This window comes from Rhizomonospora bruguierae (assembly GCF_018397995.1).
Taxonomy (GTDB): Bacteria; Actinomycetota; Actinomycetes; order Mycobacteriales; family Micromonosporaceae; genus Rhizomonospora; species Rhizomonospora bruguierae.
In genome coordinates this window covers 1-55,836 of record NZ_BBQH01000019.1, presented here as the reverse complement: position 1 = coordinate 55,836, position 55,836 = coordinate 1, and the positions used below count along the sequence as shown (strand labels likewise).

Annotated in this window: 53 protein-coding genes; 33 read left to right on the top strand and 20 right to left on the bottom strand. The window is 73.8% G+C overall.

The genetic code is table 11. The annotated features are described in order from the left end of the window. Positions 1-10: 10 nt before the first annotated feature. Positions 11-1,324, bottom strand: a complete 1,314-nt coding sequence (gene aroA, locus KJS59_RS10545) for a 3-phosphoshikimate 1-carboxyvinyltransferase (protein ID WP_213452565.1) — start codon at positions 1,322-1,324, stop codon at positions 11-13. Between the two features lie 82 nt (positions 1,325-1,406). Here aroA and KJS59_RS10540 point away from each other — a divergent pair, with 82 nt between their 5' ends. The 5 genes from KJS59_RS10540 (at position 1,407) to rsrA (ending at position 4,854) form a co-directional block, all read left to right on the top strand. Beyond that, positions 1,407-2,147, top strand: a complete 741-nt coding sequence (locus KJS59_RS10540; protein ID WP_213452563.1) for an SOS response-associated peptidase — start codon at positions 1,407-1,409, stop codon at positions 2,145-2,147. 286 nt (positions 2,148-2,433) lie between these two features. Continuing rightward, positions 2,434-2,841, top strand: a complete 408-nt coding sequence (locus KJS59_RS10535) for a WhiB family transcriptional regulator (protein WP_213452561.1) — start codon at positions 2,434-2,436, stop codon at positions 2,839-2,841. Positions 2,842-2,890: 49 nt separating this feature from the next. Next, entirely contained in the window at positions 2,891-3,502 is a 612-nt protein-coding gene (locus KJS59_RS10530; RefSeq protein WP_213452559.1) for an alpha/beta hydrolase family protein, read from the top strand. A 177-nt stretch (positions 3,503-3,679) separates the two neighbouring features. Continuing rightward, entirely contained in the window at positions 3,680-4,564 is an 885-nt protein-coding gene (locus KJS59_RS31750) for a sigma-70 family RNA polymerase sigma factor (protein WP_283775764.1), read from the top strand. 5 nt (positions 4,565-4,569) lie between these two features. Continuing rightward, entirely contained in the window at positions 4,570-4,854 is a 285-nt protein-coding gene (rsrA, locus tag KJS59_RS10520; RefSeq protein ID WP_213452555.1) for a mycothiol system anti-sigma-R factor, read from the top strand. 51 nt (positions 4,855-4,905) lie between these two features. On the opposite strand, the gene KJS59_RS32170 is transcribed toward rsrA, so the two are convergent. Beyond that, positions 4,906-4,980 carry a 50S ribosomal protein bL37 gene (locus KJS59_RS32170; RefSeq protein WP_370461611.1) on the bottom strand — a complete coding sequence of 25 codons (75 nt, stop codon included), beginning with the start codon at positions 4,978-4,980 and terminating at the stop codon, positions 4,906-4,908. Positions 4,981-5,107: 127 nt separating this feature from the next. On the opposite strand from KJS59_RS32170, the gene KJS59_RS10515 reads away from it, so the two are divergent. Then, on the top strand, positions 5,108-5,323 hold the full coding sequence (locus tag KJS59_RS10515) for a biotin/lipoyl-binding carrier protein (protein WP_213452553.1): 216 nt from the start codon (positions 5,108-5,110) through the stop codon (positions 5,321-5,323). On the opposite strand, the gene KJS59_RS10510 is transcribed toward KJS59_RS10515, so the two are convergent. Further along, on the bottom strand, positions 5,313-5,900 hold the full coding sequence (locus KJS59_RS10510; RefSeq protein WP_213452551.1) for a TetR/AcrR family transcriptional regulator: 588 nt from the start codon (positions 5,898-5,900) through the stop codon (positions 5,313-5,315). The genes KJS59_RS10515 and KJS59_RS10510 overlap by 11 nt on opposite strands. Positions 5,901-6,034: 134 nt before the next feature. Here KJS59_RS10510 and KJS59_RS10505 point away from each other — a divergent pair, with 134 nt between their 5' ends. From KJS59_RS10505 to KJS59_RS10480, 6 genes are all read left to right on the top strand, one after another. Continuing rightward, on the top strand, positions 6,035-7,648 hold the full coding sequence (locus tag KJS59_RS10505) for an MDR family MFS transporter (RefSeq protein WP_213452549.1): 1,614 nt from the start codon (positions 6,035-6,037) through the stop codon (positions 7,646-7,648). A gap of 233 nt (positions 7,649-7,881) precedes the next feature. Beyond that, complete coding sequence (locus KJS59_RS10500) at positions 7,882-8,895, top strand: SIS domain-containing protein (protein ID WP_213452738.1); 1,014 nt, start codon at positions 7,882-7,884, stop codon at positions 8,893-8,895. 24 nt (positions 8,896-8,919) lie between these two features. Beyond that, the gene (locus KJS59_RS10495; protein WP_213452547.1) at positions 8,920-10,446 is read left to right on the top strand and encodes a sensor histidine kinase; all 1,527 of its coding nucleotides are present in this window, start codon (positions 8,920-8,922) and stop codon (positions 10,444-10,446) included. Positions 10,447-10,759: 313 nt separating this feature from the next. Beyond that, positions 10,760-12,481: a nitrite/sulfite reductase gene (locus KJS59_RS10490; protein WP_213452545.1), complete on the top strand. Its 1,722-nt coding sequence runs from the start codon at positions 10,760-10,762 to the stop codon at positions 12,479-12,481. Positions 12,482-12,724: 243 nt separating this feature from the next. Continuing rightward, positions 12,725-13,492: a phosphoadenylyl-sulfate reductase gene (locus KJS59_RS10485; RefSeq protein ID WP_213452543.1), complete on the top strand. Its 768-nt coding sequence runs from the start codon at positions 12,725-12,727 to the stop codon at positions 13,490-13,492. A gap of 51 nt (positions 13,493-13,543) precedes the next feature. Continuing rightward, the gene (locus KJS59_RS10480) at positions 13,544-14,296 is read left to right on the top strand and encodes a sirohydrochlorin chelatase (RefSeq protein ID WP_249714033.1); all 753 of its coding nucleotides are present in this window, start codon (positions 13,544-13,546) and stop codon (positions 14,294-14,296) included. Positions 14,297-14,427: 131 nt separating this feature from the next. On the opposite strand, the gene KJS59_RS10475 is transcribed toward KJS59_RS10480, so the two are convergent. Together KJS59_RS10475 and KJS59_RS10470 are read right to left on the bottom strand one after the other, a co-directional pair. After that, positions 14,428-14,682 (bottom strand): WhiB family transcriptional regulator, encoded by a 255-nt coding sequence (locus KJS59_RS10475; protein ID WP_213452541.1) that lies wholly within the window; start codon positions 14,680-14,682, stop codon positions 14,428-14,430. Positions 14,683-15,086: 404 nt separating this feature from the next. Further along, a complete protein-coding gene (locus KJS59_RS10470; RefSeq protein ID WP_213452539.1) occupies positions 15,087-16,013 on the bottom strand; it encodes a diacylglycerol/lipid kinase family protein in 927 nt (308 codons plus the stop codon). A gap of 44 nt (positions 16,014-16,057) precedes the next feature. On the opposite strand from KJS59_RS10470, the gene KJS59_RS10465 reads away from it, so the two are divergent. Both KJS59_RS10465 and KJS59_RS10460 read left to right on the top strand, forming a co-directional pair. Next, the gene (locus KJS59_RS10465) at positions 16,058-16,609 is read left to right on the top strand and encodes a hypothetical protein (RefSeq protein WP_249714032.1); all 552 of its coding nucleotides are present in this window, start codon (positions 16,058-16,060) and stop codon (positions 16,607-16,609) included. 41 nt (positions 16,610-16,650) lie between these two features. After that, positions 16,651-17,406: a FadR/GntR family transcriptional regulator gene (locus KJS59_RS10460; RefSeq protein ID WP_249714031.1), complete on the top strand. Its 756-nt coding sequence runs from the start codon at positions 16,651-16,653 to the stop codon at positions 17,404-17,406. A gap of 10 nt (positions 17,407-17,416) precedes the next feature. Here the strand turns inward: KJS59_RS10460 and KJS59_RS10455 are convergent, their stop codons facing one another. From KJS59_RS10455 to sodN, 3 genes are read right to left on the bottom strand one after another with little or no spacing between them, the layout of a single operon-like run. Then, positions 17,417-17,824, bottom strand: coding sequence for an ATP-binding protein (locus tag KJS59_RS10455; protein ID WP_213452734.1), 408 nt, complete (start codon positions 17,822-17,824; stop codon positions 17,417-17,419). Beyond that, positions 17,817-18,377, bottom strand: a complete 561-nt coding sequence (locus tag KJS59_RS10450; protein ID WP_376771150.1) for a GNAT family N-acetyltransferase — start codon at positions 18,375-18,377, stop codon at positions 17,817-17,819. Before KJS59_RS10450 ends, KJS59_RS10455 begins: the two co-directional genes overlap by 8 nt. Next, positions 18,374-18,781, bottom strand: a complete 408-nt coding sequence (gene sodN, locus KJS59_RS10445; RefSeq protein ID WP_213452537.1) for a superoxide dismutase, Ni — start codon at positions 18,779-18,781, stop codon at positions 18,374-18,376. The genes KJS59_RS10450 and sodN overlap by 4 nt, the downstream gene beginning before the upstream one ends. A 90-nt stretch (positions 18,782-18,871) precedes the next feature. Between sodN and KJS59_RS10440 the strand changes: the two genes are divergently transcribed. The 3 genes from KJS59_RS10440 (at position 18,872) to KJS59_RS10430 (ending at position 21,456) form a co-directional block, all read left to right on the top strand. Continuing rightward, entirely contained in the window at positions 18,872-19,165 is a 294-nt protein-coding gene (locus KJS59_RS10440) for a S26 family signal peptidase (protein ID WP_283775763.1), read from the top strand. Between the two features lie 136 nt (positions 19,166-19,301). Then, on the top strand, positions 19,302-20,477 hold the full coding sequence (locus KJS59_RS10435; protein ID WP_376771152.1) for an NAD(P)-dependent malic enzyme: 1,176 nt from the start codon (positions 19,302-19,304) through the stop codon (positions 20,475-20,477). 25 nt (positions 20,478-20,502) lie between these two features. Then, on the top strand, positions 20,503-21,456 hold the full coding sequence (locus tag KJS59_RS10430) for a zinc-binding dehydrogenase (RefSeq protein WP_213452534.1): 954 nt from the start codon (positions 20,503-20,505) through the stop codon (positions 21,454-21,456). On the opposite strand, the gene KJS59_RS10425 is transcribed toward KJS59_RS10430, so the two are convergent. Both KJS59_RS10425 and KJS59_RS10420 read right to left on the bottom strand, forming a co-directional pair. Next, the gene (locus KJS59_RS10425; protein WP_213452532.1) at positions 21,439-22,362 is read right to left on the bottom strand and encodes an alpha/beta hydrolase family protein; all 924 of its coding nucleotides are present in this window, start codon (positions 22,360-22,362) and stop codon (positions 21,439-21,441) included. The genes KJS59_RS10430 and KJS59_RS10425 overlap by 18 nt on opposite strands. Before the next feature lie 61 nt (positions 22,363-22,423). Next, on the bottom strand, positions 22,424-24,664 hold the full coding sequence (locus KJS59_RS10420; protein ID WP_213452530.1) for an MMPL family transporter: 2,241 nt from the start codon (positions 24,662-24,664) through the stop codon (positions 22,424-22,426). A 97-nt stretch (positions 24,665-24,761) separates the two neighbouring features. On the opposite strand from KJS59_RS10420, the gene KJS59_RS10415 reads away from it, so the two are divergent. Continuing rightward, complete coding sequence (locus KJS59_RS10415) at positions 24,762-24,935, top strand: hypothetical protein (protein WP_213452528.1); 174 nt, start codon at positions 24,762-24,764, stop codon at positions 24,933-24,935. A 25-nt stretch (positions 24,936-24,960) separates the two neighbouring features. On the opposite strand, the gene KJS59_RS10410 is transcribed toward KJS59_RS10415, so the two are convergent. From KJS59_RS10410 to KJS59_RS10395, 4 genes are all read right to left on the bottom strand, one after another. Then, entirely contained in the window at positions 24,961-25,143 is a 183-nt protein-coding gene (locus KJS59_RS10410; RefSeq protein ID WP_213452526.1) for a DUF6104 family protein, read from the bottom strand. Positions 25,144-25,154: 11 nt separating this feature from the next. Beyond that, entirely contained in the window at positions 25,155-28,979 is a 3,825-nt protein-coding gene (locus KJS59_RS10405; RefSeq protein ID WP_213452730.1) for a multifunctional oxoglutarate decarboxylase/oxoglutarate dehydrogenase thiamine pyrophosphate-binding subunit/dihydrolipoyllysine-residue succinyltransferase subunit, read from the bottom strand. Positions 28,980-29,128: 149 nt separating this feature from the next. Beyond that, positions 29,129-29,965, bottom strand: coding sequence for an ABC transporter permease subunit (locus KJS59_RS10400; protein WP_213452524.1), 837 nt, complete (start codon positions 29,963-29,965; stop codon positions 29,129-29,131). After that, the gene (locus KJS59_RS10395; protein ID WP_213452522.1) at positions 29,962-30,873 is read right to left on the bottom strand and encodes an ABC transporter ATP-binding protein; all 912 of its coding nucleotides are present in this window, start codon (positions 30,871-30,873) and stop codon (positions 29,962-29,964) included. The genes KJS59_RS10400 and KJS59_RS10395 overlap by 4 nt, the downstream gene beginning before the upstream one ends. Before the next feature lie 68 nt (positions 30,874-30,941). Between KJS59_RS10395 and KJS59_RS10390 the strand changes: the two genes are divergently transcribed. The 8 genes from KJS59_RS10390 to KJS59_RS10355 all read left to right on the top strand — a co-directional run bounded on the left by KJS59_RS10390 (position 30,942) and on the right by KJS59_RS10355 (position 39,473). Then, positions 30,942-31,718: an LLM class flavin-dependent oxidoreductase gene (locus tag KJS59_RS10390; RefSeq protein ID WP_213452520.1), complete on the top strand. Its 777-nt coding sequence runs from the start codon at positions 30,942-30,944 to the stop codon at positions 31,716-31,718. A gap of 162 nt (positions 31,719-31,880) precedes the next feature. Next, the gene (locus KJS59_RS10385) at positions 31,881-32,693 is read left to right on the top strand and encodes a GNAT family N-acetyltransferase (RefSeq protein WP_213452518.1); all 813 of its coding nucleotides are present in this window, start codon (positions 31,881-31,883) and stop codon (positions 32,691-32,693) included. After that, on the top strand, positions 32,690-33,583 hold the full coding sequence (locus KJS59_RS10380; RefSeq protein ID WP_213452516.1) for a lysophospholipid acyltransferase family protein: 894 nt from the start codon (positions 32,690-32,692) through the stop codon (positions 33,581-33,583). The genes KJS59_RS10385 and KJS59_RS10380 overlap by 4 nt, the downstream gene beginning before the upstream one ends. A gap of 353 nt (positions 33,584-33,936) precedes the next feature. Continuing rightward, entirely contained in the window at positions 33,937-34,902 is a 966-nt protein-coding gene (locus KJS59_RS10375; RefSeq protein WP_213452514.1) for a DUF4097 family beta strand repeat-containing protein, read from the top strand. Continuing rightward, entirely contained in the window at positions 34,899-35,537 is a 639-nt protein-coding gene (locus KJS59_RS10370; RefSeq protein WP_213452512.1) for a PadR family transcriptional regulator, read from the top strand. Before KJS59_RS10375 ends, KJS59_RS10370 begins: the two co-directional genes overlap by 4 nt. Before the next feature lie 169 nt (positions 35,538-35,706). Beyond that, positions 35,707-36,399: a response regulator transcription factor gene (locus tag KJS59_RS10365; RefSeq protein ID WP_213452510.1), complete on the top strand. Its 693-nt coding sequence runs from the start codon at positions 35,707-35,709 to the stop codon at positions 36,397-36,399. Next, positions 36,399-37,943, top strand: a complete 1,545-nt coding sequence (locus tag KJS59_RS10360; protein ID WP_213452508.1) for a sensor histidine kinase — start codon at positions 36,399-36,401, stop codon at positions 37,941-37,943. Before KJS59_RS10365 ends, KJS59_RS10360 begins: the two co-directional genes overlap by 1 nt. 63 nt (positions 37,944-38,006) lie before the next feature. After that, positions 38,007-39,473, top strand: coding sequence for a trypsin-like peptidase domain-containing protein (locus KJS59_RS10355; RefSeq protein ID WP_213452506.1), 1,467 nt, complete (start codon positions 38,007-38,009; stop codon positions 39,471-39,473). 126 nt (positions 39,474-39,599) lie between these two features. Here KJS59_RS10355 and glpK read toward each other — a convergent pair whose 3' ends face one another. After that, positions 39,600-41,084, bottom strand: a complete 1,485-nt coding sequence (gene glpK, locus KJS59_RS10350) for a glycerol kinase GlpK (protein ID WP_213452504.1) — start codon at positions 41,082-41,084, stop codon at positions 39,600-39,602. Between the two features lie 109 nt (positions 41,085-41,193). Here glpK and KJS59_RS31745 point away from each other — a divergent pair, with 109 nt between their 5' ends. Both KJS59_RS31745 and KJS59_RS10340 read left to right on the top strand, forming a co-directional pair. Further along, on the top strand, positions 41,194-41,985 hold the full coding sequence (locus tag KJS59_RS31745; RefSeq protein ID WP_213452501.1) for an Os1348 family NHLP clan protein: 792 nt from the start codon (positions 41,194-41,196) through the stop codon (positions 41,983-41,985). A 105-nt stretch (positions 41,986-42,090) separates the two neighbouring features. Continuing rightward, positions 42,091-43,422 carry an ABC transporter ATP-binding protein gene (locus KJS59_RS10340; protein ID WP_306345159.1) on the top strand — a complete coding sequence of 444 codons (1,332 nt, stop codon included), beginning with the start codon at positions 42,091-42,093 and terminating at the stop codon, positions 43,420-43,422. A gap of 3 nt (positions 43,423-43,425) precedes the next feature. Here the strand turns inward: KJS59_RS10340 and KJS59_RS10335 are convergent, their stop codons facing one another. After that, on the bottom strand, positions 43,426-44,886 hold the full coding sequence (locus KJS59_RS10335; RefSeq protein WP_213452499.1) for a serine/threonine-protein kinase: 1,461 nt from the start codon (positions 44,884-44,886) through the stop codon (positions 43,426-43,428). 176 nt (positions 44,887-45,062) lie between these two features. Between KJS59_RS10335 and KJS59_RS10330 the strand changes: the two genes are divergently transcribed. The 3 genes from KJS59_RS10330 (at position 45,063) to KJS59_RS10320 (ending at position 50,335) form a co-directional block, all read left to right on the top strand. Next, a complete protein-coding gene (locus tag KJS59_RS10330) occupies positions 45,063-45,905 on the top strand; it encodes a patatin-like phospholipase family protein (protein ID WP_213452497.1) in 843 nt (280 codons plus the stop codon). Beyond that, positions 45,905-46,927: a 1-acyl-sn-glycerol-3-phosphate acyltransferase gene (locus tag KJS59_RS10325; protein WP_213452495.1), complete on the top strand. Its 1,023-nt coding sequence runs from the start codon at positions 45,905-45,907 to the stop codon at positions 46,925-46,927. The genes KJS59_RS10330 and KJS59_RS10325 overlap by 1 nt, the downstream gene beginning before the upstream one ends. Positions 46,928-46,996: 69 nt before the next feature. Continuing rightward, entirely contained in the window at positions 46,997-50,335 is a 3,339-nt protein-coding gene (locus tag KJS59_RS10320; RefSeq protein WP_213452493.1) for an SCO7613 C-terminal domain-containing membrane protein, read from the top strand. 62 nt (positions 50,336-50,397) lie between these two features. On the opposite strand, the gene KJS59_RS10315 is transcribed toward KJS59_RS10320, so the two are convergent. Next, positions 50,398-51,204 carry a hypothetical protein gene (locus KJS59_RS10315; protein ID WP_213452491.1) on the bottom strand — a complete coding sequence of 269 codons (807 nt, stop codon included), beginning with the start codon at positions 51,202-51,204 and terminating at the stop codon, positions 50,398-50,400. Positions 51,205-51,332: 128 nt separating this feature from the next. On the opposite strand from KJS59_RS10315, the gene KJS59_RS10310 reads away from it, so the two are divergent. Both KJS59_RS10310 and KJS59_RS10305 read left to right on the top strand, forming a co-directional pair. Next, positions 51,333-51,653, top strand: coding sequence for a 4a-hydroxytetrahydrobiopterin dehydratase (locus KJS59_RS10310; protein WP_213452490.1), 321 nt, complete (start codon positions 51,333-51,335; stop codon positions 51,651-51,653). Then, a complete protein-coding gene (locus KJS59_RS10305) occupies positions 51,650-52,780 on the top strand; it encodes an FHA domain-containing protein (RefSeq protein ID WP_213452489.1) in 1,131 nt (376 codons plus the stop codon). The genes KJS59_RS10310 and KJS59_RS10305 overlap by 4 nt, the downstream gene beginning before the upstream one ends. A 14-nt stretch (positions 52,781-52,794) precedes the next feature. Here the strand turns inward: KJS59_RS10305 and rocD are convergent, their stop codons facing one another. From rocD to KJS59_RS10290, 3 genes are all read right to left on the bottom strand, one after another. Further along, positions 52,795-54,018 (bottom strand): ornithine--oxo-acid transaminase, encoded by a 1,224-nt coding sequence (gene rocD, locus KJS59_RS10300; RefSeq protein WP_213452488.1) that lies wholly within the window; start codon positions 54,016-54,018, stop codon positions 52,795-52,797. Next, a complete protein-coding gene (ddaH, locus tag KJS59_RS10295; protein WP_213452487.1) occupies positions 54,015-54,824 on the bottom strand; it encodes a dimethylargininase in 810 nt (269 codons plus the stop codon). The genes rocD and ddaH overlap by 4 nt, the downstream gene beginning before the upstream one ends. Positions 54,825-55,005: 181 nt before the next feature. Then, positions 55,006-55,569, bottom strand: a complete 564-nt coding sequence (locus KJS59_RS10290; RefSeq protein WP_213452486.1) for a hypothetical protein — start codon at positions 55,567-55,569, stop codon at positions 55,006-55,008. Positions 55,570-55,836: the final 267 nt, after the last annotated feature.

Genomic DNA, 55,836 nt, shown 5'->3' with positions numbered 1-55,836 from the left:
AACGAGCCCCCTACTCTCCCATCGCCGTGCCCGACCCCACCATGCTCGACCATAGTGCCGGGAACTCGGGCAGGGTCTTGGCGGTACACGCCACGTCGGTCACCTCGATGCCGGGGACCGCGAGGCCGAGGACCGCGGCGGCGTGTGCCATCCGGTGGTCGTCGTAGGTGGTGAAGGTGGCGCCGCGCAGTGGCCGGGGGGTGATCTCCAGCCCGTCGGGCAGTTCGGTGACCTCGGCGCCGAGCGCGGAAAGCTCCCGGGCGAGGGCGGCCAACCGGTCCGTCTCGTGCCCCCGGATGTGCGCCACCCCGGTCAGCCGGGACGGCGAGTCGGCCAGCGCGCACAGCGCGGCGATCACCGGGGTCGACTCGCTGACCTCGGACAGGTCCGCCGTCAGGCCGTGAATCTTGCCGGTGCCGCGCACGGTCAGCCCCCCGGTGCCCAGGCTCACCTCGCCGCCCATCCGGTGCAGCAGCTCCCGCAGCGCGTCCACCGGCTGGGCGCTGCCGCGCGGCCAGCCCAGCAGCGTGACCCGGCCGCCGGTGACCAGCGCGGCGGCGAAGAACGGCAGCGCACCGGAGAGGTCCGGCTCGATTTCCCAGGCGCGACCGGCGAGCCGGCCGGGCGCCACGGACCAGACGTTCGGGGTGGCGTCGTCGACGGCGGCGCCGGCGGCGCGCAGCATCTCCACGGTCATCCGCAGGTGCGGCGCGGACGGCACCGGCGGGCCCTGGTGCCGCACGACCACACCGTTGGTGAAGCTCGGCGCCGCCAGCAGCAGGCCGGAGACGAACTGGCTGGACGCCGAGGCGTCGATGGTTACCTCGCCGCCGGGCAGCGCGCCGGCGCCGTGCACGACCAGTGGCAGCCCGCCGCCGGGCGCGGACTCGATCCGGGCGCCGAGCGCGTTCAGCGCGCCGATCAGGGTGCCGAGTGGGCGCTTGCGGGCGTGCGGGTCGCCGTCGAAGGTCACGGCGCCGCCGGACTGCGCGGCCAGGGCCGGCAGGAAGCGCATCACCGTGCCGGCCAGGCCCACGTCCACGTGCGCCGGGCCGGTCAGCGGCTGCGGCCGGACCACCCAGCGCTCGTCGTCCAGCGTGGACACCTGCTGGCCCATCGCGCGCAGCCCGGCCGCCATCAGTTCCGTGTCCCGGGCGCGCAGCGGATGGCCGAGCGTGGACGGGCGGTCGGCGAGCGCGCTGATCACCAGCGCCCGCGCCGTCATCGACTTCGAGCCGGGCAGCCGTACCGTCGCCTCGACGGCCCGGCCGGCGGTGGGCGCGGGCCAGGGTTGGGGCGGCCGGGTCGCCATCAGGTTCGCCACGGTACCAGTCTGCCGCCCGGCGCCTGCACCGCGGACCGCGCGACCAGCCCCTCCCGCCCACCGGGACGGTACGGTGATGCCCGTGTGTGGCCGGTACGCGACGACCCGAAGCACGGTCGATCTGACCACCCTGTTCGAGGCGGGGGACGACACGCTGGACAGGGTGCCGCTGGCACCCGACTACAACGTCGCGCCGACCGACCCGGTACCCATCGTGCGCATGTCCCAGCGGTTGGATGGCCGGGTGGTCACCGCCGCGCGCTGGGGGTTGGTGCCCAGTTGGGCGCGGGACACCAGGGGTGCGGCCCGCATGATCAACGCGCGGGCGGAGACGGTCGCCACCACCCGGGCGTACGCGACCTCGTTCGGCCGGCGCCGCTGCCTCGTCCCGGCCGACGGCTGGTACGAGTGGGTGCGCGGGCCGGGTGGCCGCAAGCAGCCGTACTTCATGACCTCCCGCGACGGCGACGTGCTGGCCTTCGCCGGGCTGTGGAGCCCGTGGGGGCCGGAGCCGACCTTCACCTGCACGATCGTGACCATGCCGGCGTTGGGTGACCTGTCGCTGGTGCACCACCGGATGCCGCTGCTCCTGCCCCGCGACCGGTGGGCGCGGTGGCTGGCCGGGCCGGCCGACCCGACCGGGCTGCTCGCGCCGCCGCCGGCGGAGTACCTCGCCGGCATCGAACTGCGCCCGGTCGGGCCGGCGGTCGGTGACGTGCGCAACGACGGTCCGGATCTGACCGTGGCCGTGCCGGCGCCGCCGCTGGGCGCCGTCGATCCGGCCGCCGCCGATGACGTTTCGGTAAATCTCACGCTGTTCTGACCGTCGGATGGCGCCCGGGTGGCCGCTTCGGAGCGTGAACGGATGGATGTTACCGACGGTAGTGCGAGCAGCTCTCGCGTTTCCGGTGGACCACGCACCGTGATCACTCTCGCCCGCTTTGCCCCAGTGGTACGCATACGTCGCTGCGTCTTTTTGGCAATGTCGATGGAGTACTTGTCTTGCCACCATGCCGTGCGATAGAACACAGCGCCGGCAACGGGGTGTGTCACCGCATCGGGCGGTGAACCCCGCGAGCACATGCCGGTCCCACGGGGGAGGTGGGTTGATGACCCGGGCGCGCATGCCCCGCCCGCACGAGGTCGCCGCCGCGAGGCGTGACCCGAGGCTGCTTCGAGCCTTCAGCGAGCGAGATCTGGATCCTGCCTGGCGCACGAAGGGCGCCTGCCAGACGACCGATCCGGAGACGTTCTTCCCGGCACCGAGCGAGGCGGCCGACTCGGCCATCTCGCTCTGCCGCACCTGCGACGTGCAGGGCGCCTGCCTTGCCTGGGCGCTGGACGTCGGCGACTGCCACGGCGTGTGGGGCGCGACCACGCCCCGCGAGCGGCGGGCGATGCTGGTGGCCTGGCGGACCGCCTGGCAGGCCGACGCCGCGCGCGCGGAGGCCATCGAGGAGGACCTGCTCGGCGCCGCCGTGCGCGGCCGCCTGCCGGACCTGGTCGCCGTTCGCTGACGCGCCGCCCCATCCGGTCGATCACCCGCCGGTGGTCCAGGATGGCGGTATGGCGGAGTCCATAGAGATCGACACGCCGCGCGGGCCGGCCCGGGTCAGCCTCGACCAGCCGGCCCGCCCGGCCCGCTGCCTGCTGCTGCTCGGCCACGGGGCCGGCGGCGACGTCACCGCGCCCGACCTGGTCGCGGTGCGGGATGCCGCGGTCGCCGCCGGCGCCGCCGTCGCGCTGGTCACCCAGCCGTACCGGGTGGCCGGCCGGCGTACACCGCCGCCCGCCCCGCACCTGGACGAGGCGTGGGCCGTCGTCGCCGCCGCCGTCGCACCCCGCTACCCGGGCGTACCGATGGTGTTCGGCGGCCGGTCCAGCGGTGCCCGGGTGGCGTGCCGGGCCGCCGCGCCGCTCGGCGCCGCCGGTGTGATCGCGCTCGCGTTCCCGCTGCACCCGCCCGACAGGCCGGAGCGGAGCCGCGCCGCCGAGTTGCCCACCACCGTGCCCACGTTGGTCGTCAACGGCGACCGTGACCCGTTCGGCGTACCCGGGGCCGCGCCGCCGGTGGAGGTGGTCGTCCGCCCGGGCGAGCGGCACGACCTGCGCCGGGACCCGCCCGCCGTGGCCGCGGCCGTGCTCGCCTGGCTCACCCGGCAGGGATGGCTGCCGTGACCGTCCCCGGCCGGGGCTCGTTGGTGTGGGTGAACAACCTCCCAGGCCCTACCCGGCCCCGGTGGGGTGCAGGGATCACCGGGGCCGGGTCGGGCAGGAATGCGCGGCCGGGCCGGGCACGTTGCACAGCCAGGAAGGCGGCGTCTCTTCGCCGCGACTTCGGCAAGGGAGCGGTCTGTGCAGAGTGCAAGCGGTACCCAATGGCGCCCGGCGCCCGCGGGCGACCCGCAGCGGGTCCGGAGACTGCTCGACGCGCCGGCTTGGCCTGCCGCGGTGGAGCCTGCCGCGGTCGATCCGGTGGCGCCGGGCACCGGCGGCGCGACGGGCACTGTGACGGGCGTCAGAGGGCGTAGCGCGCCGGCGATCGGGGTACCAGGCGTATCCTCAGCAGGGCGGGCGAACGCCGTCGCGCCGCCGGAGGCTTCGCGACCAGGGGTGAACGTCCGGGTGACCCGTACCGAAAGGCCAGATCAGCAGCGCGCGCGTTTCGAACGGGACGCGATGCCGTTCGTGGACCAGCTCTACGCGGCCGCCCTGCGGATGACCCGTAACCCGGCCGACGCCGAGGATCTGGTGCAGGAGACGTACCTCAAGGCGTACGCGGCCTTCCACCAGTTCGAGGAGGGCACCAACCTCAAGGCGTGGCTGTACCGGATCCTCACCAACACGTACATCAACTCGTACCGGCGGCGGCAGCGCCAGCCCGTCCAGGCCCCCACCGAGGAGATCACGGACTGGCAGCTCGCCGAGGCCGAGTCGCACACGTCCAGCGGCCTGCGCTCGGCCGAGACCGAGGCGCTGGACCGGCTGCCGGACAGCGACATCAAGGACGCCCTGCAGCAGCTGCCCGAGGATTTCCGGATGGCGGTCTACCTGGCCGACGTCGAGGGCTTCTCGTACAAGGAGATCGCGGAGATCATGGGTACCCCGATCGGTACCGTGATGTCGCGGCTGCATCGCGGTCGGCGGAACCTGCGCCGGCTGCTGGAGCGTTACGCTGCCCAGCGGGGCTTCAACCGGACCCCCACGGGCGACCCGGCCACGGCCGGGCAGGAGGTGTGATCGTCGTGGGCTGTGGTGAACCCCACGAGACCGACTGCCACGACGTGCTGGCGGAGGTCTACCTCTACCTCGATCTGGAGTGCTCTGAGGAGCGCCGGCGGCTGATCCGCGACCACCTCGACGAGTGCTCGCCGTGCCTGCGCGAGTTCGGCATCGAGCAGGAGGTCAAGGCCCTGGTGGCGCGCTCCTGCGGCGCCGAGCGGGCGCCCGCCGAGCTGCGGGACCGGCTGCGCAGCAGGCTGGCCGGGCTGGTGCGGGACACCGGCTCGCGGGAGTTGCTGGCCGAATAGCACGCGGGCGGCGCACCGGCTTCGGTGCGCCGCCCACCCGTGCCGCCTCGCTCAGCTGTTGGGGCGCTTGCCGTGGTTGGCCGCGCTCTTCTTGCGAGCCTTCTTCTTGCGGGCCTTCTTCGCCATGAGGTAACCCCCGGTCGCGCTCTCGTCGGACGAATCATCCTAGGCGTTGCCCCGGGCCCGCCGGTGCGGTGGGCCGCCGCGTGGTTGGATACCGTCCAGGAACGCGACGACAAGGGGGTTGGCCGCGATGGCCGAGGAGATCCGCGCCGAGATGGTGGCGAACGTGTGGAAGGTCGTCGCGGCCGCGGGCGACAGCGTGGCGGAGGGCGACACGCTCGTGATCCTCGAGTCCATGAAGATGGAGATCCCGGTGCTGGCCGAGTCCGGCGGCACGGTCGCCCAGCTCGCGGTGAACGAGGGCGAGGTCGTTCAGGAGGGCGACCTGATCGCCGTCATCGAGTGACCCGGGCGGCGCCGGCCCGGTCCACCAGGTCGTAGGCCACCGTCAGCGCCGCCTCCCGGCGGTCCTCGTCGGTCAGCCCCGGCTCGCTGAGCACGAACGAGCTGGTGTGCAGGGCGAACACCGACACCGCGCAGCGCAGCCGGTCCGTCGCGGTGGCGTCCGCGCCGGCCAGCAACTCCAGCATCGCCATCATGTGGCCGCGCATCTTCAGCGCGGACGGCTGCTCGCGCAGCGACGCCTGGTTCTGCTCGAAGAACCGCATGGTGCGGAAGTGGTTACTCTCGTACAGTTCCGCCGCGTACCGGCGCAGGAACTCGCGCCAGGTCTCCGGCGCTCGCGGCTGCCCGCGCAGCCACTCCAGGATCGCCTCCACGCGCTTCATGCCGTCCTCGACGAAGCTGCTGACGATCTCTTCCTTGCTCTTGAAGTGGTAGTACAGCGCGGCCTTGGTCACCCCGAGGCGCTCGGCGATCTCCCGTAGCGAGGTGGCCTCGTACCCCTGCTCGGTGAACAGTTCCAGGGCCACGTCCTGGATCCGCGCGCGGGTGTCGGTTCGCTCCCCGGTTCGCTCAGCCACGGCTTCCTCGTCCTCGGTATGTATGTCACATGCAATTAACTTGACGACCGGTCCGCGGCGAGCTTACCTTACGGCTGGTAAGTTGCTAACCGGTCGACAAGTAAGCTGGCCATTACGTGGGGGGAACGTAACCGGTGACCCAGACCGACCAGGCCGTCGCCCGACCCAATATCCGGGTCGTGCTCGCCGGCCTCATGATCGCCATGATGCTGGCGATGCTCGACAACATGATCGTCAGTACGGCGCTGCCGCGGATCGTCCGCGAGTTCGGCGGGCTGGACCACTTCACCTGGGTGGTCACCGCGTACGTGCTGGGCACCAGCGTATCCACGCCGATCTGGGGGAAGCTCGGCGACCTGTACGGACGCAAGAGCGTCTTCCTCAGTTCGGTGGCGCTGTTCCTGGTCGGCTCCGCGCTCTGCGGCATGTCCGGCACGGGCCTGCTCGGCGGCGCGCACAACGGCATGGCCGAACTGATCGCCTTCCGGGCCCTGCAGGGCCTGGCCGCCGGCGGCCTCATGGTCGGCGTCATGGCGATCGTGGGCGACCTCGTCCCGCCCCGCGAGCGGGGCAAGTACCAGGGCCTGATGGCGGGCATCATGTCCATCGCCATGGTGGCCGGCCCGCTGGTCGGCGGCTTCATCACCGACCACCTCTCGTGGCGCTGGGCCTTCTACATCAACCTGCCGCTCGGCGCGGTCGCCCTGGCGATCCTCGTGACCCGGATGCACCTGCCCCGGTACCGCACCGAGCACCGCATCGACTGGGTCGGCGCCGGCCTGCTCTCGGTCGCCATCACCGCGCTGGTGCTGATCACCACCTGGGGTGGCAACCAGTACGCGTGGCGGTCCGCGCAGATCATCGGTCTGGCGGTGCTGGCCGCCGTGACGCTGGTCGCGTTCGCGCTCGTGGAGCGGCGCGTCCCCGAGCCGATCCTGCCGCTGAACCTGTTCGCCAACCGGAACTTCGCGCTCATCTCGGTGATCGGCTTCCTGCTCGGCTTCGCGATGTTCGGCGCGATGAACTTCCTGCCGCTGTTCCAGCAGACCGTGCAGGGCGCCAGCGCCACGAGCAGCGGCCTGCTCCTGATGCCGCTGATGTTCGGCTCCCTGATCACGTCCATCGTGGTCGGCCGCACCATCACCAGGACCGGCCGGTACCGCGCCTTCCCGATCATCGGCGGCGTCATGATGGCCGGGGGCATGGCGATCCTCACCCTGCTGGACGTGCACACCACCAGGACCCAGCTCGGCCTGTACGTGATCCTGCTCGGCGTCGGCATGGGCTTCCTCATGCAGACCTCGATGCTCATCGCGCAGAACAGCGTCGAGCAGCGGGACCTGGGCGCGGCCAGCGGCGCCGCCACGTTCCTGCGCTCCATCGGTGGCTCGTTCGGCGTCAGCCTCTTCGGCGCCGTGTTCGCCCACCGCCTCACCGACCAGCTCACCGCCCGGTTCGGCGCGGCGGGGGCGGAGAGCTTCACCAGCACCGGCGGCGGCCGGGGTGGCTTCGACCCCGACCAACTCGCCAAGCTGCCGCCCGCCCTGCGGCTGGAGGCCCTCACGGCGCTGGCGGACTCGATCTCCGGGGTGTTCTGGTGGGCCATCGGCTTCGCCGTGGCGGTCCCGATCCTCGCCTGGTTCATCAAGGAGATCCCGCTGCGCAGCAGCCACGAGCCCCCGCCACCCACCAAGGGCGGCGAGGCCGAGGCCGAGGCCGCCCTCGGCACCGCCGCCGCGGTCTCCTGAGCCCCGCGCCGGCTCACGACCGAACGCCGCCCCGGACCTGTCCGGGGCGGCGTTCGCGCCTGTCGGGACCAGCCGTACCGCCTCCCGCGAGCCGGCGCGGCGCACAATTCGTCGGTGCGGGAGTGCTGCTCGAAGCTTTGCGATACAGGCGTGTTGCGTGCAAGAATGCGCAACAGCGGGACGAAAGTGCGCAGCGAAGCGCGGAGGAGGCTCGGATGACGGCCGGGGCGGGCATGGCGGCGGACATCGCCGAGCAGCCGGAGGTGTTCGCGCGGCTGCTGGCGGGTCCGGCGCGGGAGCGGATCGCCGCCGTCGCCGAGCGGATCGCCCGCCGCCGACCCCGGCACGTGGTGTTCACCGCCCGGGGCACCTCCGATCACGCCGCCCTGTACGGGGCGTACCTCACCGAGATCCGCCTCGGCATCCCGGCGGGGCTCGCCTCGCCGAGCGTGGTCACGGTGTTCGGCGCCCGGCCGGACCTGTCCGAGTCGCTCGTCGTGGGCGTGAGCCAGAGCGGCGGGTCGCCGGACCTGTGCGCGGTGCTCGAGGCGGCGCGGGAGACCGGGGCGCTGACCCTGGCGGTCACCAACACCCCCGGGTCGCCGCTGGCCGCCGCCGCCGACCTGGCGGTGGACGTGGCGGCGGGGCACGAGCGGGCGGTCGCGGCGACCAAGACGTACACGGCGGAGTTGCTGGCGCTGCTGCTACTGGTCGAATCCGTCGACGGCGGGCCGGCGGCGGACATCGACGACCTGCCCGGCCTCGCGGAGCGGGCGCTGGCCGACGACACCCCGCTGCACCTGGCGGCGCGGTACCGGTTCGCCGCGCGGCTGGTGACCACCGGGCGGGGGTACGCCTACCCGACGGCGCGCGAGGCGGCGCTGAAGCTGATGGAGACCTCGTACCTGCCGTCGCTCGCGTTCTCCGGCGCCGACCTGCTGCACGGTCCGCTGGCGATGGCGGACCCGGACGTGCCGGTGCTCGCCGTCGTCGACGCGGGACCGGGCGGCCAGTCGATGCGGGACGTGCTGGCGCGCCTGGGCGAGCGGCGGGCCGACGTCGTCGTGGTCGGCCCGGAGGACGTGCCCGGCACGGCGGCGCGGATCCCCGTCCCGCGCGTCGACGAGCGGTACGCGCCGCTGCTGGACATCCTGCCGCTGCAGCGGCTCGCGCTCGCGGTCGCGCTGGCCCGGGGTCAGGACCCGGACGCGCCCCGCGGGCTCAACAAGGTGACCGCCACGTTGTGACGCGCGCGTGGCAGGCTGGACGCCGTGTCCACCCTGCGTGATCTCGTTGAGGAGCACACCCACCTCGGCAACCCCGACATCGACCACCTGCACCGGTTGGCGGCCGACTGGCAGTTGCTGAGCGACCTGTCCTTCGCCGACCTGCTGCTCTGGGTGCCGATCGACCACGGGTACCACGCGCCGGGGTTCCTCTGCGTGGCGCACGTGCGACCCACGACGGCGCCCACCGCGTACCCGGACGACCAGGTGGGGAAGCTGTTCGGCGGCACCGAGGTGGCGCACCTGGCGGTGGCCCGCAACCAGGGGCGGATCTGGCGGGAGGGCGACCCCGTCTGGTACGGCGACACACCGGCCCGGCACGAGGCGATCCCGGTGCGCCGACGGGCGGCCGACGGCGAGATCGGTGACGTCATCGCGATCGTCGGGCGGGACACGAACCTGTCGACCGCCCGCACGCCCAGCCAGTTGGAACTGAACTACCTGACCACCGCGGACGACCTGGCGCAGATGGTCGCGGACGGCACCTTCCCGCCGGTACCCCATCCGGGGGAGACGACCTCGGCGCCCCGGGTGGGCGACGGGCTGGTCCGGCTGGACGGGTCGGGAAAGGTGACCTACGCGAGCCCCAACGCCCAGTCCGCGTACCGGCGGCTGGGGTTCCAGGGGAATCTGGTCGGCGAGGACCTGGCGGCGCTCTCCGGCCGGCTCGCCGAGGACCCGCTGGAGGGGACCGATGCCACCAACCGGGTGCACGCGGCGCTGCGCGGGGAGGCGCCGGCCCGCAAGGAGGTGGAGGCGCGCGGCGCGACCGTGCTGATGCGGGCGCTGCCGCTGATGCCGGCGGGCGTGCCGATCGGCGCGCTGGTGCTGGTCCGGGACGTGACCGAGGTCCGCCGCCGGGACCGGGCGCTGATCACCAAGGACGCCACGATCCGGGAGATCCACCATCGGGTGAAGAACAACCTGCAGACCGTGGCGGCGCTGCTGCGGCTACAGGCCCGCCGGGTCTCCGCACCGGAGGCGCGCACCGCCCTGCACGAGTCGGTGCGCCGGGTCGCCTCGATCGCGCTGGTCCACGAGACCCTGTCGATGTCCAGCGACGAGGTGGTCGAGTTCGACGGCATCGTGGACCGGGTCGCCGCCGCGGCCGCCGAGGGCGCCGCCCCCGGCCGGCGGATCGACCTGCGGCGGGACGGCGCGTTCGGGGTGCTGCCGGCCGAGATCGCCACCCCGCTCGTGATGGTCCTCAACGAACTGCTGCTCAACGCCGTCGAGCACGGGTTCCCGGCGCCGTCCGGTGAGGACGCCGAGGACGTCGCCGGCGAGGTCGTGATCGCGGTGCACCGGTACCGCCGGCAGTTGCACGTCACGGTCGCGGACGACGGCCGGGGCCTGCCGGCGGGCTTCGACCCGGCCGACACCAAGCGGCTGGGCCTGCAGATCGTCCGCACCCTCGCCACCGGTGAGCTGCGCGGCTCCATCGAACTACGTAACCGTGCCGGCGGTGGTACCGAGGCGCTGCTCGCCATTCCGCTGAAGCGCGACAAGTGAGAACGGGTGTTGACCGGGCTGTTTCGGGATGTGGGAGGTGACGTCCGTAACCCTGGTCATGGGTGAGTGGGCGTGAGAGGCTGTCAGCGTGACATCGGCTGCGCGGCATCGATTCGTGGGAGACGGGCTCACCGCCCGGCGCCACATCGATTTCTGCCGCGTCCGCAGCGCGATGTGTCCGGCTCGTTGACGTCGCCCGATCCCGTATTGGGCGCGCATCCGCGCCGGCCTTTCTGACACCGCTGTCGCCTGGCCCCGGTCGACCGGGGCGGCCGGCGTGCGTGCGCGTCCCCGGCACCAGGAGGACGCCGCAATGGCGGTCACCAGCACCACGCCCGACACCGCGCCCGGCGAGGCCCCGGCCCGCCGCGCGGCAGCCCGGCCGCGCAAGGCGCGCGGCGAGGGGCAGTGGGCTCTCGGGCACCGCGAGCCGCTCAACCCCAACGAGCGCTCGAAGAAGGACGACAACCCGCTCAACGTGCGCGCCCGGATCGAGAACATCTACGCGCACGGGGGCTTCGCCTCCATCGACCCCGCCGACCTGCGCGGCCGGTTCCGCTGGTTCGGCCTGTACACCCAGCGCAAGCCGGGCATCGACGGTGGTCGCACCGCCGTGCTCCAGCCCGAGGAGCTCGAGGACGAGTACTTCATGCTCCGGGTCCGGGTGGACAGCGGCCAGCTGAGCCTGGAGCAGCTGCGCACGATCGGGGACCTCTCCCGGCGGTACGCGCGGGACACCGCCGACATCACCGACCGGCAGAACATCCAGCTGCACTGGGTGCGCATCGAGGACGTGCCGGCGATCTGGCGGCGGCTGGAGGCGGTCGGCCTGACCACCACCGAGGCGTGCGGCGACTGCCCCCGGGTGGTGCTCGGCAGCCCGGTGGCCGGCGTGGCCAAGGGCGAGCTGCTGGACGCCACCCCGGCGATCCAGGAGATCGTCAAGCGGTACATCGGCGACCCGCAGTACGCGAACCTGCCCCGCAAGTTCAAGACCTCCATCTCGTGGCTGGCCGACGTGCCGTACGAGGTCAACGACGTCACCTTCCTCGGCGTCGTGCACCCCGAGCACGGCCCCGGCTTCGACCTGTGGGTCGGCGGCGGGCTGTCCACCAACCCGATGCTGGCCCAGCGGCTCGGCGTCTGGGTCCCGGCGGACGAGGTCGTCAACGTGTGGGCCGGGGTGACCGGCGCGTTCCGCGACTACGGGTACCGCCGGCTGCGCGGGCGGGCCCGGCTGAAGTTCCTGATCGCCGACTGGGGCGTGGCGAAGTTCCGGCAGGTCCTCGAGGACGAGTACCTGCACTACAAGCTGATCGACGGCCCGGCGCCGGAGCTGCCGGCCAGCCCGATCGACCACCTGGGCGTGCACGAGCAGGTGGACGGCCGGTACTACGTCGGGGCGACGCCGATCGTGGGGCGCGTCTCCGGGTCGCAGTTGCTGTCGCTGGCGGACGTGGTCGAGGCGCACGGGTCGGCGCGGGTGCGGCTCACCCCGTACCAGAAGCTGCTGGTGCTGGACGTCGAGCGGGAGCGGACCGCGAGCCTGGTGGCGGCGCTGCGCGAGATCGACCTGGAGGCCGAGCCGTCGGCCTGGCGGCGCGGCACCCTGGCCTGCACCGGCATCGAGTACTGCAAGCTGGCCATCGTCGAGACCAAGAAGCGCGCCGAGGACCTGGTGGCGCGGCTGGAGGAGCGGCTGCGCTCGTTCGACGCCGACATCACCATCCACCTCAACGGCTGCCCGAACGCGTGCGCGCGCACCCAGACGGCGGACATCGGCCTCAAGGGCCAGCTCGTCCTGGGCCCGGACGGCCAGCAGGTGGAGGGCTTCCAGGTGCACCTCGGCGGGGGTCTCGGCGTGGCCGCGGACCGCAGCGCCGGGTTCGGCCGCAAGCTGCGCGGCCTCCGGACGACCGCCGAGGAGCTGCCCGACTACGTCGAGCGGCTGGCCCGGCGGTACCTCGACTCGCGCGCGTCGGGGGAGCGGTTCGGGGAGTGGGTTCTCCGCGTGGAGGAGGACGCGCTGCGATGAGTGTCCGGAGCGTGCCGGCCGGCGGCGCGACGCCGTTGGCCGGCGGCTGCGGCGCAAGCACCGTAGCCGCGCAGGAAAGGCGGCTCCGATGAGTGGTGGACGCGCGGCCCCGATGTACTGCCCGTACTGCGGGGAGGAGGACCTGCGTCCGAGCCCGGAGGGGCACGGCGCGTGGGAATGCCACTCGTGCGTGCGCATCTTCTCGGTCAAGTTGATCGGATTGCTAGGAAAGGCGGTCACCCGATGACGACCACCGCCCTGCCCGTGGCCAACGTGATCACGCTGACCCCGTCCGTGCCGGCGCCGCCCGGCCGGCGCGGGCCGGAGGAACTGCGCGAGCTTGCCCTCGAGGCGGGCCGCGACCTGGAGGGGGCACCCGCCGAGGAGATCGTCCGCTGGGCGGCGGACACCTTCGGCGACCGGTTCTGCGTCACCAGTTCGATGGCGGACGCCGTCCTCATGCACGTCGTCTCCCGGGTCGTGCCCGGCGTCGAGGTGGTCTTCCTGGACACCGGGCTGCACTTCCCCGAGACGCTGAAGGTCCGCGACACGGTGGCCCGCACGCTGCCGGTCCGGATCCGCTCGGTCCGCCCCCGGCTGACCGTCGGCCAGCAGGACGGCGAGTACGGGCCGCGCCTGTTCAACCGGGCCCCGGACGAGTGCTGCGCGCTGCGCAAGGTCGAGCCGCTGGAGCGCGCCCTCGCCGACTACGACGCCTGGGCCGCCGGCCTGCGCCGCGACGAGTCGCCGACCCGGGCGAACACCCCGGTCGTGGGGTTCGAGGCCGGCCGCGGCAAGGTCAAGGTCAACCCGCTGGCCGCCTGGACCCAGGCCGCGGTGGACGCCTACATCGCCCGGCACAACGTGCCGGTCAACGAACTGCTCAAGAAGGGGTACGCCTCGATCGGCTGCTGGCCGTGCACCAGCCGGACCAAGGCCGGCGAGGACGCCCGCGCCGGGCGCTGGCGGATGTTCGACAAGACCGAGTGCGGCCTGCACGCGGCCTCGTGACGACCGGTGGCTCGTGATGGGGCGCTCGAGACCGGCGCGGCGGTGGCTTCCGTGGCCGGGGTGAGAACCGCCGGCGTCGGGCATCCGGCGCCGGTGGTTCTCGTGGCGCACGGCAGTCGGGACCCGGCTGCCGCCTCGGCCACCCGGGCGCTGGTGCGGGCCGTTGCCGCGGCCCGCCCCGGCCTGGACGTGCGGGCGTCCTACCTGGACCACACCGTCCCCCGCCCGGAGGCCGTGCTGGCCGCCGTGGAGCGTGCTGGGGCGCCCCGCGCCACCCTGGTGCCACTGCTGCTGACGTCGGCGTTCCACGGCCGGGTGGACATTCCGAGAAGCCTCGCCGACGCCCGCGCCGGCGGGCTGCGCCTGCCCGTCCACCTGGCCGACGTGCTCGGCCCGGTCGGCGGCGCGGTGCCCGCGCACCTGGTCGCCGCCCTGCGCCGGCGGGTGGCCGCCCTGAACACCCCGTACGACTCCGTTGTGCTGGCCGCTGCCGGCACCCGGGACGCCGCGGCACGCCGGACGGTCGCCCAGGTCGCTACGGCTCTGGGAGAGGCCCTCGACGTCCCGTGCGAGGTGGCGTACGCCTCCGCCTCGGCCCCCACGGGAGCGGAGGCGGTGGAAGCCCTGCGGGCGCGGGGGGCGCGCCGGGTCGTGGCGGCGGCGTACTTCCTCGCGCCCGGCCGCCTCTACGCCACCGTGATGGGGTCGGCCCGCTCGGCGGGCGCGCTGGCCTGCGCCGAGCCGCTCACGGACGCCCGCGAACTCGCGGCCCTGGTGCTCGCCCGCGCCGACGCCGCCCGCTGACCCCCACCCGAACTGCCGCGTATGTGGCCTTTGTGTACCACCACAAATCCAAGATCGGCGGGGAAGCAGAACGCCCCGGGGTTGGCCCCGGGGCGTCGATGCTCGTGTGGTGGTGAGTCGTGCGGTCCTCGTCAGAGGGAGTGAGCGCGGACCCGCAGGCCGCCGCGGCGCTTGACGGCGCGCCGCTCCTCTTCGCTCATCCCGCCCCAGACGCCGGCGTCCTGGCCGCTCTCGAGGGCCCACTGGAGGCACTCGTCGGTCACGGAACACCGCCGGCAGACCGCCTTGGCCTGCTCGACCTGCAGGAGAGCCGGGCCGGACGTCCCAATCGGGAAGAACAGCTCGGGGTCCTCGTCGCGGCAGGCAGCACGGTGGCGCCAGTCCATGGCGGCAACACTCCTTGTTTGTGATCGGTGCGAGTAAATGCGGTGTTGCTGTTCCCTTTATGCGTCCGCGTAGTCCGGCTGAGCCGAGATAATTCGGCGGGCCGGTCGCGTTTGCAGGCCTTGTGTGGGGCCGCCCTGGCCGCAGGCCGAACGACGCTCCGTAGTGATATCGCTTGTGAATACTTTCACGAACTGCCGCGATGTCAAGGGCTCTGGGCGCAAAAACTCGGCGTGGGTGAGCGACCTCACCGGGCTTTTGTCCGATTCCACCCGGCCGGCCGGGTGCCCGCGACCCGTGGTGACGAGCGGCGTTTCTCCTGCGGTGGGCCCTCGAGTACCCGGTAGTACCAACGCCCAAGGCCGGGGCTGGTTACGCGAAGTGGCTCTTGAGCAGGGCCGCCACCTCAGCAGACTACCGACAACGCGGCCGGAACGGCAGCGAATTGCACCTTCTCCCGCTCGCCCACGTAGTCCCCGTCCAGCTGGAAGGCGACCGGCTTGCTTGCACCAAGAGTGAACTCGGACAAGTCGTGCAGACTGAGCACCTGTCGCCCGTGCGGGTCGGGGCGACGGGACAGGATCTGCATCACGGTCCGTGTTGTGCTAGGCACATGCAGCGCGCGTAGCGCCATCACGTCCAAACCGAGGTCGAACGACGCCCGGGGATTCGGATTGATGGGCCGGTCGCCGAGGTACGTCCAGGGCGCGGTGTTCTGCACGACGACCGTTCCGAGTTCACCCGCCGGCGGTTCCGAGGGGCGCTCCAGCGTGATGGCGGGGTGCCGACGGTCCGCCCCGACGAAGTACTGGGCGACGGTGGCGCGCAGGTACAGGGCGGGCGTGGAGACGCGGCCCTTGCGCCGGGCCTGCTCCACCCGCCGGATGACCTCGGCGTCGAGGCCGAAGCCGGCGCAGAACGTGAAGTACCGGTCGTCGGCGCGGCCCAGGCCGATCTCCCGGCGGCGGCCGAAGCGCAGCGCCTCCAGGATGATGCCGGTGCCCTCGGCCCAGTCCCGAGGCAGGCCCAGCGCCCGGGCGAACACGTTCGTGGAGCCGCCCGGGACCACGGCCAGCGCCGGCCGGTCGCCGGCCGAGCGGCCGACGGCCATCATGCCGTTCACGACCTCGTTCACGGTGCCGTCACCGCCCAGGGTGACCAGCAGGTCGAGGCCGTCGCCGGCGGCCTGCCGGGCCAGGTCGGTGGCGTGGCCGCGCCGGGCGGTGTACTCGACGCTCAGGTCGACCTCGGTGCCCAGCGCCCGGACCAGGACGTCCCGGCTGCGCCGGCTGGTGGTGGTGGCCTTGGGGTTAACCACCAGGAGCGCGCGCATGGCCGGCACTGTACTCCCGGGCGGCGCGGGTACAGTTCCCGGCTGTGACCGACCCCGCTGACCGTTCGCCCCGCCCCGACCAGCGCCGACGCGCCCAGGCCCAGCGCGGGAAGGCCCGCCCGGGCAAGAGTCTGGGCGCCAACGGCGCGGCAGGCCGGGCGGAGCAGGGCGGCCGGACCCCGGCCGCGGAGCGGCCGGCGGTGGGGGCGCTGCCGCTGACCTTGCGGGCCGCGGTGGCGGGCCTGTCGGTCGAGGCGGTGGCGCTCGGCGTGCTCGGCGTGGTCCTGATCGTCAAGGACGCCACCGGCGAGGCCGGCGACCTGCGCGCCGCCCTGTTCCTGACCGGCTTCACGATCCTGTACGCGGTGGTGCTCGGCGCGCTCGCCCGGGCGCTCGCGCGGCGGCGGGGCGGCGTGCGGGGTCTGGCCATCGCGCTCCAGTTGATGTTGGCCCCGGTCGGCTACTCTCTGCTCAGCACCGGCGCGGTGTGGCTGGGTGTGTTGGTGGCGGTACCGGCGCTGGCGGTGATCGCCCTGTTGATGGCGCCACCCACGGCGCGGGCGCTCGGTCTCGCGGATGGTGCCGCGAACGGGTGAGGGGGCAGCCGGGGCGCCCGCGTGCCCCTAGGCTGAGCGCCGTGACCGAGCTTGCGAACGTGGGGGAGGCACCTGTGGCGGTCATCGACCATACGGTCCGCGCGCCGGCGTACCAGGTCCTCGCCGACGACCTACGGGCACAGATCACCTCGGGTCGGCTGCGCGCCGGCGACCGGCTGCCCACCGAACCGCAACTGTGCCTGCGCTCCGGGCTGAGTCGCAGCACCGTGCGGGAGGCGCTGCGCCTGCTGGCCAGCCAGCACCTGATCGTGACCACCCGCGGGGTGACCGGGGGCAGCTTCGTCTCGCACCCCCGGCCGGACCAGTTGGCCGAGGCGCTGTCCACGGGCGTGCAGTTGATGATCAGCAACGCCGCGGTGGGCGCGGCCGAACTGTTCGAGATGCGCCGGCTGCTGGAGGTGCCGGCGGCCGAGCTGGCGGCGCAGCGGCGCACCCGCCCCCACCTGGCGGCCCTCTCCGCGGCGATGTTCGACCCGGCCAACGACAGCCTGGAGCGCAAGCTGGACGCGCGCCGCCGGTTCCACGGGGCGATGATCGCGGCGACCGGCAACGCGCTCTACGAGATGATCGCGACGCCGCTGTACAACCTGGCGAACGAGCGGCAGCTCGGCGAGCTGGCGCCGGCCGGCTTCTGGTACCGGGTGGACCGGGAGCACCGGGAGCTGCTGCGCTGTGTGGAGGCGGGGGACCGGGCCGGGGCGGCGGCCGTCGCCCGCGTCCACGTGGAGTACCTGAGCACGGTCTACGTCGACGCGGACCTCGTGCCCGCCCGGTAGTCCGTGGCCGTCAGGGTGCCGGCGATGGCGGCTCGACCCGGCGGGCGAGCAGCCGGATGGTGGCCTCGTCCCCGCTCGTCTCGGCGCCCGCCTCGGTGGTCAGCGCGGTGAGCACCTTCCAGGCGAACGAGGTGGTGGCCGGAAGGTGGGCGCCGGGGACGATCGGCACCGTCACCTGGACGGTCAGCGTGTCGTCGGCGAGCACGAACCGGCAGCGCAGGTCCACGTCGCGGCGGGCGATCGCCAGCAGCATGGCGCACGCCTCGTCGACCGCGATCCGCAGATCCTCGATCTCGTCGAGGGCGAACTGGAGTCGCGCGGCCAGCCCGGCCGTGGCGGTGCGCAGCACCGCCAGGTAGCCACCGTCGGCGGGCACGGTCAGCAGCACGACGTCCTCGCGGATCGTCGGGTCAGGCATGATCTGGGTCACCGGGGGCCTCCTCCCGGCTCGGGACTCTACCGGCTGGCCGCCCATCCGGCGCGGCGTGCGCGGCAAGCTCGGCGAGCCCCGCCCCGCTGAGCCGGTACGGGACCCACTCGTCCATCGGTTTGGCGCCGATGGTGGCGTAGAAGTCGCCGGCCGGGTTCCACCGCAGCATCCACCAGTCCAGCCGCCGGTAACCGCGCTCGACGCACAGCGCCGCGAGCGTGGCCAGCAGCCGCCGGCCCAGGCCGGTGCCGCGGGCGGCCGGGCTGACGTAGAGGTCCTCCAGGTAGATGCCGGGCACGCCCTCCCAGGTGCTGAAGTTGAGGAACCACAGCGCGAAGCCCACCGGCTCGCCGGCCAGCAGGGCCAGGTGCGCGTGCACCGCCGGCCGCTCGGCGAACAGCGCGGCCGACAGCCGCTCCTCGGTGAGGTGGCACTGCTCCGGTGCGCGCTCGTAGGCGGCCAGGTCGTGCACCATCCGAACGACGGCCGGCACGTCCGAGGGACGTGCCGGCCGGATGATGCCGCGGGCGGGTGGGCTCACGCCTGCTTGGTCTCCCAGAAGATCTTCGAGATCTCCTCGATCTTGGCGAGCAGCTTGTCCGCGACCGCCGGGTCGGTCGACGCCTTGGCGCCGCCGCCCCCGCCCGCCAGCTTGGTGGCCTCGTTGAACAGGGCGTGCAGTTGCGGGTACTTCTCGAAGTGCGGCGGCTTGAAGTAGTCGGTCCACAGCACCCACAGGTGGTGCTTGACCAGTTCGGCCCGCTGCTCCTTGATGATCAGGGCGCGGGTGCGGAACTCCGGGTCCTCGTTGGCCTGGTACTTCTCGCAGATGGCCTTGATCGACTCGGCCTCGATCCGGGCCTGCGCCGGGTCGTACACGCCGCAGGGCAGATCGCAGTGTGCGCTGGCGACGGTGCGCGGCGTCAGTATGCGCGGAAGTCGCATCGAGACTCCTTCGTGGATGTTTGCGATGATCCAGGTCCGACCCTACTCCGAGGGGATACCCCGGGCAGGGACTAGGGAGGCAAATCACCGGTGTACGCGGTGCTGGTGCACGGACCCTCGATGGCGCCCACGTTGCGGCACGGCGACGCGGTGCTGGTCCGCCGTGCCGGGCGCGCGGTGCGCCCGGGTGACGTGGTGATCGCCCGCTTCCGGTCCCGCCCGGATCTGCTCGTGGTCAAGCGCGCGGTGCGCGTTCAGGACGGCGGCTGGTGGGTACGGGGAGACAACCCGCTGGTCGCGGACGACTCGCGCGCGTACGGGGTGGCGGACGTGGCGGGCCGGGTGGTGCTGCGGTACTGGCCGCGCCCCGGCCGGGTGCGCTGACCCGGCCGGTTGCCGTCCCACTATGCTGGAAGCCGCCCGGGTGATCCCCGTGACACGTCGCCGCCGGGCGCTCACCTCGCGCCGCCGGCCGACCTCGTTCGTCAACACCCAGGAGCTTCCCATGGCACCGTCCACGATGGACACCGCCGATCCCGTTTTCGCCCTGCACCGCGGCGGCAAGATGGCCGTCGCCGCCACCGTCCCGCTGACCAGCCGCGAGGATCTGTCCCTGGCCTACACGCCCGGCGTGGCCCGGGTCTGCCAGGCCATCGCCGCCGCCCCGGCGCTCGCCGACGAGTACACCTGGGCCGGTCACACCGTCGCCGTGGTCAGCGACGGCACCGCCGTGCTCGGCCTCGGCGACATCGGGCCCCGCGCCGCCCTGCCCGTGATGGAGGGCAAGGCGGTGCTGTTCAAGCAGTTCGGCGGCGTCGACGCGGTGCCGGTCTGCCTCGACACCCGGGACGTCGACGAGATCATCCGGGTGGTCACCGCGCTGGCCCCCTCGTTCGGCGGGATCAACCTGGAGGACATCAGCGCGCCGCGCTGCTTTGAGATCGAACGCCGGCTGGACGAGGCGCTGCCGATCCCGGTCTTCCACGACGACCAGCACGGCACCGCGATCGTGGTGCTGGCCGCCCTGCGCAACGCCGCCCGCCTGCTCGACCGCAAGCTGGGCGACCTGCGGGTGGCGGTGAGCGGTGCGGGCGCGGCCGGGGTGGCGGTCACGAAGATGCTCATCGCCGGCGGGGTGGACCCCGGCGCGGTGGTGGTCAGCGACTCGCGCGGCATCCTCGGCCCGGAACGCACCGACCTGCCGCCCGGCTCGGCCAAGGCCGACCTGGCGGCGCTGACCAACGGCGCGCACCGGGGCGGCGGCATCGCCGACGCGCTCGCCGGGGTGGACGTGCTGGTCGGCGTGTCGGGCGGGCGGATCGAGGAGGAGGCGGTGGCCCGGATGAGCCCCGGCGGGGTGATCTTCGCGCTGGCGAACCCCACCCCGGAGGTGCACCCGGAGGTGGCCACCCGGTACGCGGCGGTGGTCGCCACCGGCCGCAGCGACTTCCCCAACCAGATCAACAACGTGCTCGCGTTTCCCGGCGTCTTCCGGGGCGCCCTGGACGCGCGGGCCACCCGGATCACCGAGGGCATGAAGCTGGCCGCGGCGGACGCCATCGCCGCCGTCGTGGCGCAGTCGCTGCGCCCGGACGCGATCGTCCCGTCCCCGCTGGACCCGCGCGTCGCCCCGGCGGTCGCCGCCGCCGTGGCCGACGCCGCCCGGCGCGACGGCGTCTGCCGTACCGGGCGGTAGCGGCCGGCTGCTAGCGTCGGCAACCATGCGTGCCGCGTTCGCCACCGCCTTCGATGACGCCGACCCGCTCGCCGCGCTGACCGTCGGGGACGCGCCCGAGCCGTCGCCGTCGGGGCCGGGGTGGGTGACCGTGCGGGTGCGGGCGGCCTCGCTGAACCACCACGACCTGTGGTCGCTGCGCGGGGTGGGGCTGCGCGAGAACCAGTTGCCGATGATCCTTGGCACGGACGCCGCCGGGGTGGACCCGGACGGCAACGAGGTCGTCATCTACCCGGTCATCCCGGACCCGGGCGACCCGCGCGGGTACTCGCTGCCGTCCGAGCGCCACCCCGGCACCCTCGCCGAGCGGGTGGCGGTGCCCCGGGAGAACCTGGTGCCGAAGCCCGCCACGGTGTCCTTCGCCGACGCGGCCTGCCTGCCGACCGCCTGGCTCACCGCGTACCGGATGCTGGTGACCAGGGGGCGGCTGGGCGAGGGTGACGCGGTGCTGGTGCAGGGCGCCGGCGGCGGCGTGGCCAGCGCGGCGGTGGCGATCGGCGTGGCGCTGGGCGCCCGGGTCTACGCGACCAGCCGGGACGCCGCCAAGCGGGAGCGCGTGGCGGCGCTGGGCGCGACGGCGCTGGAGCCGGGCGCGCGCCTGCCGGAGCGGGTCCAGGTGGTGGTGGAGACCGTCGGCCCGGCCACCTTCGAGCACTCGATGAAGTGCGCGGCGCCGGGCGCCCGCATCGTCGTCTCGGGCGCCACCACGGGCGCCGAGGCGGCGGTGAACCTGCGCCGGGTGTTCGCCATGCAACTGGAGATCCTGGGCAGTTCGATGGGCAGCCGGGAGGAGCTGGTCGCGCTGCTCGACCTGGTCGCCGCCGGCCGGCTGCGCCCGATCGTGGACTCGGTGCTGCCGTTCGACGCCGCCCGGGAGGCGTTCGCGAGGCTCGCCGCGGGCGACGTGTTCGGCAAGATCGTCCTAGAGGCGGCTGTCTAGCCGGGCCACCGAGCCGGAGCCGGCGTCCTGGGTCATCCGGCGCTTGGCGGCGGCGTCGCCGTAGAGGGACCAGCGCAGGAAGTCCAGGGTGGTGTCGGCGACCGCCGTGAAGGCCCCGTCTTCGCTGCTGAGCAGGGCCTCGCCGTGGCCCGCGGCGGGCAGCGTCAGCATCGCCTTGGGCCATGGGACCGCGTCGAACGCGGCCTTGCCGTCGGCGTACTTGACGACCGTGTCCCGCTGCCCGTGCACGAACAGCATTGGTGCGGGCGCCCCGGCGTACGTGAGACCCATGCCGAGTGAGCTGCCGGCCAGGACCACCCCGGCGCGCAGCCGGTCATCCCGGGCGACGGTGAACAGCCCGACCGTGGTGATCCCGCCCGCGGAGTGGCCGGCTGCGGCCACCCGGTCGGTCGCCAGGCGGCCGCGCAGCGGGTCGCCGGCCTTCCGGTTCAGTGCCAAGACCTGGTCCAGGGTGGCGCTGGCGTCCGCCGGCTGGTTCAGCACGTCCAGCACGTTCATCTGCCGGCTGCCCGAGCTGGTCTGCGGGTAGGTGGGTGCCGCGATGGTGAAGCCCGCCCGCGCCCAGCGCATCAGCAGCGGCCGGTAGTCGACCGGGGAGGTGCCGAGCCCGTGACTGAACAGCACCACCGGGAAGGGGCCGGGGCCCTGCGGGTACCAGACCGTCACCGGGATGCTGCGCCCGTCCCGCTGCACCAGGAGCTTGCGCTGTGCCACGTCGAAGGCGTGGCTCGGCGCGGTCCCGGTGATCGGCCTGAGAGTCGGGGCGGCCGCGCTGGGTGCCGTGGGCGGCGCGGTGGTGGTGGAGACCGGTGGCTCGTCGCCGCAGGCGACGAGCCCGGCCAGCAGCGCGGCGGCCAGCGGCCCCGCCAGAGCGAGTCGGCGCATCACGCGATTCTGACCCGCTGCGGCGGACATCGACCACCGGCCGCCGTCCTTCCGGTATGGCTCAGTGGTGACGGGGCTGGGGCAGCCAGCGCAGCCAGCGCGGCAGGTACCAGTTGCGCTCGCCGAGCAGCGCCATCACGGCGGGCAGCAGGACGGCCCGCACCACCGTGGCGTCGATCAGCACCGCCGAGGCGAGGCCGAAGCCCATCGCCTTCATCGTGGTGAGCGACCCGGTGGCGAACAGCGCGAACACCGCCACCATCACGACCGCGGCGCTGGTGATGACCCCGGCGGTGCCCCGAATGCCGCGGGAGACCGCCAGGCGGGTCGGCCAGCCCCGGTCGTGCCCCTCGCGGATCCGGCTCAGCACGAACACGTGGTAGTCCATCGACAGGCCGAACAGGATCACGAACAGGAACAGCGGCAGCCAGTTGGTGATCGCGCCGGTGGGGGTGAAGCCCAGCAGGCCCTCGCCCCAGCCGCGCTGGAACACCACGGTGAGCAGGCCGTACGCCGCGGCCACCGAGAGCAGGTTCAGCGCGATCGCGGTCACCGCCACCACCAGGGACCGGAACGACACCAGCAACAGCAGGAACGCCAGCCCGAGGACGAAGCCGAAGACCAGCGGGACGCTGCGGTCCAGGGCCCGGTTGAAGTCGACCGAGCCGGCGGCGTTGCCGGTGACGGCCACCTCGGCGCCGGGCAGCCCGGCCAGGGTTTGCGGGATGACGTCGGTGCGCAGCGCCTCGACGGCGCGCTCGGAGACCCGGTCGCCCCCGCTGCCGGAGAGCCCGACGCTGATCACGGCGACGGTCCCCGCCGGGTTCACCTCGACCGCGATCGGCTCGTGCACCTGCCCCGTGGCCAGGGCGCGGGCGCGGAACCGGTCGATCGCGGCGGTGACCGGCGCGGCGGCGACGTCCGGCGCCCGCAGCACCACCTTCGCCGGGTCCGCGCCGCCGGGGAAGGCGGCCTCGATCCGGTCGTACGCGATCAGCGCCGGCTGGTCGTGCCGGATGTCGGCGATGCCCGGCTGGGCGGTGCGCATCCCGAGCGCGGGCAGCGCCAGCACCACCAGCAGGCCCCCGGCCAGCGTGGCGGACAGGCCGGGACGGCGCATCACGGCCCGCATCACGGCCCGCCAGAACCGCCCGCCGGCCTCCGGGTTCGCCGCCCGGCGCCGGTGCAGGCCCGGGACGCGGCCCAGATCCACCCGGTCCCCGAGCTTGGAAAGGATCGCCGGCAGCACGGTCATCGACCCGGCGGCGGCGGTGGCCACGACCAGGATGGTGCCGGTGGCGAGGCTGATGAACGTGGTGTCCCGGGTGAGGAGCATCCCGGCCATCGCGATGATCACCGTGATCGCGGAGATCAGCACCGAGCGCCCGGAGGTGGCCGCGGCGACCTCCAGCGCCCGCTCCGGACCGGCGCCCCGGGCCCGCTCCTCGCGCTCCCGCCGGAGGTAGAACAGGCAGTAGTCCACGCCCACCGCGAGGCCCATCAGCAGCATCAGGTGGGTGACGGTGTCGTCGGCGGGCGCCCAGCGGCTCGCCACGGCGAGCAGCCCCAGCGAGCCGAGGAACGCGGTCAGCGCCAGCCCCAGCGGCAGGACCGCCGCCAGCAGCGCCCCGAAGGCCACGATCAGAATGCCCAGCGTCACCGGGATCGACAGCATGGACAGCCGCTGCATGTCCCCGCTGAGCTTGTCGTTGAACGTCTTGTCCAGGCTGGCCGCGCCGGACTCGCCCACGTACAGGTCCGGGTGGGCGCCCTGGACGCCGGCCACCGCGTCCATCACCGGGCCGACCCGGTCCTCGGCCGTCTCCGCGTCCCCGGCCAGGTCGAACGCCACCAGGGCGGAGTGCCTGTCCGCCGAGACCAGCGCCGCGCCCTCCGGCTCCAGCGGGGAGCGGACGTTCTCCACGGCACCGGTACCACGCACCGCGGCGATCGCCTCGGTCACGGCCGCCCGGAACGCCGGATCGGTGACCGTGAGCGCGTCGCTGTGCACGATCACCATCTCGCCGGCCCGGTCGGCGAAGCCGGCACCGGCGATGATCTGGTCCGCCCGGCGGGACTCCCCGTTTCCGTAGTCCGCGTCGGTGGCGGAGCGGGTCCCCAGGGTCACCATCAGGGCGGTGGCCAGCGCGACGAACGCCAGCCACCCGCCGACGGCGAGGAAGCGGTGCCGGGCGCTGAAACGGGCCACGGTGGCGGCCAGATTGCCCGGCCGCCGGTGCCGGTGCCGGTCGTCGGGCTCCGGCCGGATCGCCGGCGGCGGCGGAATCGTCTCCGTTGTCATGCCCGCGACGCTACGGAGCGTGATCGACTACCACGATCCGGCGCACACCCGTGTTGGCGGTGGGGTAGCCCCTACCCGATGCCCTAGGGTCAACCGCATGTCTTCCCAGCAACCGGACCCGGCCGGCAACACCCAGCAGTTCCGCGCGTTCGTCGAGCAACCCGAGCCGCGCAAGGACCCGGCCGAGGGGGTCAAGAAGGTGGCGATCGTCGGCGCGGTGATCGTCGCCCTGGCCGCCCTCGCCCTGGTCCTCTACGTCGCGTTCGTCTGACGGGTCGTCGCGTTCGGCTGGCGGGTCAGAAGTCGTCGTCCTCGTCGTCCAGCCGGGCCAGGTAGGTGGCGAAGCGCTCGATCGGCGTCTCGAACTCCGGGTTCAGGTCGACGAAGTCGCGCAGCCGCTCGGCCAGCCAGTCCAGCGTGACGGTCTCCTCGCCACGCCGGCTGGCCAGCTCCTCGATACCACGGTCGGTGAAGTACACGCCGCACCCGCCTACGGCCGGGGCAGGGCGGCCTCGATGAGGGCCGCCTGCTCCGCGTCGTGCAGCTTCGCCGAACCCACCGCGGGCGCCGCCGCGGCCGGCCGGGAGATCCGCCGCAGCCGGACCCCGGACAGGTGTTCCAGCAGGTTCAGCGCGATGAACGACCAGGCACCCTGGTTCGCCGGCTCCTCCTGGACCCAGGCGAAGTCGTCCGCCGCCGGGAACCGCTCCAGCGCCGCGCGCAGCTCCTCGACCGGCAGCGGGTACAACTGCTCGACCCGCAGCAGGGCCGTGTCGGTGATGCCCCGCTCGGCACGGGCCTGGAGCAGGTCGTAGAAGACCTTGCCGGTGCACAGCAGCACCCGCTTGACCTTCCCCGGATCCAGGAGTGTGCCGTTGATCCCCGGATTGTCCAGGACCGGCTGGAACGTGCCGGTGGTGAAGTCGGCCGGCTGGGAGACGGCCAGCTTGTGCCGCAGCAGGGACTTGGGCGTGAACACCACCAGCGGCTTGTGCTTCGGCGACAGGGCCTGGCGGCGCAGCAGGTGGAAGTAGTTCGCCGGGGTGGTCACGTTCGCCACCCGCATGTTGTCCTCGGCGCAGAGCTGGAGGTACCGCTCCGGGCGGCCGGAGGTGTGGTCCGGGCCCTGGCCCTCGTGACCGTGCGGCAGCAGCACCACCACCGAGGACTGCTGGCCCCACTTCACCTCGCCGGAGGAGATGAACTCGTCCACGATGGACTGCGCGCCGTTGGCGAAGTCGCCGAACTGGGCCTCCCAGAGGACCAGCGCGTCCGGGTTCTCCACCGAGTAGCCGTACTCGAAGCCCATCGCCGCGTACTCGCTCAGCAGCGAGTCCTGGGCGAAGAAGCGGGCCGGCTGGCCGCCGCCGGCCGGCGCCTCGACCAGCGCCGACAGGGGCAGGTAGTCGGCGCCGGTGCGGGCGTCGAAGATGGCGGCGTGCCGCTGCACGAACGTGCCCCGGCGCGAGTCCTGACCGGACAGCCGCACCGTGACGCCCTGGTTCAGCAGCGAGCCAAACGCGATCAGCTCACCCATCGCCCAGTCGATGCCGCCCCCGGTGACCATCTTGGCCCGCCGCTCCAGCAGCTGCACGATCCGCTTGTGCGGGGTGAACCCCTCCGGCAGGTTGGTGTGCGCCTCGCCGACCGCGGCCAGCACCGCCGGCTCGATCGCGGTCTTCACTACCGGCTCCGGCTCGGGCTGCCGGCTGCGCCCGCGCGGCCGGGACGAGGTGGCCGCGTCCCGGGTCGCCTTGAACACCTGCTCCAGCTGCGCCTGGTAGTCGCGCAGCAGTTCCTCGGCGTCCTCGACGGTGATGTCGCCCCGGCCGATCAGTTCCTCGGTGTACAGCTTCCGGACGCTGCGCTTGGCGTCGATGATCTGGTACATCAGCGGGTTGGTCATCGACGGGTCGTCGCCCTCGTTGTGCCCGCGCCGCCGGTAGCAGACCAGGTCGATCACCACGTCCTTGGTGAACGTCTGGCGGTACTCGAACGCCAGCCGGGCGACCCGGACCACGGCCTCGGGGTCGTCGCCGTTCACGTGGAAGATCGGTGCCTGGATCATCCGGGCCACGTCGGTGGAGTACAGCGACGAGCGGCTGTACTCGGGCGCGGTGGTGAAGCCCACCTGGTTGTTGACGACCACGTGCACCGTGCCGCCGGTGCGGTACCCGCGCAACTGGGAGAGGTTCAGCGTCTCGGCGACCACGCCCTGACCGGCGAACGCCGCGTCGCCGTGCACCAGCACGGGCAGCACGGTGTACCCCTCCAGGCCCAGGTCCAGCCGGTCCTGCTTGGCCCGGACTATGCCCTCCATGACCGGGTCCACCGCCTCCAGGTGGGACGGGTTGGCCACCACCGAGACGGTGGTCGCGTGCTCGCCGTCCGGGGTGGTGAACTTGCCGGTCATGCCCAGGTGGTACTTGACGTCGCCGGAGCCCTGGGTGGACTTCGGGTCCAGGTGCCCCTCGAACTCGGAGAAGATCTTCTCGTACGGCTTGCCGACGATGTTGGCCAGCACGTTCAGTCGGCCCCGGTGCGCCATGCCGATGACGACCTCGTCCAGCCCGCCGGTGGCCGACGCCTGGATCACCTCGTCCAGCAGCGGGATCAGCGACTCGCCGCCCTCCAGCGAGAACCGCTTCTGCCCGACGTACTTGGTTTGCAGGAACGTCTCGAACGCCTCGGCGGAGTTGAGCCGGTTCAGGATGTGCTTCTGCTCGGCCCGGTCCGGCTTGGTGTACTTGCGCTCGACTCGCTCCTGGATCCAGCGGCGCTCCTCCGGGTCCTGGATGTGCATGTACTCGACGCCGACCCGGCGGCAGTACGAGTCGCGCAGCACGCCGAGCACCTCGCGCAGCTTCATCCGTTGCTGGCCGGAGAAGCCGCCGACCGGGAACGTGCGGTCCAGGTCCCACAGCGTCAGGCCGTGCTCCAGCACGTCCAGGTCCGGGTGCCGGCGGATCTTGAACTCCAGCGGGTCGGTGTCGGCCATCAGGTGACCACGCACCCGGTACGCGTGGATCAGTTCGATGACCCGGGCGGTCTTGTTGATCTGGCTCTCGGAGTTGACCGCCACGTCGCGGACCCAGCGCACCGGCTCGTACGGGATGCGCAGCGCCGTGAAGATCGCGTCGTAGTAGCCGTGCTCGCCGAGCAGCAGTTCGTGCACGGCCTTGAGGAACTCGCCGGACTGGGCACCCTGGATGATCCGGTGGTCGTAGGTGGACGTCAGTGTGATGATCTTGCTGACCGCCATCCCGGCGAGCGTCTCGTCGCTCATCCCGGCGTACGGCGCCGGGTACTCCATCGCGCCGACCCCGATGATCGTGCCCTGGCCCGCCATCAGCCGCGGCATCGAGTGGACGGTGCCGATGCCGCCCGGGTTGGTCAGCGAGATCGTGGTGCCGGCGTAGTCGTCCATGGTCAGTTCGTTGCGCCGGGCCCGCCGCACGACATCCTCGTACGCCTGCCAGAACTGCCGGAAGTCCATCCGCTCGCAGCCCTTGATCGACGGGACCACGAGCGTGCGCGACCCGTCGGGCTTGCGCAGGTCGATCGCGATGCCCAGGTTCACCCGCTCCGGCTCGGCCATCGCCGGCTTGCCGTCCACCTCGGTGTACGAGTTGTTCATCTCCGGGTACTCGGCCAGCGCCTTGACCAGCGCGTACCCGATCAGATGCGTGAAGCTGACCTTGCCGCCGCGCCCCCGGGTGAGGTGGTTGTTGATCACAATGCGGTTGTCGGAGATCAGCTTGGCCGGTACCGCCCGGACGCTCGTCGCGGTGGGCACCTGGAGCGAGGAGTCCATGTTCTGCACGATCCGGGCGGCGACGCCGCGCAGCGGGATCGTCCTGGCGCCCCCGGACTGCGGGGTCTTCGGCGCGGGCGCCCGGCCACCCTCGGTGCGCACCTTCGGCTCGACGGCCGGCTTCGCCGCGGCCGGCGCTGTCGCGGGTGCGGCCTTGGCGGGCGCCGCGTCCGGCTTCGGCGCCGCCTTGGCGGGCGCGGCCGGCGCGGCCGCCCTGGCCGGTGCCGCCGCCTTCACCTCCGCCTTCGCGGCGGGCGCGTCGGTGCCGGCGCGGGCCGCGCTGGCCGTCGCGGTGGCGGCGCTGGCCTGGGTGTGGGTCACCGGGGCGGCCTTGCCGTCCGGCTTGTCCAGCGCCGGCTTGTAGTCCGCGAAGAAGTCGTGCCAGGCCGGGTCGACGCTGGCCGGGTCGGCGAGGTAGCGCTGGTACATCTCCTCGACGATCCACTCGTTCGGGCCGAAACCGGCCAGCGGGTTCTCCTGCGACGTCTGCTGGGTGGACACGTCCCGTATCGCCTCTTCCACGCGGTTGCTGTCCTGGGGTGAGAAGTCGGCTTCTAGGCTACGCCGAGCCCAGGGCGGGTGCGCCCGCGGCACGCACCCGGACGGGCGGGCGTCGGTATCCGATCATCCGGCGCCCGCCCCTTACCAGATTAGGAGACGTCCCTGGTCCGGACGATAAGCGTGCCGACCACACCGGAGACGGCCGCGTAGGCGATCAGCACCACCGCGCCCAGCCACTGCGGTGGACTACCGGGTAGCTCGGCGTTGGTGACCATCAGTTGCGAGGCCAGCGACGGCACGATCACCTGGAGCTTCTGGATCCACTCCCAGCCCAGCCAGTTCTCCAGCACGGAGAAGATGATCAACGCGCCGATGTAGCCGGCCAGGTACAGGATGATCGCGGTGACCGTCGCGGCGATCTGGCTGCGCAGCAGCACGCCGAACCCGACCCCGAAGATCGCCCACAGCACGTACGCGAGCAGGTTCAGCCCGTACGCCCGCAGCACCGACGCGTCACCGAGGCCGGCGTCCAGGTGCCGGCTGGCCAGGTAGATCAGCGTCGCCGGTATGGTGAGCGCCGACGTGACCAGCCAGATCAACGCGCCGAGCAGGGCCGACGCGACCAGCTTCGCCCCGATCACCGTGGACCGGTGCGGCGTGGTCATGAACGTGGTGGTCACGGTCTGGTGGAAGAACTCGGTGGTCGCCACCATGACGCCCATCACCAGCACGATGAGCAGCCCGAAGAACTGGCCGGACGTGCCCAGGTTGGCGGCGATGACATCCGGCTTGAGCTGCGCCAGGATGGCCTGCTGCTGCTCGGGGCCGAGACCCTCGGTCAGCGCATCGGTGTGGTCCAGCAGGTAGTTCGTGTTCACCAGGTTCAGCAGGAAGGTCAGCGCCGCCAGCACCACCGCGGTGAGCGTGAACAACCACCAGGCGTTGGTCGTGCGGATCTTGACCAGCTCGGCCCGTACCAGCCTCATCGGATGCCCGCCTTCCCCGCCGTCAGCTCCAGGAAGACCCGCTCCAGGTCGGGTCGCTCGGTGGTCAGCTCGTGCAGCTCCACCTGACCGGCGAGGGCGGCCCGGCCGACGGCCGGCGCGTCCAGGCCGGAGACCCGCAGCAGCCCGCCCTCGGCGGGCGTCACGGTCGCGCCCTGCTCGGTCAGCTGCTTGGCGAACGCCTCCGCCTGCGGCGTGCGGACCCGGACGGTGCCGATGTCGCCCATCGAGTCCATCACCTCGGCCAGCGGGCCCTGCCGGATCAGCTTGCCGGCGGCGATGATCACCAGGTCGTCGGCGAGCAGTTCCATCTCGGACAGCAGGTGACTGGAGACCAGGACGGTGCGCCCCTCGGCGGCCAGCCCCTTGAGCAGGTCCCGCATCCAGCGGATGCCCTCCGGGTCCAGGCCGTTCGCCGGCTCGTCCAGGATCAGCACCCGCGGGTCGCCGAGCATCGCCGCGGCGATCCCCAGCCGCTGGCGCATGCCCAGCGAATACCCCTTGAACTTGCGCTTCGCGGCCGGTGTGAGACCGACCAGCGCCAGCACCTCGTCGGCGCGGCCGCGCGGCAGCCCCGCCGCGGCGCAGATGACGCGCAGCTGGTTGATGCCGCTGCGCCCCTTGTGCGCGCTGGACGCCTCCAGCACCGCCCCCACGTGCCGCAGCGGATCCTTCAGATCCGCGTACCGCTGGCCGTCAAGCGTGGCCGTGCCGGCCGTCGGCTTGACCAAACCCAGCAGCATGCGCAGCGTGGTGGTCTTCCCGGCGCCGTTCGGCCCCAGGAAGCCGGTGATCCGGCCCGGTTCCACGTTGAACGACAGGTTGTCGACCGCCCGTAGCTCTTTGTACTGTTTCGTGAGCCCGGCCACGACGATCCGTCCCCCGGACATCGCTCCCCTTTCCGTAGTAGCGGCCCAATGATCGCAGCCGGGTCAAAGCCCGGTCGTAGGCTCCCACCGTGACTGTTCGTTACGGTATCTGCGCGGCCAACGCCGGCGAATTCGGCGACCCGCGCGCCCTCGTCGCGCTGGGTGAGGCTGCCGAGCGGGCCGGCTGGGACGCATTCTTCATCAACGACCACGTCCTCTACCACCACCGGGACTGGCCGGTCGCCAACCCGACCGTGGTCCTCGGCGCACTGGCCGCCCGCACCTCCCGGATCCGGCTGGGCACCCTGATGACCGCGCTGCCCCGGCGCCGGCCCCAGGTGGTCGCCCGCGAGGTCGCCACCCTGGCGGCGCTGGCCGGCGCGGACCGGGTGATCTTCGGCGCCGGCCTGGGCTCGATGGACGCCGAGTACGCCGCCTTCGGCGAGGACCCGGACCTGCGCGCCCGCGCCACGCGGCTGGACGAGGGGCTGGCCTTCCTCTCCGGCGCCTGGTCGGGCCGGCCCGTCGACGGCGGCCCGATGCTGCCGGCGGCCCGCATCCCGATCTGGTGCGCGGGCCGCTGGCCGCGCCGGGCCGGCTTCCGGCGGGCCGCCCGCTGGGACGGCGTGGTGCCCACCTTCGCCGGCTACGACCAGGCCAACCCGCCGCCACCCGACCTCCTGCGCGCCGTCGTGGACCTGGTCGGCCCCGGCAAGGACGTGGCGATGGAGGGCGCCTCGCGGGACGGCTCCGTGGTGGCGCCCTACGCGGCGGCCGGCCTCACCTGGTGGCTGGAGGCGTTCACCTGGCGGCGTGGACCGCTCGCCGAGGCGTTCACCCGGGTGGCCGCCGGCCCGCCGGTCTGATCAGGTTCCAGCGGTGCCCGTGAACCGCGACGCTCAACTCGCGCCCCGGTGGGCTGCCCGAGTAACCCGCCAACGCAGCCACCGTAAGACGTTTACGGGATCGACACCTCGCCCTCCGTCGGCCGACACTCGACCGGAGGGTGGCGCGCTTACACACATCACATGGCCGTTCTGCTGACCGCCCCGGCAACCACCGGTACCAGCGGTTACACGCTGCTCATCGCGGACGCCCCGGACCAGATCGCCGCCGCACAGCGGCTCCGGCACCGGGTCTTCGGCGAGGAACTGGGCGCCACCCTGCACAGCCTTGTCCCCGGCACCGACGTCGATGAGTTCGACGCGCACTGCGACCACCTCATCGTCCGCGCCGACGCCACCGGCGAGGTCGTCGGGACGTACCGCATGCTGCCCCCGCGCGGCGCCGCCGCGACCGGCCGCCGGTACGCCGACGGCGAGTTCGACACGTCCGCGCTCGCCCCGCTGCGCGACCACCTCGTCGAGACGGGCCGCTCCTGCGTGGACCCCGCCCACCGCTCCGGCGCCGTCATCAACCTCATGTGGGCCGGCATCGCCCGCTACCTGCACCTGCACGGGCTGCGCTGGCTCGGCGGCTGCGCCAGCGTGCCGCTGGCCGACGGCGGCGCGACCGCGGCCGGGGTCCGGGCGTTGGCCCGCGCGAAGCACATGTCCCCGCCCCGGCTCCGGGTCCGCCCCCACCAGCCGTGGCTGCCGGCGGACGGCGTCGAAGCCCCCGTGCGGGTCGCCGTCCCGCCGCTGCTGCGCGGGTACCTGCGGCTCGGCGCCTGGGTGTGTGGCGAGCCGGCGCATGACCGGGACTTCGACGTGGCCGATTTCTACGTCCTGCTCTCCCTGGACCGCGTCGACCCCCGCTACCTGCGCCACTTCCTCGGCGACGCGGCACTGGACGCTCGTGGCGGGGCCGGTGGCGGTGGCGGTGCCGGGAGGCTGCCGTGAGCCTGTGGCAGCCGGAGTCCCCCTGCGACGCCGGCTGCATCCCGCCCCCGGCCACCCGCCTCTCCCCGATCCGCCAGGCCGGCCGCCTCGCCGCCCTGGCCGGGGTCCTCCTCGCCGGTGCCGCCGCCCTCCCGGTCCTGCCGGTACTGCCACCGGCCCGGCGCTCGGCCCTGTTCCGCACCCTGGCGCGTGGCGTCCTTGGTGCCCTCGGCGTCCGCCTCGCCGCCCGGGGACGCCTCCCCCGCCGGCACGCACTGCTGGTCGCCAACCACATCTCCTGGCTGGACGTCGTCGCCCTGCTCGCCGTGGCACCCGCCCGACTGCTGGCCAAGCGCGAGGTCCGCGACTGGCCGCTGATCGGCACCCTCGCCACGGCTTCCGGCACCCTCTTCCTGGACCGCCGCCGCCCGCGCACCCTCCCCGCCACGGTCGCGGACGTCGCCTCCGCCCTGCGCGCGGGAGCGGTGGTCGCGCTGTTCCCCGAGGGCACCACCTGGTGCGGCGCCCCCTCCGGCGGCCCGTTCCGCCCCGCCATGTTCCAGGCGGCCCTGGACGCCGGCGTCCCCGTCGTGCCGATCTCCATCCGGTACACCGGCACCGGCCCCGCTGGCGACGACGCCGCCACCGTCGTCCCCGCCTTCCTGGGCGCCGACACCCTGTGGGCGTCGCTGCGCCGGGTCCTGGCCGCTCCCGCGCTGACCGTCTCCCTGGCCGCCTCCCCGGCCCTCCACCCCGACACCGCGGCCACCCGCCGCACCCTTGCCCGCATGGCCGAGGCCGCCGTCCGCACCGACAACCCCGGCGTCGCGCTGGTCGCCCCACGCCCCGTCGAGGATTTCCCCCAAACCCCCGTCGCGGCCGCCACCCCCATCGCCCTCCACGCCGCATAGCCGCCCACCACACTGGACACGGGGTCCGCGACGGCGGCTCAATCTGCCGGCCTCCGCCCGGCGCCGGACGGGAGAGCGGGGCCAGGCACCGGACCAGGTACCGGATGGTGGGCGAGCGGGCCGGAGACGAACGGTGCGAGGGCCAGGTTCTCAAGGGGCGACCGGAGCCCCACCGGAGGCGAAGCGTCGCGGAGGCACGGCCCCGCGAAGGCGTGCTGACCCGCGCACGGAGCCGACGTCCGGCCCCCACGCATTCACGGCAAGCTGTGTGACAAACGCGATGTATCGCGTTGCGCGAACGAGATACATCGCGATATGCTCGCCCGCGTCGGATCGGGAAGCGGGAGAGCGGTATGACGACCTGGCTGGTGGACAAGCCGCAGCGGCTGGCGGTGGATCGGCCCGTGCGGCGGCTCGACGTGCGGTTGATTTCGGGGAAGCTGAACGTCGTCGGCGCGGACGGGCCGCCGCGGATCGAGGTGACCTCGATCGGTACCCGGCCGCTCGTGGTGAGCTGCGAGGATGGCGCGCTGGTCATCAGGTACGAGCGGCCGCGGTTCTGGCCGGTGTGGACCGGGCCGCTGGGGTGGTTCCTGGTCGGGCGCAAGCGGTACCGGGCGGAGGTCTCGGTGGCGGTGCCGCCGGAGGCGGTGGCGGAGCTGGAGTTGATCTCCGGGTCGGCGGTGGTGTCGGCGCTGCGCGCAGGCGCCTCGATCACGGTGAGCAGCGGGCGGATCACGCTGCTGGGGCTGGCCGGGCAGACCGTGGCGAAGGTGGTCTCCGGTCCGGTGGAGGCGCTGGGGGTGGGCGGCGACCTGGAGGTCGAGACGGTGTCCGGCGAGTTGATCATCGCGGACTCGTCGGCCAGCCGGCTGCGGGCGCGGACCACGTCCGGTCCGATCACGGCGGACCTGAACAACCCGCCGTACCACAGCCGCATCGACCTGGAGACGGTGTCCGGCCAGATCACGGCGCGGGTGCGGGAGGACAGCGACCTGGATGTCGAGCTGCACACGGTCAGCGGGCGGGTGAGCAGCGACTTCGAGGAGCTGTGGGCGCGCGGATCGCACGGGGACAAAAGGCTGGGCGGGCGGCTCGGCGCCGGCACCGGGCGGCTGCGGGCGCAGGCGACGTCCGGGCATGTGTCGCTGCTGGCCCGGCAGGTGGATGACGAGGAGCGCCAGGGCGCGTACGCGGGCGCCGAGGAGCCGCGCGGCGACACCGCCGAGACGGGTGCGCGGCAGCGCGACTCCTCCGGGAAGGACGGGGACGACCCGGAGCGGGAGGGGGCGCACGAGGGGGAAGGGGGCCGGCCGTGACGGCGGTGTTCAGCCACGGCCGGCTGCGCCTGTACCTGTTGAAGCTGCTGGCCGAGGGGCCCCGGCACGGGTACGAGCTGATCCGGCTGCTGGAGGACCGGTTCCTGGGGTTGTACGTGCCGAGCGCCGGGACAATCTACCCCCGGCTCCAGCGGATGGAGGCGGAGGGCCTGGTCACGCACACGGCGGCGGGCGGGCGCAAGACGTACGAGATCACGGACGCGGGGCGCGCGGAGCTGGCGGAGCGCGCCGGTGAGCTGGCGGCGCTGGAGTCGGACATCCACGCCTCGGTGCAGGACCTGGCGGGGCTGGCGATGGAGATCCAGGACGAGGTGCGCGGCTCGGCGCGGGACGTCAAGCGCGAGCTGCGCGAGGCGGCCCGCAACGCGCGGCAGCGGTGGCAGCCGCCGGTGCCGCCGTGGCAGCAGCGACGGGAGCCGGTGCCGTCGCTGCCGCCGGAGGCGGAGGCGGGCCTCCGGTTGGAACGCCGGGCCGCGGAGCTGGCCGGTGACGTGCGACGGTTGGTGCGCCGGCAGGGCGTGATGCCGGAGGCGCTGCGCGCGGCGATGGAGGCCGTCGAGGTGGCCGCCGTGGAGATCCGCCGCCTCATCGAGGGCCGCCCGCCGTCCCGTTAGCCCGGACCCACTGCCGATCTTGGGCTCGTGGTGGGCGCGAAGCCGCCGTAACCGCCGCAACCCGGGCACCACGGGTCCGAGATCGGCGAGTCGGAGGGCGAGGGTTCCTCACAGATTACTTTCAGGAACGGTACAGGCGGCCCGCAGAGTTTCGCGCCACCATGGGGGCATGGCAACGGCTGAGGCGAAGCTCCTGGTGGTCGAGGACGATCCGAACATCCTCGAACTGCTGTCCGCCAGCCTGCGCTTCGCCGGGTTCGACGTGGCGACCGCCACCAGCGGCAGCGCCGCGGTCTCGGCGGCCAAGAACCGGCGGCCGGACCTGGTGGTCCTCGACGTGATGCTGCCGGACCTGGACGGGTTCGAGGTGATCCGGCTGCTGCGCGAGGGCGGCACCCGCACCCCGGTCGTGTTCCTGACCGCGCGGGACGCCACCGAGGACAAGATCCGTGGGCTGACCCTGGGCGGGGACGACTACGTCACCAAGCCGTTCAGCCTCGAGGAGCTGACCGCGCGGATCCGGGCGGTGCTGCGGCGCACGACCGGTGAGCACTCGCCGTCGCGGCTGGTCTTCGCGGACCTGGAACTGGACGAGGAGACGCACGAGGTGCACCGGGCGGGCCGCCGGGTGCAGCTGTCGCCGACCGAGTTCAAGCTGCTGCGGTACCTGATGCTGAACCCGAACCGGGTGCTGTCCAAGGCGCAGATCCTGGACCACGTCTGGAACTACGACTTCCGGGGCGACGACAACATCGTCGAGTCGTACATCTCCTACCTGCGGCGCAAGGTCGACACGGTGGAGCCGCGCCTGATCCACACGCTGCGCGGCGTCGGGTACGTGCTGCGCAAACCCGCCGGCTGATGGCCACGCTGAGCGGCATCCCGCTGCGCGTCAAGCTGGTGGCCGCCGTGCTGGCCCTGGTCGCGGCGGCGCTCCTGGTGATCGGCGTGACCAGCGCGTTCGCGCTGCGGTACTACCTGACGCACCGGATCGACCAGCAGTTGGCCGCCACCTCCACCCAGGTGACCCAGAACGCGCTGCTGATGTTCCAGGACCCGGACACGCAGATCACGATGCTGCTGCCCAGCGACTACTCGGTCGGCCTGGTCGGCCCGGCGGCGCGGAACCTGTCGCAGAACCCCCGGCACAGCCCCACCTACGCCGCGGACGACCTGCCGCCGCTGCCGGCCGACGTGCCGGAGGCGCAGCGGAACCTGAACCGGCCGATCACGGTGCTCTCGGTCTCCGGCCGGGACCGGTGGCGGGCCCTGGTCACCAGCTTCCCGGACGGCAACTACCTGGTGGTGGCGCAGAGCCTGGCCGACGTGGACATGGCGATGCGCCAGCTCGCGTGGATCGACGTGCTGGTCGGCGGGGTGGTGCTGATCCTGCTCGCCTCGGTCGGCGCCGGCATCGTGCGGACCAGCCTGCGCCCGCTGGTGCAGATCGAGCAGACCGCGGCGGCGATCGCCGCCGGCGACCTCACCCGGCGGGTGCCGGACCCGGAGCCGGGTACCGACCGACCGGCCACCGAACTGGGGCGGCTGTCGCGGGCGCTGAACGCCATGCTGACCCAGATCGAGGCGGCGTTCACCGCGCGGTCGGCGTCGGAGATGGCGGCCCGCAGCGCGGAGTCGGCGGCGCGGAACGCGGCGATGGCGGCGCAGGCGTCGGAGACCCGGGCGCGCCGGTCCGAGGAGCGGATGCGGCAGTTCGTCGCGGACGCCTCGCACGAGTTGCGCACCCCGCTGACCACGATCCGGGGCTTCGCCGAGCTGTACCGGCAGGGCGCGGCCCGCGAGCCGGAGGAGGTCGCCCGGCTGCTGCGCCGGATCGAGGACGAGGCGGCCCGGATGGGGCTGCTGGTGGAGGACCTGCTGCTGCTGGCCCGGCTGGACCTGCAGCGGCCGTTGCAGGCGACGCCGGTGGAGTTGCCGGTGCTGGCGAACGAGGCCGTGCAGGCGGCCCGCGCGGTCGCGCCGGACCGGCCGATCGAGCTGGACCTGGAGGCCGCCGGTCCGCTGGTGGTGCTCGGCGACGACGCCCGGCTGCGCCAGGTGATCGGCAACCTGATGACGAACGCGCTGACCCACACCCCGCCGGACGTGCCGGTCACCCTGAAGGTGCGAGCGGACCCGGCGGGCTTCGCGGTCATCGAGGTGATCGACCGCGGTCCCGGGCTGACCCCGGAGCAGATGGACCGGGTGTTCGAGCGGTTCTACCGGGCGGACGCCGCGCGCAGCCGGCGCGGTGCCACCACACCCGGAACGGGGCTGGGGCTGGCGATCGTGGCCGCCCTGGTGGCCGCGCACCGGGGCACGGTCGAGGTGGACAGCGAACCGGGCCGGGGTGCGACGTTCCGGGTCCGGCTGCCGCTGGCGCGCGACGTGGAGCCCGCGGCGTGACTCACAGACAACTCGCAGCACGGTTACAGGTGCGGTGAAGGCGTATGCGGGAATCTTTGTGACATGAGCGAGTACGACGACAGCACCCCCGGCCGGCTGGGGGACCAGGAGCCCCGGGGCGAGCAGCCCGCGGCTACGGAGCCGGAGCAGTCGGAGCAGTCGTGGCAGTCGCCCGCGCCGCAGCCGATCGCCGGGTCGCACCCCGGGCAGCCGGTCAGCGGGGCGCACCCCACGCACCCCACCCAGGCCGGGCACCCCACGCAGGCGGGGCAGCCGGCTCAGGCGGGGCACCCCACCCAGCCCGGGCAGCCGGTCGGTGGGGGGCACTGGCAGCCGGGTGGCGCGGCGTACGGGCAGCCCGGGTGGCCGAGCCAGCCGGCGTACCCGGCGCCGCAGGCGCAGCACCAGCAGCCGTACGGCGCGTGGGGGCAGACCGCGACCCTGGAGCAGCGACCCGGGCAGACCAGCCGGGCCGGCAGGATGCTCGCCACCGGCGCCGCCGCCGTCGTGCTCGCGGTCGGCTCCGGCCTGCTCGGCGGCGTGATCGCCACCAGCATCGACCACCGTGCCCCCGGGTCGGTCGCCGCGGACGCCAGCCGCGCCGCCGCCGCGCCGGTGATCAACCGGTCCTCGCTCGCCGAGATTGCGGCGAAGGTACAGCCGACGGTCGTGAAGATCCAGACCGGCAGCGGCGAGGGCTCGGGCGTGGTGATCAGCGCCGATGGCGCGATCGTCACCAACAACCACGTGGTCGCCTCGGCCCGCGGCGACCGGGTCCAAGTGATCTTCAACGATGGTCGCAAGGCGGACGCCAGCGTGGTGGGCACCGACCCGAAGACCGACCTCGCGGTGATCAAGGCGCAGGGCGTCAGCGGGCTGGTGGCGATCAAGTTCGGCGACAGCGACGCCACCCAGATCGGCGACACCGTGCTCGCCCTGGGCAGCCCGCTGGACCTGCAGGGCTCGGTCACCGCCGGGATCATCAGCGCCAAGGACCGGACCATCCAGGTCGGCGGGGACCAGCAGGGTCAGTTGCCGGGGCAGTCCTCGGTGAGCTCGCTGTCCGGCCTGCTCCAGACCGACGCGGCGATCAACCCGGGCAACTCCGGCGGCGCGCTGGTCAACACGAACGCCGAACTGGTCGGCATCAACAGCGCCATCGCCACCTCGGGCCAGGGCTCGTCCGGCAACATCGGTATCGGCTTCGCCATCCCCAGCAACAAGGCCAAGGCCGTCGCGGACGCGCTGCTGGCGGGGAAGAAGGTCAGCCACCCGTTCCTGGGTGTGCAGGTCAACAACGGCCAGAACGGCGGCGCGCTGATCGCCGCGGTGAGCAGCGGCGGCCCCGCCGAGAAGGCCGGCCTCCAGGAGGGCGACGTGCTCACGAAGATCGGCGACAAGCCGGTCAACGGCGCCGATGACGTGGTCGCCGCGGTTCAGCGCGGCAAGGTGGGCGACCGGCTCACGATCACCTACACCCGAAACGGATCCGAACAGACGGCAACCGTGACGCTGGGCGAAGCGTCATAACAAGCAAAGCTCCCTAACAACAGCAGACTCTCCTCCTCCCCAGAAAAGACGGCGGGCGGCGTGGCCTCGGGGGTTGTCCGCGCCGCCCGCCGCTCTGGCAAGGGCCGTGGACCGCTGCCGGCCGGCTCAGTCGAGCCAGTTCAGGCTCCGGTCCACGGCCTTTTGCCAGAGCCGGTGCGCCTCGTCCCGGTCCGCCGTCGCCATGCCGGGCGTCCACTCCCGGTCGGCCCGCCAGTTGGCGCGCAGCGTGTCCAGGTCCGGCCAGAAGCCCACCGCGAGGCCGGCGGCGTAGGCGGCGCCGAGGCAGGTGGTCTCCGCGACCGTCGGGCGCACCACCGGCACCTCCAGCACGTCCGCCTGGAACTGCATGAGCAGTTCGCTGGCGGTCATCCCGCCGTCCGCCTTGAGCGTGGTCAGGTCCACGGTGGACTCCGCGTTCATCGCGTCCACCACGTCCTTGACCTGCCAGGCGGTCGCCTCCAGCGTGGCCCGGGCCAGGTGCCCCTTGGTCACGTACCCGGTCAGCCCGGCGATGACGCCACGGGCGTCCGGGCGCCAGTGCGGGGCGTAGAGGCCGGAGAACGCCGGTACCACGTAGCAGCCGCCGTTGTCGGTCACGGTGGCCGCGAGGTCATTCACCTCGGGGGCGGAGCCGATGATGCCCAGGTTGTCCCGTAGCCACTGGACCAGGGCGCCGGTCACGGCGATCGAGCCCTCCAGCGCGTACACCGCGGGCTCGTCGCCGATCCGGTACCCCACCGTGGAGATCAGTCCGTGCTCGCTCGGTATCGCCGTGCTGCCGGTATTGAGCAGCAGGAACGAGCCGGTGCCGTAGGTGCACTTCGCCTCGCCGGGGGCGAAGCAGGTCTGGCCGAACAGGGCCGCCTGCTGGTCACCCAGCGCGCCGGCCACCGGCACCCCGTTGAGTTGCCGCGCCTCGCCGTAGACGTGTGAGGAGGGCAGGATCTCCGGCAGGATCGCCCGGGGTACGCCCATGGCGGCGAGCAGGTCGTCGTCCCAGTCGAGGGTTTGCAGGTTCATCAGCATGGTCCGGCTGGCGTTGGTGACGTCGGTGGCGTGCCGGCCGGTGAGGTTCGCGATCAGCCAGGTGTCCATCGTTCCGAAGTGGACCTCGCCGTTCTCGGCCCGGGCGCGCAGATCCGGGTCCGCGTCCAGCAGCCAGCGGATTTTGGGACCCGCGAAGTACGTGGCCAGCGGCAGCCCGGAGACCCCCCGGAACCGGTCCTGCCCGATCTCGCCGGCCAGCTCCCGGATCAGCCCGTCGGTGCGGGTGTCCTGCCAGACGATCGCGTTGCCGACCGGTTCGAGGGTCTTGGCGTCCCACAGCAGCGTGGTCTCGCGCTGGTTGGTGATGCCGATGGCGGACAGGTCGGCGCGGGCCAGGCCGGCCCGGTCCAGCGCGCCCTGGGTGACCGCCTGCACGTTGTGCCAGATCTCCCGGGCATCGTGCTCGACCCAGCCGGGCCGGGGGTAGATCTGTTCGTGTTCGCGCTGGTCGAGGGAGACGATCCGGCCCTCGGCGTCGAACACGATGCAGCGGGTGGAGGTGGTGCCCTGGTCGATGGCGGCGATGTAGGTGTGCGGGGTCACGCCGAACAGTTTGCCTCGCCCGGGCGGGTTTGCCGTCCGGCACTACCGTGTGCGACCGCGCGTGGGGGAAACTGCGTGCGGCACGCGCGGCGATCGAGGGGGTGCGCCGATGAACGGCTTCGATGAGGCGTTGGAGCGGCTGCTGACCGATCCGGCGTTCGCCCGCGCGCTGGCGGCGGACCCGACGGCGGCGCTGGCCGGCTACCGGCTCACCGAGGAGGAGCACGCGCTGCTGCGCAGCCAGGTGACGGGGGACCGGGGCGGGCAGACCGCGGTGGAGACGCGGGCCAACCAGTCCGGCGTGTTCGGGATGCTGGCGCCGCTGGCGGACCTGGCCGGGGAAATCAGCGCCGCCGACGCCCCCGGGTCAGCCGGTTTCGGCGCGGCTGACGCTCGCGGGGCGGCGGGCTTCGGCGTGGCCGAGGCGCCGGGGTCAGCCGGTTTCGGCGCGGCTGACGCTCGCGGGGCGGCGGGCTTCGGCGTGGCCGAGGCGCCGGGGTCAGCCGGCTTCGGCGCGGCCGACGTTCCCGGGACGGCCGGCTTCGGCGCCGCGCAGCCCGGTTCCGACGCCCTCGGCGTCCCGGAGCGACAGCCGCCGCCGGGCTACCACATCCGGGTGGACGCGGACGGCGACGGCACCTGGGACCGGCACATGCTGCGCGCCCGGCCGGACGGCGGCGTGGATATCCTGGTGGACGCCGACCGGGACGGCCGCATCGACTTCATCGGCCACGACGCCGACGCGGACGGGCTGGTCGAGTCCGCCGACTACGACAAGGACGGCGATGGCTTCTTCGAGAAGACCATGTACGACGACACCGGTGACGGCTGGCTGGACCGCACCGTCCGGCACCGCCCGCCCGGCGGCGGCGTGGGGGACGCGCTCGGCCCCGCCCGTTGACGCGGCGGCGGCCGTTCGGCGCGGCGCGGGCGCCGGTGGGCGACGCGAGGTGGCGATCCCGCCGGTCAACGTCGAGGATGGATCGAGATCGGTGACGCTGGGGAGGTGATCCGGGTGGTCGCCGTGGCCACCGAACGGCTGCGCAAGGTCTTCGCCGACGGCACGGTCGCCGTCGATGACCTTACGCTGTCGGTGGCGCAGGGCGAGTTCCTGGTCCTGCTCGGGCCCACCGGCTGCGGCAAGTCGACGCTCCTGCGCCTGGTCGCCGGCCTGGAGACGCAGACGAGCGGGCACATCCGCATCGACGGGCGGCTGGTGGACGGGCTGCCCGCCGGGGAGCGCCGCGCCGCCATGGTGTTCCAGGACTACGCCCTGTACCCGCACCTGAGCGTCGCCGACAACATCGGCTTCCCGCTGCGGGCCGGCGTCCACCAGGTGGACATCGCGGCCCGGGTCGCCGAGGTGGCCGCCACGCTCGGCCTCACCCACCTGCTCGACCGGTCGCCCACCCACCTGTCCGGCGGGCAGCGGCAGCGGGTCGCGATGGCCCGGGCGATCGTCCGCAAGCCGCGGGTGTTCCTGCTCGACGAGCCCCTGTCCAATCTGGACGCCGGGCTGCGCGCCGAGTTGCGCGCCGAGATCGCCGCCGTGGCCCGCCGCCTGCGGGTCACGACCCTCTACGTCACCCACGACCAGACCGAGGCGATGACCATGGCGGACCGGGTGGCGGTGCTGCGCCGCGGGGTCCTCCAGCAGGTCGGCACGCCGGAGCAGGTCTACGCGGACCCGGCCACGGTGTTCGTCGCCGCGTTCCTCGGCAACCCGCGCACGAACCTGCTCCAGGGCGCCGTGTACCGGGACGAGGCCGGCCGGATCCTGCTGGACCTGGGCGACCAGCGGCTCGTCTACCCGGCCGGGCACCCGGCCGGCCGGGTGCTGGCCGAGCACGACACCGAGCGGGTGACCGTGGCGATCCGGGCGGACGCGCTGGCCCCGGCGCCGGCCGGGGGGATCGGGGACCTCGGCGGGACCGTACGGCTGGTCGAGAACCTGGGGCACGAGGCGCTGATCCACGTGGCGACCGGGTCGGTGCCCACCTCGCGGGAGACGAGCCGGTTGGAGATCCCGGACACCGGCCAGCACCTGGCCGAGGTCGTCGCCGACGACCCGCCGCCCGGGCGCCCGCTGCTCGGCACGCTGGGGCGGATGCTGCCGCACCACCGCCCGGCCGGACCACCGCCGACCGCGCGTACCGAGTACGGCTTCTACCCCGTGTACGACCCGGAACTGCCGGGGCCGCCCGCGGCGCACGGTGACGTGGTGCTGCGGGCGCCGGTCGCGCGCCTGCCCCGGGTCGGCGAGCGGCTGAACCTGGCCGTGGACATGGACCAGGTGATGCTGTTCGACCGGGCCGGCAACCGGATCCGGTTCACCTGACCCTCAGGCGTTCAGCGTCCCCAGTTGCTGGAGCTTGGCGTCCAGCACGCTGGCGTACTGATCGCTGATCCGGCCCTCGTTGGCACGGGTGCTCACCTTGTTGCGCAGGGCCCGGATCTGCTCCGCGGTCTGGCTCGGCGCGGACCTCGCGTCCGCCTGGAGGTTGCCGACCAGTTGGCGCAGGTCCAGGCCGGCGTCCGGGTTGATGGCGCCGGCCGAGACGCCCTCGTCGATCAGGGCGCGCACCTCGGCGAGCACCTGGTTGAAGGTCGGCTGGCTCGGTGGCACCACCGGGCTGCCCAGCGGGGCGGCGATGGTCGGCGCGGGGGTGTGCGGCGGCGTGGTGGTCGGGGCGGCCGGCGGCTCGACGGTCGCCGGGGCCGGCGGGCTGGTCGTGGGGGCGGAGGGCTGCCCCTGCGACGTCGAGGGGCGGTTCAGCGCGCTGCCCACGACCAGGGCGGTGATCATCGCGGTCAGCGCGGCGGTGACCACCACGGCCACCCGGTTGCGGGGAGACCAGCCGCCGGGTTGCCGGCCCAGAACGGGCAGCGCCACGGTGGGCGCCAGCCCGTTCACCGGCTCCGGCGGGGCGGGCATCGGGGCCGCGACCGCCGGGGCGGGCCCGGGCGCCTGCTCGACCAGCAGCGCCCGCAACTCGTCCGCCACCTGGTACGCGGTGGGGCGGTCCCCGGGGTGCCGGTCCAGACAGCGGCGGCACAGGTCGGAGACCTGCGGGGGCAGGTCCGGCACGCCGCGCAGCGGCGGCATCCGGGGCGGCTGTGGCAGCCGCGCCAGGTCGTCCCACGTCTCCACCGGGAAGGGTGGGTGGCCGGCGAGCATCTCGTACAGCAGCACGCCGAGCGCGTACGCGTCGGTGGCCGGCTGCGCCGGGGTCCCGTCCAAACGCTCCGGCGCCACGTACGCCGGGGTGCCGAACGTCTCGCCCTCCTCGTCCTCGTCCGGCGCACCGATGTGGGTGGCGATCCCGAAGTCCATCACCTTCGCGCCGGACCGGGTGAGCATGATGTTCGCCGGCGTCACGTCCCGGTGCACGATGCCCAGGCGGTGCGCGGCGGCCAGCGCCTCCGCCACCTCCGCGCCGAGGTGCACGGCGATCCGCCAGGGCAGCGGGCCCTCGGTCAGCCGGGACTCCAGCGACTCGCCGGTGAGCAGTTCCATCACCACGAAGGCGGTGACCGTGCCGTCCTGGGCGACCGTCTCGCCGTAGTCGTGCACCGAGGTCACGTGCGGATGGATCAACTGCGCCGCGGAGCGGGCCTCCTCCCGGACCAGGTCGCGGAAGCGTTGGTCGGCCGCGAGCGAGGCGGCCAGCACCTTCACCGCGACCACCCGGTCCAGCACCTCGTCCCGGGCCCGCCAGATCACGGACATGCCGCCCGCGCCGATCCGGTCGATCAACCGGTACCGGCGGGCGAGGAGGTCGCCGGCGTGGAGCGTAGCCATGCTGTTCTGACCTGTCGTCGACGGGGCCCGCGGGGCAGCAACCGACTAAGGCTGCGGGACGTCCACCACGGATGTCAATGCCGTCCCGGTCGGGTTTCGGCAGCCGCGGACCGCTGCGCCGGCCCGGTTCACGGCCGGCCGGTGGGCCCGGCGGGGCGCCGTGCCACGATGGCGCCATGGTCGACAAGCCGGTGGCGTTCGTGCTGGGTGGCGGCGGCGTGCTGGGCGCGGTCGAGGTCGGCATGCTGCGCGCCCTGCTGCGCGCCGGCATCCGCCCCGACCTGGTGGTCGGCACCTCCATCGGCGCGGTCAACGGCGCCCTGGTCGCCGCCGAGCCGGCCGAGTCGGTCACCGCCCGGCTGGTCCGGCTGTGGTCGTCCGCCGAGGCGGGCGCGGTCTACGGCGACTCCGTCGCGCGCCAGTTGCGCCGGTTCGCCGCCCGCACGCACCTGCACTCGCCGCTGCCGCTGCGCCGCCTGCTCGAGCGGGAACTCGGCGAGGACACCGGGTTCGCGGACCTGCCGGTGCCGTTCCAGTGCTGCGCGGCCAGCATCGAGCGGGCCGCCGAGCACTGGTTCGACTCCGGTCCGCTGGTGGACGCGGTGCTCGCCTCGTCCGCGGTACCGGGGCTGCTGCCGCCCGCCCAGATCGGCGGCGAGCACTTCGTGGACGGCGGCATCGTGAACTCGGTACCGGTCGGGCGGGCGATCGGGTTGGGCGCCCGGACGGTGTTCGTGCTCCAGGTGGGGCGGATCGAGCGGCCGCTCAGCCCGCCCCGGCGCCCGTGGGAGATCGCCCAGGTCGCCTTCGAGATCGCCCGCCGGCACCGGTTCGCCCGCGAGATGGCCGACCTGCCGCCCGGCGTGGCCGTCCACGTGCTCCCCACCGGCGGCGGCAGCCCGCGCGACGATTCGCCCTGGGCGTACCGGAACCTGGCGGCCGTGGGCCGGCGGATCAGTCGCGCCTACACCGCCTCCCGGCTCTACCTGGCCAAGCACGAACTCGGCGGCGACGCCTGATGCCGCTGCCACCCCGCTGGCTGCGCCGCCTGCTGCTCGCCCCCGCCGTCGTGCTGCTCGCCGTCGCCGTGCTGGCCACGCTTCCCGCCTGGCTGCTGCTGGCGGCCGCCGCCTCCCCGCTGGTCGCCGGCCGGCTGCGCCCGTTGCGGGTGCTCTGGATCGTGGTGGTGTACCTGGTCGTGGACGCGGCGGCGCTGGTCGTGATGTTCGCGCTGTGGGTCGGCTCGGGGTTCGGCTGGAAGGTCCGGGCGCCCTCGTTCCAGCGGGCGCACTACGTGCTGTGCGGGTGGTTCCTGCGGGTGCTCTACCGGCAGGCCCGGTGGACGCTGCGGCTGTCCATCGAGATCGACGGGCCCGACCCAGGCGCCGTCCAGCCGGGCCGCCCCGAACTGGTCGTGTGCCGGCACGCCGGTCCCGGCGACTCGTTCATCCTGATCCACGCGCTGGTCAACTGGTACGACCGGGAGCCGCGGATCGTCCTGAAGAACACGCTCCAGTGGGACCCGGCGGTGGACGTGCTGATGAACCGGCTGCCGAGCCGGTTCATCGCCCCCTCGCCGGTGACCGGGGAGCGCCCCGAGGGGCAGATCGAGCACGAGGTGGGCGCGCTCGCCCGGGGGCTGGCCGGGGACGACGCCTTCGTGATCTTCCCGGAGGGCGGCAACTTCACCCCGCGTCGCCGCCAGCGCGGCATCGACCGGCTGCGGTCGCTCGGCCTGGAGAGCATGGCGCGGCGCGCCGAGCGGATGCACCACGTCCTCGCGCCGCGCCCGGGCGGCCTGCTCGCCGCGCTGGACGCCGCCCCCGGCGTGGGCGTCAGCTTCGTCGCGCACACCGGCCTGGACCGCATGCTCACCATCGCCGACGTCTGGCACGAACTGCCCATGGACAAGCGGCTGGTCATGCGCTGGTGGTCGGTGGCTCCGGAGCACATCCCGGCCGGGCGCCAGGAGCGCATCGACTGGCTGTTCGACTGGTGGGCGCGCATCGACCGCTGGATCGCCGAGAACCACCCGGCCTGAGTATGTCGCCGGGCCGGTTGAGTATCCGCACGATGCCCGGACCGGCCCCGCCGCCGGCACACTGTCCGCGTGACGTCGTACCCCTGCCCCGCCTGCCGCGCCCCGGCCGACCTGGTCGGCGGCTGCCGCCGCTGCGGGTGGCCGCCGGACCCCGAGGCCGCGGAGGTCATCCGGCTCGGCGCGGTGATCCACGACCACTGGGCCCGGCTGAACGAGGCGCAGCGCCGGCGGGACGCGCTGGCGGCCGGCGTCCGCGCCCGCGTGGCGGCCCGCGCGGCCGCCACCCCGGTACCGGCGCCGGTTCCCGCGCCGCCCGTGGCACCCGTGGCGGCCGTGCCGGCGGAGGCCCGCGCGGCCGGACCGGAGACCTCCACGCGTACCGTGCAGAACGTCCTGTTCGTCCTCGGCGGCGCGCTGCTGGGCATCGCGGCGATCGTCTTCACCGCGGTGGCCTGGGCGACCTACGGCGTGGGCGGGCGCGCCGCGATCCTCGCCACGGTGACCGTCGCCGCCCTCGCCGTCCCGCCCATCGCCCTGCACCGGCGGCTGCGCGCCACCGCCGAGACGTTCGCCGTGTTCGGCCTGCTCCTGCTGCTGCTCGACGGGTACGCGGCGCGCTACGTCGACCTGCTCGGCATCGCGTCGATCCCGGGTCACCGGTACGCGGGGGCGGTCCTGGGCGCGACCGCGCTGCTCGCCCTCGCCTACGGCGCCGCGACCCGGCTGCGTGGACCCGGCTGGGTGGCCCTGGTGCTGGCCCAACCGGTCGCGCCGGTGCTGCTGGCCCGGGCCGGGCTCGGCTACGCCGGGTGGAGCCTCGTGTTCACCCTGGTCGCCGCCGCCGACCTGGCGTTGGTCGCCCGGGGGCGCCTGGCCCGCGCCTGGCTGCCCGCCGCGCCGCTGCTCCTGCTCGCGTTCGTGTTCGCCGCCGGTGGCATCAGCTCCGCCGACGGGACCGGCGCCGCGATCCGCGCGGGCAGCGCGCTGGTCGCCTTCGCCGGCGCGCTGTGGGCGGCGCCGCGCATCGCCGGCCGGCCCGAACTGCACCCGCCGGTGGACGCCGTGCTCGTCCTCGCCGCCGCCGTGGCCACCGCCCGGGTGGTGGCGTTCGCGGCCCCGGGGTACCTGCTGATCCTGAGCGCGACCCTCGCGCTGGCCATCGCCGCGGCGGTGCAGCGGCTGGGCGTCGGGGCGCGGTTCGCCGGCTGGGCGGTACTGGTCCTCGCGGGTGCCGTCACCGGCATGCAAGCCCTCGTTGCCGGCGCCACCACGGCGTACCGGGCACTGCCCGCCTGGCACGCCGCGCTGGGAACGCCCGAACCGCCGTTCGACGGTCAGCTTCCGGCGGCGGTGGCGGTACTGGCGCTGGCGGCGGGCATCCTCGCCCCGCGCGCGGCCCGCGGTTGGCTCGTGGCCGGGGCGGCGGCGCTGCTGGCCCTGGCCCTGCCCGGCGGGCTCGCCCTGCCCTGGTGGGCGCCGCCCGCCCTCGACCTGACCGGGGTGGCGCTCCTCTCGCTGCTCGCGGTTCGCTCCGCCCGCACGGGTACGCCGGGGCGCCTGCCGGCCGGCGTGGTCGCGCTCGCCCTGGCGGGGCACGCCGCGCTCGCCGGCCTCGCCCGGCCGGGCAGCACGGCGGCGGTGGCCGGCGCACTGGTCGTGCTCGGCCTGGTGGTGGCCGCCGCCGCGCGCCCGGCGTCCGCGCCGGTCGCCGGGGTGGCTCTGGCGGTGGGGATGCTGGCCCTACCGGCCGGCGCGGCGGCCGGCGCCCAGGTTCTCGGGTTGCCCGCCGCGCGCGCGGCTCTGGCGGCGACCGTCGTGCTTCTGTTCGCCGTGCGGGCGGTACGCCGGCTGTGGACCGACCTGACCGGGTACGCCGTGCCGGCGCTCGCGCTGGCCGCCCTCGCGGTGTGCTGGCCGCCGGCGCCCGAACCGGCCGCCCTCTACCCGGCGGTCGGCATCCTCGTCCTCGGGCTCGCCGGGTGGTCGGTGTCCACTGTGGTCGCCATGCCGGTGCTTGGCGGGGTGCTCGCGGTCCACACGGCGGCCGCGTGGAGCGCCGTGCTCGTCCGGCCGTTCGGTCAACTCGGGCGGGTCTGGGACGGCGTGCCCGCCGCACCGACCGTGCCGGCGACGGCGGTGGTCGCCTTGGCGCTCGCCTGCGCCGGATGGGCGGCGCTCGGCCGCGACCGTGCCGGGTCCTGGCGCGGCACGCTGCCCGCGGCGCTGCTCGGTGGGCCGGCCGCCCTGCTCACCGCCCTCGCGGCGGCGCGCGTGCCCTGGCCCGTGCTGCCCGCGGCCGCCCTGCTGCTCGGGATCGCCGCGCTTGCCGGCGCCGCCTTCGACCGGCTTCCCGCCCCACCAGCGGTACCGGCGGGTGCGTTGCTCGTCCCCGCCGCGCTGGCCGGTGCGGCGGCGACCAGGGAGACGACGCTCGCCGCCCTGGCGCTCGTGACGGTGGCCGCCGCGGCTGTGGGCGCTGCCGCCGGTACCCGCAGGGCAAGAGTGACCGGCGCGGCGGTGGCGCTGGCCGCGGCGGTGGTGTTCGTGGTGGCCGCCCGTGCGGCGGCGGTGACGTGGCCGGTCGCGGGCCGGTGGGTGCTGCTGGCTTCGGCGCTGGCACTCGCGGCCGGCGCGCTGCCGCGCCCGCAAGCGGCGGCACGCCGGCAAGCGCTGCCGCGCCCGGAGCCGGCGCCTACCCCACAAGCGGGCCCTGCCCCGGAGGCGGCGCCGAACGCGCCAGCGGCGCTTCGGTACCGGGTGGCGCTGAGCGTCCTCGCGCACGCGGGCGCGTTCATCGCGGTGGTCGTCACGGGCGGCGGCGCGCGGGACACGGCGTTGCTGTTCGCGCTGTGGGGTGCCGCGCTGGGACTGCGCGCCGCGTGGCCCGCGAAGCCGGCCAGGGCGCGCACGGGCTGGGTCGCCGCGGCGGGGGCGTGCGAGGTGGTGGCGTGGTGGCTGCTGCTGGACGCGTCCGGCGTCGAGGTGGTGGAGGCGTACACGGTGCCGGCGGCGGCCGTCGCGCTGGCAGCCGGGTGGTTGGCGCTGCGGCGCCGGCCGGACCTGCGCAGTTGGGTGGCGTACGGGCCGGGGCTGGCGGTCGGGCTCCTGCCGAGCCTGGCGCTCGTGCTGGACCCGGACGCCGCACCGCCGCGCCGGCTCGTGCTGGGCGCCGCCGCCGTGGCGGTGACCGTGGCGGGCGCGGTGCGGCGGCGGCAGGCGCCGGTCCTGATCGGCGGCGGTGTGGTGCTCGCGGTGGCGCTGCACGAACTGATCCTGGTGTGGCAGCGGCTGGCCGCCTGGATCCCGCTGGCCCTCGGCGGCCTGCTCCTGGTCGCCCTGGCGATCACCTACGAGCGGCAGCGGCGGGAACTGCGCCGGCTGCGCGCCGCCGTCGGGCGGATGACCTGACACCGCAAAGGGGGGAGCGGGGCCCGGCGGTGTGCGCCGCCGGGCCCCGCCGGGCGGGCGCGTCAGTTGCCGCCCAGGAGGGTGTAAACGGCCGCTGGCGCCTCGGTGACGTCGCCGTCCGGGCGCGACACGTCGACCGGCGCTCCGTAGTCCGAGTACCGGGTGACGAAATCCCGGCCGCCGGTCTGCGCCGTGAGGGTCAGTTTCAGCTCGGTGAGCCGGCCCTGGTCGTCCAGCGTGGCCTGGAACGGGACCCGATCGGCGCCGTCGCCGAGCTGGTCCAGCACCTGGGTGCCGAGCGCGCCGTCGGTCCGGTCCAGTCTGGAGAGGTCCAGGGTGCCGGTATAGATGCCGGTGTGACCGCGCCGCACGTCGGTCGCGGTCTGTAGGACCCGCGCGGTGCCGGCCGGGTCCTTGCCGCCCGGGCGCAGGCCGAACTGGTTGCCGTTCGGCAGCCGGGCGCCGTCGAGGTGCAGCCAGCCGCCGCCGACGCCGGGTAGCACGCCCTGGCCGAGCATCAGGTACATGTCCTTGTCCACCAGGCGCATCTCCAGGTCGGCGGAGATCCCCGGGGACGGGGTGGCGCTGGCGACCTTGACGGTGACCCGGCCCACGCCGGCCACCGGGTCGAGGGTGCCGCTGACGTTGTCCTGGTCCCCGGACACCGTGGTGAAGGAGAAGCTTTCGGAGCCGAGCTTGTTGACCGCGGTGGCCAACTCGGCGGCGGCCGCGGGGTCGGCCGCGGAGGAGGCGGTGGCCGAGGGGCTGGCGGCGCCGCTCGGCGCGCCCGAGCCCTCGCAGCCGGCCAGCCCGAAGGCGGCCGCCGCGAGCAGCCCGATCCCCGCTGTGGTGAATCGTCGGATGCGCACGTCCTCGTCCCTCCCAGGTCGGCAACTTCAACCCCTTCAATACCCAGTTGGCCCGCGCGCCTACCGCAGCCCCGGGCGGCCCGCCGGGCGCCCCCGGGGGCGGGCGGCCCGGCGGTAGGGTGTGCGCCATGGCTGAGCTGCTCGATCCCGAAGCCGTGACCACCGCGCTGCGGGAGCTGGACGGCTGGTCCGGCGACCCGGCCGCGCTCACCCGGACGGTCCAGCTGCCCACCTTCGCCGACGCCATCGCCGTCGTGGACCGGGTCGCGGTGGTCGCCGAGTCCATGGACCACCATCCCGACATCGACATCCGCTGGCGCACGCTCACCTTCCGGTGCAGCACCCACTCGGCGGGCGGCGTGACCGGCCGGGACACCGAACTGGCCCGGCGCATCGACGAGATCGTCAGCAACCAGGGCGAGCCGCGGGGCCTGGAGGACGAGGGGTGAGGTTCGAAGTCAGCAAGGTGCTCGACGCGATCGAGCGCCGCCTGAGCACGGACCCGGCCCTGGCCCGCGGCGTCGTCGACCTCGCCGAGATCATCCGGTACGCCGACCTGGACAACGGCCGCCCGGCCAGCGTCCTGCGGCTCGGCCTGGTGGTCGACGCCCTGGCCCGGTACCTGGCCGAGGAGAACATCCAGGTCTACGCGGTGGTCGACCGCCGGGTGCTGTCGGACGCCGACCTGACCTCCAACGAGCGGATGGTGGTCCGCCGCTGGGCCGACGACGGCCAGGTCGAGGTGGTGCAGAAACTCGGCGACCGGCTGCTCGAGGTGGCCGGGCTGACCGGGCTGCCCGTGGTCACCCGGGTCCCGGTCGAGCGGCTCCCCGCGGCGCAGCACCCGTGGCTGCTCAACGAGCCGGGTCGCCTCCTCGCCCCGGTACCCGGTCCGGGGGGCATCGCGCTGGTACCCCGGGTGAAGGGGCCGGTGAAGCCGGCGACCGGCCCCCGCTACACGGGTGTGCTGGCCCGCCTGTGGCACTGCTCCGAGGGCAACTGCCCCGCGTTCGGCGAACCGGGTGGGCTGTTTGGGGACGTCACCCGCCGGCCGGGCGCCCAGCCGCCGCCCCGGATGCGCCAGGGCGTACCGACCTGTCCCCGGCACGACAGCCGGCTCAAGGACGCGGGGCCGCGCCCGCCGGCCGAGGCGCTGGTCGTGCGGGTCGACGGGGTGGTCCGCACCCGCTTCGTGGTCGGCGCGGACGGGCCGGTCGTGGTCGGCCGGGCGCCGACCGAGCAGGGCGGCGTGATGCTCGGCCCGTGGCTGTCCGGCGAGGCGCGGCGCTGGGTCAGCCGCAGCCACGTCCGGTTCGACCTGCGCGGCGGCCAGCTGACGGTCACCGACGTGAGTACCAACGGCACGTCGGTGCTGCGCAACGGCTCCGACGACGAGGACGACGAGATCTCGCTGAACCGCGATGACACCCACCGCCTCGGCCCCCGGGACGTCGTCGAACCGCACCCCGGGGTGGAGATCGCCCGGCCGGGCCAGTGGGCCAGCGGCGGCGCGGTGAACCCCTCCTCGGTCATGGCCGAGGCGCCCACCATGGCCATGAAGATCGTCCCCCGCTGACGCCCCGGTCGCGGCTAGCGGGCCTCGGTGAGGACGGCGCCGAGCTGGGCGACCGCCCAGTCGATCTCCTCCGCGGTGACCACCAGCGGCGGCGCGAGCCGCAGCGTCGAGCCGTGGGTGTCCTTGGCCAGCACGCCCTTGGCGGCCAGCCGCTCGCTGGCCGCCCGGCCGCTGATCAGCGCCGGGTCCAGGTCCACGCCGGCCCACAGGCCGCGGCCGCGCACCGCGACGACGCCCTGCCCGGTCAGCGCCGTCAGCCGGGCGTGCAGTCGCTCGCCGAGTTCGGCGGAGCGGCGCTGGAACTCCCCGGTGGCCAGCAGCCGGACGACCTCGGTGCCGACCGCGCAGGCGAGCGGGTTGCCGCCGAACGTGGAGCCGTGCTCGCCCGGCTTGAGCACGCCGAGCACCTCGTGCCCGGCGACCACCGCGGAGACGGGCACGACGCCGCCGCCGAGCGCCTTGCCCAGCACGTACATCTCCGGGACGACGTTCTCGTGGTCGCAGGCGAAGGTGCGCCCGGTGCGGCCCAGGCCGGACTGGATCTCGTCGGCGACGAACAGCACGTTCCGTTCGGTGCAGAGCCGCCGGATGCCGGTCAGGTAGCCGGCGGGCGGCACGACCACTCCGGCCTCGCCCTGGATCGGTTCGATCAGCACCGCCACGGTCGTGTCGTCGATCGCCGCGTCGAGCGCGTCCAGGTCGCCGTACGCCACGACCCGGAAGCCCGGGGTGTACGGGCCGAAGTCGGCGCGGGCGTCCGGGTCGGTGGAGAAGCTGATGATCGTGGTGGTGCGGCCGTGGAAGTTCCCGGCGGCGACCACGATGCTGGCCCGCTCGGCCGGGACGCCCTTGACCCGGTAGCCCCAGGCGCGGGAGACCTTGATCGCGGTCTCCACCGCCTCCGCGCCGGTGTTCATCGGCAGGACCATGTCCTTGCCGCACAGCTCCGCCAGGGACCGGCAGAACTCGGCGAACTGGTCGTGGACGAACGCCCGGCTGGTGAGTGTGAGCCGGTCCAGTTGGGCGTGGGCGGCGGCGATCAGGCTGGGGTGGCGGTGGCCGAAGTTCAGCGCGGAGTACCCGGCCAGGCAGTCCAGGTAGCGGCGGCCGTCCACGTCGTTGACCCAGGCGCCGTCCGCACCGGCGATCACCACCGGCAGGGGGTGGTAGTTGTGCGCCGTCCACCGCTCGGCGGCCTCGACCGCGCCGGGGGTTCGCAGGCTTTCCACGGTCGTCATCGCCGTACCTCCAGAGTGCAGCACTTCGGGCCGCCACCGGCCTTGCGTAGTTCCGACAAATCAACGCCAATTGTCTCGTATCCGCGCTCCCGAAGGGCGGCGGACAGCCGGGTCGCCTGCGCCGGCAGGACCACCCGGGCCCCGTCGCACACCGCGTTCAGGCCCAGCACGGCGGCGTCCCGCGGGTCGGCCAGCACGGCGTCGGGGAACAGCCGCCGCAGGACCGCCCGGCTGCCGGGGGAGAACGCCTCCGGCAGGTACGCCACCCCCGCCTCGCCGCCGAGCACGCACAGCGCCGTGTCCAGGTGGTAGAACCGGGGGTCGACGAGGTGGAGCGTCACCACGGGCCGGCCGAACACCTCCTGGACCCGGGCGTGCGCCGCGTGCGTGGTCCGGAAGCCGGTGCCGGCGAGGATGTGGTCGCCGGCGAGGAGGATGTCGCCCTCGCCCTCGTTGACCAGCTTCGCCTCGTGCACCTCGAAGCCGGCGCGCGCGAACCACCCCGCGTACGCGGGCGCCTCGTCGGCGCGCTGCGGGTCCCGGAACTCCACCGCGAGCACCCGCCCGTCGACGACGGTGGCGCCGTTGGCGGCGAAGACCATGTCCGGCAGCCCGGGCAGCGGGTCGATCAGGTCGACGGTGTGACCGAGGTCGAGGTAGGTGCGCCGCAGCGCCGCCCACTGCCGGACGGCCAGGTCGGCGTCGACCGGCGCGGTCGGGTCCATCCAGGGGTTGATGGCGTACTCGACGGCGAAGTACGTCGGCCGGCACATGAGGTAGTGCCGGGCGCTGGCCCGCAACGGCATGCGTCACTCCCGGTGATCAGGTATGGCACCACGCTATGCCGGACGCGGCGCAGGTAACCACCGTCGAAGCTTGCTTGAGCTGGTTGTTCGTTGCGTTGTCCGATCGGATAACAGTGATCCGTTGCGTAGGGGGGCGGCGGGCGCTTGTGCGCCGCCGCCCCCGCTGGCCTCCGCGACCGGGTCAGAACCACGCGTTCCAGTGGGCGTCCAGCCAGTCCCGGACCCGGGTCACGGTGTCCGCGCCGGTGCCCAGCCACGGCAGGGCGCCGGCGAGCGCCAGGATGCCGACCACGATCGCGGCAAGCGACAGCAGCAGGCCCAGCAGCGCGTCAGCCTTGCCGGCCACGTGCCGGCGCCGGGTCGCGGACATCCCGGCGAGGCTCAGCAGCAGGGCCACCACGCCGACCGCCAGGCCGTACGCCGCCAGCCGGCCGGAGAGCACGCCCAGCGCGGCAACCACACCGAGGGCCAACCCGAGGTTCGCCATGAGGCTGGTCCGGGGCCGCCGCACCGGCCCGGCCCGCTCCGCCTTGACCGGCTCGGTGTCGGCTGTGTGCGTGGTGCGGTCGGCGGCGGTGTCGGCTGTGCGGGCGGTGCGGCCGGTGGCCGTGGCGTCGGCTGCCACCGCGGCGCGGCTGCGGTAGACGGTGCGGTCATCCACCTGGTCGCGCCGGTCCGCCGCCGGCTCGATGGCGCTTTCGTCGCGCGTGGCATCCGCGCGGCGCGTGAACGTCGGAATCCTCACCACTGTGGTCACCTCCGGTACTCCGCGCGAACGGCGGGGGTTGGCCGCGCGAAGGCTTTACGCAGAGGTACCCGGCATTCACGTCCTTCACACCCACCCCGGCTGCCACAGTCACCCGGCTCGATCCCGCGCGTGGCTGTCTGGCTCCGGCACGCGGAGCGGGCAGTGTCTTGTCCCGTCGCTTTGCTCTTATTCCGTGGCGGTGCCGAAACACCCTGTGAGGAAGAAACGATGGCTATGCAAGGTCCGTTGGTTCGGTCCAGGCGT

Coding starts and splice junctions, on each gene's coding strand:
- KJS59_RS10485 (WP_213452543.1), top strand. CDS start 12,725: ATGACGACCACCGCCCTGCCCGTGGCCAACGTGATCACGCTGACCCCG.
- sodN (WP_213452537.1), bottom strand. CDS start 18,781: ATGCGACTTCCGCGCATACTGACGCCGCGCACCGTCGCCAGCGCACAC.
- ddaH (WP_213452487.1), bottom strand. CDS start 54,824: ATGCCGTTGCGGGCCAGCGCCCGGCACTACCTCATGTGCCGGCCGACG.
- KJS59_RS10415 (WP_213452528.1), top strand. CDS start 24,762: ATGTCTTCCCAGCAACCGGACCCGGCCGGCAACACCCAGCAGTTCCGC.
- KJS59_RS10365 (WP_213452510.1), top strand. CDS start 35,707: ATGGCAACGGCTGAGGCGAAGCTCCTGGTGGTCGAGGACGATCCGAAC.
- KJS59_RS10325 (WP_213452495.1), top strand. CDS start 45,905: ATGCCGCTGCCACCCCGCTGGCTGCGCCGCCTGCTGCTCGCCCCCGCC.
- KJS59_RS10490 (WP_213452545.1), top strand. CDS start 10,760: ATGGCGGTCACCAGCACCACGCCCGACACCGCGCCCGGCGAGGCCCCG.
- KJS59_RS10535 (WP_213452561.1), top strand. CDS start 2,434: ATGACCCGGGCGCGCATGCCCCGCCCGCACGAGGTCGCCGCCGCGAGG.
- KJS59_RS10330 (WP_213452497.1), top strand. CDS start 45,063: ATGGTCGACAAGCCGGTGGCGTTCGTGCTGGGTGGCGGCGGCGTGCTG.
- KJS59_RS31745 (WP_213452501.1), top strand. CDS start 41,194: ATGAACGGCTTCGATGAGGCGTTGGAGCGGCTGCTGACCGATCCGGCG.
- KJS59_RS10360 (WP_213452508.1), top strand. CDS start 36,399: ATGGCCACGCTGAGCGGCATCCCGCTGCGCGTCAAGCTGGTGGCCGCC.
- KJS59_RS10400 (WP_213452524.1), bottom strand. CDS start 29,965: ATGAGGCTGGTACGGGCCGAGCTGGTCAAGATCCGCACGACCAACGCC.
- KJS59_RS10385 (WP_213452518.1), top strand. CDS start 31,881: ATGGCCGTTCTGCTGACCGCCCCGGCAACCACCGGTACCAGCGGTTAC.
- KJS59_RS10310 (WP_213452490.1), top strand. CDS start 51,333: ATGGCTGAGCTGCTCGATCCCGAAGCCGTGACCACCGCGCTGCGGGAG.
- KJS59_RS10430 (WP_213452534.1), top strand. CDS start 20,503: ATGCGTGCCGCGTTCGCCACCGCCTTCGATGACGCCGACCCGCTCGCC.
- KJS59_RS10500 (WP_213452738.1), top strand. CDS start 7,882: ATGGCGGCGGACATCGCCGAGCAGCCGGAGGTGTTCGCGCGGCTGCTG.
- rocD (WP_213452488.1), bottom strand. CDS start 54,018: ATGACGACCGTGGAAAGCCTGCGAACCCCCGGCGCGGTCGAGGCCGCC.
- KJS59_RS10475 (WP_213452541.1), bottom strand. CDS start 14,682: ATGGACTGGCGCCACCGTGCTGCCTGCCGCGACGAGGACCCCGAGCTG.
- KJS59_RS10455 (WP_213452734.1), bottom strand. CDS start 17,824: ATGCCTGACCCGACGATCCGCGAGGACGTCGTGCTGCTGACCGTGCCC.
- KJS59_RS10420 (WP_213452530.1), bottom strand. CDS start 24,664: ATGACAACGGAGACGATTCCGCCGCCGCCGGCGATCCGGCCGGAGCCC.
- KJS59_RS10470 (WP_213452539.1), bottom strand. CDS start 16,013: ATGCGCGCGCTCCTGGTGGTTAACCCCAAGGCCACCACCACCAGCCGG.
- KJS59_RS10425 (WP_213452532.1), bottom strand. CDS start 22,362: ATGCGCCGACTCGCTCTGGCGGGGCCGCTGGCCGCCGCGCTGCTGGCC.
- KJS59_RS10515 (WP_213452553.1), top strand. CDS start 5,108: ATGGCCGAGGAGATCCGCGCCGAGATGGTGGCGAACGTGTGGAAGGTC.
- KJS59_RS10435 (WP_376771152.1), top strand. CDS start 19,302: ATGGACACCGCCGATCCCGTTTTCGCCCTGCACCGCGGCGGCAAGATG.
- KJS59_RS10530 (WP_213452559.1), top strand. CDS start 2,891: ATGGCGGAGTCCATAGAGATCGACACGCCGCGCGGGCCGGCCCGGGTC.
- KJS59_RS10395 (WP_213452522.1), bottom strand. CDS start 30,873: ATGTCCGGGGGACGGATCGTCGTGGCCGGGCTCACGAAACAGTACAAA.
- KJS59_RS10355 (WP_213452506.1), top strand. CDS start 38,007: ATGAGCGAGTACGACGACAGCACCCCCGGCCGGCTGGGGGACCAGGAG.
- KJS59_RS10335 (WP_213452499.1), bottom strand. CDS start 44,886: ATGGCTACGCTCCACGCCGGCGACCTCCTCGCCCGCCGGTACCGGTTG.
- KJS59_RS10375 (WP_213452514.1), top strand. CDS start 33,937: ATGACGACCTGGCTGGTGGACAAGCCGCAGCGGCTGGCGGTGGATCGG.